The following is a 56,875-nucleotide window of genomic DNA, read 5'->3' on the forward strand; positions in this document are numbered from 1 at the left end:
GCCTCAGCCTCCTGAGCATCGACACCGGCAACGAGCAGCTCGGGACGATCCTCATCGGCCCCGGCATCATGTGCGTGCTGCTCGTGGCGTTCGCGCTCAAGGCGCTCAAGATCACGCGGGACACGAAGATCCTGCCGTGGACCACCTCCATCACGCTGGCGGTCCTCATCGCGATCTTCGCGCCGGAGGAGTGGTACTGGATGCCGTTCAGCGTGGCGCTCGGCTGCATCGTGCACATTCTCGGCGACATGATCACCACCGCCGGCGTGCCGCTCCTGTGGCCGCTGAAGTTCAAGTCCCCGTACTGGATGCGCAACAAGCGTGGCATCGAGCTCGACTGGATGTGGCGGTCCGGCGGAAACATCGCCATCCCGATCCTCGGGAACGCCGGCTCCGTGCGCGAGTGGATCTTCCTCGTGCCGGTGTCGCTGTACGCGGTCGTCGGGATCCTGTGGGCGTTCCTGAACGAGATGGGTTACGACACCATGGCGGTCTGGAACCAGATCGTGGCGATCTTTCCCTCCTGACCCGCACCCGTCGGCGTCGAGTGCGGGATCTTCGCCCTGACAGATCCCGCACTCGACGGCTCCGGTGGGTCAGAGGCCGCCCGCTACCGCGGCGCCCGCAGCGAGCCAGGCCCTGCGGGTGTCCGTGCGGAGGGCGCCGTAGCGCAGGTGGCCGTCGACCATCGCGGGGTCGAACGGGATGGTCACCACCTCGCGGGCCAGCGACCGGTACCCGTCGGCGACCTTCTCCAGCTCGCTGGCCGGTTCCTTCTGGTCGGCCTGGCTCACCACGACGACCGCCTGCTGCGCCAGGTACGCCGAGCGTCCGTCGCGGGTCGCGAGCGCCTCGAGCAGCAGAGCGCCGGCCTCCGCGTGGTCGTCGCGCGTGGTGGTGGCCACCACGAGCTGGTCGGTGAGGTCGATCATCCGCTGCCACATCGGGTCCGACTCGTCGTTGCCGGAGTCGATGAGGATCATCCGGTAGTACTTCGACAGCACGGAGTGGATCGCGTCCACGTCCTGCGGCTCGATCCGCTGCTCGTTCGCCATGGCGATCGGCTTGGACCGCAGCACGTCGAACCGGTCGCGTGTCTGGTGGTGCACGTACCGCGCGAGGTCTGCGGCCTGCGCCGACGGGCCCAGGAGCCGATCCGTCTGCGGCAGCAGGTCCAGCAGCGTGGACTCGTGCGGCCCCTGCTCCGTACGCCAGCCCAGCGTGCCGCGCGTCTGGTTGTTGTCCCACGTCACGACACCCGCGCCGCCGAACTGCGCGAAGACCGCGGCCAGCAGCACGGTCGACGGCGTCTTGCCCGCGCCGCCCTTGCCGTTTACCACCGAGATGGTGCGCGGACCGGGCCAGTGCTGGCTGACGGCGCGCTCGTCGGCCCGCTCGGCCCGCTCCGACTCGCTCGGCCCGACGCGGATGCCGATGCGGGTGAGCATGCCCCGGACGCCTCGCGTGGCCGGGTCCTCGTCCTGCTGGTGCGTGAGGAACGACTCCCGCGCCTCGCGTCGTGAGCGCGGCGCGTCCCCCTCGGCCGCCGGCGTCGGCTCCGACGGCGGCGCGGACAGGCTGCCACCCATGCTCCCGGCAGCCGGCACCGCGTCCACCGGCCCGGACACGGGGCTCAGCACACTGCCCGTCGTGCTGCTCGCCATGCTGCTGGGCATGCTGCTCGCGAGGCCGGAGGCGCCGCCCTTGGTGCCGTCGGTGGCGCTCTCGCGTACCCAGTCGGCCACCCCGGAACCGTTCGTCGGCTCGACGACAGCCCCGGCGGACGACGTGGCACCCGGCGCCTCGGGCGTCCGCGCGACACGACGCACCGTGTCTTCGGGGTCGGTCTCGGCCGCGGCGTCGCGCGGGTCGGAACCGGCAGCCCCGCCCGCGAGACCTGCCCCGGTCACGCCGGAGACCCGGGTCGCGTCGGGGTCGGCCGGTGGCCCGCCCCGCGGGGGCAGGTCCACGACCGGCGCGCCCTCGAACACCGGCCCCGGCGCCGTCTGCTCCGCCATCGGGCCGGGCGGCACCTGCGGCGTCGGGGACGACGCCGGCGCCTGTGGCGTCGGTGAGGACGCCGGCGCAAGCTCGTCCTCCTCCGGCACCACCGTCCCGTCCGGGTGCACGATCAGGTTCCAGAGCCCCTCGGGGCCCGTCGCCGAGGCCCGTACGGGCCGGCCGACCTTCGCGGCGTTCTCCGTCACCCGGCGCAGCACCTCCACACGCGCCTCTTCCAGGCTGCCCGTGGCGATGGGGTGGAACGTCCCGTCGATCGTCACCTCACCGGAACCGTCTTCCCGGACGATCGCGTCGATCCGGGGCCAGCGGGGCACGGTGTCAGAGCTCATGCGTTTCCTCCGAAGTTCCTGGGTAGGCGGCTCGCGTGGTTCGCCCCCGAGGTAAGGGTCGGACATGTTCGTCCGGCTGGCCACCCCAACGGGGCAATCACCCCACCTGGTAGGTTCTCGCGCAAACAGGTGTCGAAACCGGGACCACTACCGAGGAGCCTCCGCGTGTCCGACGAGCCCACCCGCCGAATGCCTCCGGCGGATGACCCTACGCAGATCCAGCGGCCGCCCGCTCGTCCTGGTCGTCCGGGTGCGCAGCCCGATGCCCCGTCATCGTATGCCGCGACCCAGCGTTTCGACCCGATCCGCGACGGACAGGCTCCCGAAGCCGCCTGGCCGGCGCAGGGCAGCGGGGACCACACCCAGGTGATGCCGCCGGCGGGCACGCCGCAGGGCGGTGCCGGCTACGGCGACCACACCCAGGTGATCCCGCCCTCCGGGATACCACAGCCCGACCACGGGCGTGACTTCCGGGCCGCGACCCCGCCGCCCGCGCGGCCGTACCGCCCGCACGAGACGGCGCAGCCCACCCAGGCCTACGCGCCAGGCGCCTTTCCCGGCGACCAGGGCTACGGGCAGGGCCAGGGCGGGTACGGCCAGGCGCAGCCCTACGACCAGGGATACAACCCGCAGGCGCCCCAGCCGACGCCGCCGGCCCCGGCGCCTCGCCGGGACCGGGACCGGGGCGACGACTCGTCCGGTGGCGGTGCGATGGCGGGCGCCGTCCTTGCGTGGATCCCGCGGATCCTGCTCGCGCTCAGCGTCTACCAGCTCGTCCGGCTGATCCCTGGGTTCGACGTCATGCCGGACGTCTCTCAGTTCCCGCTGTTCCGGGGCATCGGCGACGGCGTGCTCAGCATGCTCAACCTCAACCCCGAATGGTCCGACCAGGCGGCGAACCTGACGATCCCGGTGCTCGGGATCGCGCTCGCCGGGCTGTTCAACACGATCCGGTCGCTCGGCACGTCGCTGGCGATCTGGCCGTACGCCCTCGCGACCATCGCGTGGATCGTGGTGTTCGCCGTCGGTGGCATCATCGGCTACGCCCAGGACGCCACCGCTGACATGCAGCAGAACGTCCAGCAGAACGTCCAGGAGTCGGTGGACGAGAGCGTCGAGGACGCGAAGGACGACGCACGGAAGTCCGTCGAGGAGCAGGTCGAGCAAGGCGTCGAGGACGCCAAGCAGAACGCGACCGAGAACCTCGAGGACGCCCTGCCCGGCGGGAACGGCTAGCAGGTCACAGGTCGGGGACGTTGCCGACCGGTGCGGCAGGACGCTGATAGATTTTCTCAGGTCCAGCCGGTAGTTCCGGTGCGCTGCTGAGGAGTTCTTGCTTGTCCGACCAGACCACCCGCATGACGGCCGTCAACCCCACCGGTCAGCCGGTCCAGGGTGGCGACCGCACCGCTGCCGTGCCGCCGCCGCCAGCGCCCACGCGGGTCGTCGCGCCGGCTCCTGGGCTGACCGGGCCACCGCCTACCGCAGCGACGGAGATCGTCCAGCCTTCCGGGGCCACGCGGGGTCAGGCCGCGCGACAGGCCGCCACTCCAGCGCGCCCGGTCGCGGGGCACACAGGTGGCGCGCACTCCACGCCCCCGCGGATCCCGGCCACCGGCGAGACCCTCGGCCCCTACCAGCTGCTCGGCTCTCTCGGCCACGGCGGGTTCGCCCACGTGTACCGCGCCACGGGGCAGGGTGGCGAGGTCGCGCTCAAGGTGCTGACGAACTCGGAGCACGACTCGCTGGACCGGTTCGTCGGCGAGGCGGCTCTGCTGGAACGGCTCGCCGGTCGCGGGTTCCCCCAGCTCGTCACCGCCGACCTGCAGTCCCCCACGCCATGGTTCGCCATGGAGCTCGTACCGGGTCCCACCCTGGCCCAGCAGGTGGCAGCGGACGGGCCGATGCCGCCGCTCGAGGTGCTGCGCGTGGCCGACGACGTGCTCGACGCGCTCGCGGTGCTCCAGGAGGAGCACTTCCTGCACCGCGACGTGAAGCCGGCCAACATCATCGCCGCGCCCGACCGTTACGTGCTCATCGACCTCGGCATCGCCAAGGGGCACGGCACGAGCACCTCGACGCACGCGGCCGGCACCATCTCGTACATGGCGCCGGAGCTGTTCGTGCGCAAGCCGCACGCCCGCTCCGACGTGTACAGCCTCGGCCTGCTGCTGATCTTCCTCGCCACGGGCGAGCTGCCCAACGACCTCAACTTCGCGGGCCGTGACCTGACGGCGGCCGACGTCGGCCCCGTCGACCGGCGACTGCTGCCGCTCGTCCTCGCGATGACCCGGCACCGGCCGGAGGACCGCCCGCCGCTGCACAACCTGTCGCGCACCGTCGCCCAGCTCGCGTCGGACGGCGCGGGGCTCGACCCGATGCTGCTCGCGGCCGCCGACGTCACCACGATCGAGCGTGGCCTCGTCACGGAGGTGCTGACCGCCGGCGCGGCGGCCGCCGCCGTCGTCGCGCCCACCAGCGTGCTGGCGAGCAACCCGGTGCGGCAGGGCGAACCCGTCACCAACCTGGTCTACGACCAGCAGCTCATGGGCCGCCTGCACCAGGTGCACGGCGACGGCTTCGACGGCGCGGCGGAGGAGGTCATCTCCGTCTACCTGTCCGCCGTCGGGCCGCAGCGCGCGGGCGGGCGGGCGCCCGCCGAGGTCAAGGACTACCTGTGGGCCGCGATGCGCTGGGCGCCGGCCTTCACGCCAGAGGGTTACGCGGACACGTACGACGGCTGGGTCGCCTACCGGCAGCGCCACGGCCTTCCGCTCCCCGGCGTCCCGACGTCGACCACGCCACGGCGCCAGGCCGGCGACCCGGCCCAGCGCAGGACACCGGCCACGAACCAGCAGGCCACGCAGGTGGCACCCGCGTTCCGTCCGGGCCCTGTGCCGGGCGCTCGTCCGGCGCAGACCACGGCGCCTGCGCCGGCGCAGCGGCCCGCCGCACCGGGCAGCACGCAGCCGAGCGCCCCGGTCCAGCCCCCCGTTCCGCCGGCCGCACCGACGCCGCGTCGCGAGGACCGCGACGCCCGCGACGACAAGCGCCGAGAGTCCGGCGGCCTCGGGGCCGTCGCGACGATCATCGGGTGGGTCCCGCGCATCCTGCTCGCCCTCGCGGTCTACCAGCTGGTGCGCCTCGTCCCGGGCTTCGACGTGATGCCGAGCGCGGCCGGGCTGCCGCTGTTCGCAGCGCTCGGCGACCTCGCCGTGACGATGCTGAACCTCGACGCGGTGTGGGCACCCCGCATGGCCGAGCTGTCGATCCCTCTGCTGGGCATCGTGACCTCCGCCGTCGTCAACCTCTTCCGGGCGGTGCGCACCCGGCGCGGCGGGCGCACGTGGCCGTTCTGGCTCGTCGTCGTGGTGTGGGTGATCGTGATCGCCGTGCAGGGTGTGGTCGGCTACGCGCAGCAGGCCACGCAGAACGCACGCGAGTCCTTCGAGCAGCAGCGCGAGCAGATCCAGGACGACCTCGAGCAGGGCGTCCAGGACACCACGGAGGACGTCCGCGACTCGCTGTGGGAGTCGTTCGAGAACGCGCTCCCCTGGAGCTGAGCCTCCAGCTCCCCCACCTCGCGGAGGCCCGAACGCGACCACAGGCAACCCGTTGTGCACAGGGCACCGCTGACCGCCGCGTTCCAGCCGCGCTGCTGGTGCACTCGTGGCATGAACGTCACACCGTCCGCTCGCGACGTAGCGGTTCCACCCGTCCTCCTCGCCGGCGAACGCGACAGGAATCAGCTGGCCCTGGACCGTCGGCGGGGCTCTCTCGTCCGGATCAGGCGGGGCGCGTACTGGCACCCCCTGGAGGCGCTCGTCATCGTCGACTCGGCGCTCAGGCTGGGCGCCCGGCGGGAAGACCTCCTGACACTGCTCGGGGCACGCGCGGGCCGACGCGGCATCCGACAGGCTCTGCTGGTCGTCGAGCTGGGTGAAGCCGGTGCACAGTCCGCGTGGGAGACCTGGGTCCGCTACGAGATCCTGCATGCCGGCCTGCCCCGGCCCACCACTCAGATGGCGGTCCGCCGACCTGACTGGGTCACGACCTCGAAGGCGAGCGCAGATAAAACACGTGCGGTGCGCAGCGCAGGCGTGCCATGCTCGTCGCACGGTCACCGAGCCACCCCTCGAGGCACTCGATGACCGGCCAACAGCAGGCCCCCGGACGACGCGTCCGGGATCAGGCACTCGGGGAGTGCGGACAGGAAGGAGGCGGTCATGGACGACGTCGTTCGCGCGGCTGCCTTCGCGGCAGCAGACGCCACTGTCACCAGGAGCACCCGGGACTGATCCGGCTGTGCTCCGGTATCAAGGAGCACTGTCTTGCCCCGTTTTCCCGAAGCACCGAAGAAGCCCGCCCTGGTCCGCGCAGCGAACAGGAACGGCACGTCATCCGCCCGATCGGCCCCGGAGCGAGCTCCCGAGGTCTGGGACCTCGAGCGCGGGACCGCCCGTCGCGCTCTGGTCGGCCGCGACGACCTGGAAGGCCCGCACCCGAGCAGGCTCCGCCGGGAGCCGACCGGGCCCGGCGGCAGCCATGGCGACGGCGCCGACGTCCAGCCCGACCCCACCCAGCCCGGTCCCGGCCAGCGCTGGTCCACCTGGCGGTCCGTCGCCAAGGGCCAGCGCGGTCCCGACCCCCAGCCGGACTGGCTGGTCACCCGCGACGCCGCTCTCGACACCGAGCTCGGCATCCTCAAGACCGGCAAGGAGGCGGACGCCTTCCTGGTGGAGCGCGCCGTCCCTCTCGGAGCCGGCCCGGCGCCAGCTCCCGCATCGGGCGAGGCGGACGCCGAACGCTGCCTCCTGGTGGCCAAGCGGTACCGCAGCCTGGACCACGGCCAGTTCCACCGCGGCACCGAGTACACCGAGGGCCGCCGGGTCCGCCGCACGCGCGACCAGCGCGCCATGGAGGACCGCAAGTCCGCGTGGGGCCGCGCGGTCTCGGCCACCCAGTGGGCCGACGCCGAGTTCGTCGCGCTGCGCGATCTCTGGTCGGCCGGGGCTCCGGTGCCCTACCCGGTGCAGATCGACGGCACCGAGGTGCTCATGGAGTTCGTGGGCACCGAGGTGACCGACGACGCCGGCCGGACCCAGGCCGTCGCGGCACCCCGGCTCACGAGGGAGCGTCCCTCGGACGACCTGCTGGAGTCGTACTGGGAGCAGCTGAGGCACGGCATGGCCGTGCTGGCCCGGCTCGGTTTCGCCCACGGCGACCTGTCGCCGTACAACATCCTGGCCGACGGCGAGCGGCTGGTCATCATCGACCTGCCGCAGGTCGTGGACCTGGCGTCCAACCCGTTCGCGAGCGAGGTGCTGCTGCGCGACTGCCGCACGGTGTGCACCTGGTTCGCGGCGCGGGGGCTCGACGTCGACCCGGAGGCCCTGTTCGCCGACCTGCTGGCGCAGGCCTTCTGACCCGAGGCCGGTCCGGTCACCCTGCCGGGGTGACCGGGCCGCAGGTCCAGGAGGAGAACACCAGGTCGGTCTGCACGCGGCCCACCTCGCCGCGGGCCGTGAGGTCGAGGACCAGGCGCTGCAGCTCGTCGGTGTCGGCGCAGGCCACGTGGATCAGGAAATCGTCAGGACCGGACACGTGGTGCACGGCTCGCGTCTGCGGGAGCCGCCGCACCCACTCGACGAACGGGCCCAGCAGGGGCCGGGAGTGCGTGGTCAGCCGCACCATCAGCATGGCCTGGAGCCCGCGCCCGACGGCGGCCGGGTCGATCTCGGCCCGGTACCCGCGGATCACCCCGGCGTTCTGCAGGCGCTGGGTCCTGGCCAGGCAGGTCGACGGCGCGACGCCGACCCGCTGGGCGAGCACCTTGTTGGACAGCCGGCCGTCCTTCTGCAGCTCGTCGATGAGCGCACGGTCGACCGAATCGAGGATCACGTTCTGGGCCATGCTCCGAATTTCTAGCATGCCCGGCATCAATCGACCGTGGCGAGTGCCGATAGTCCCCCATGACCACGCACTCAGGGACCACCCACTCCTGGAACACCCGCGCCGTCCATGCCGGCAAGGACGACCTGGCCGCCCTGGGGCTCCACGCCCCGCCGATCGACCTGTCCACCACCTACCCGTCGCACGACGTCGTCGCCGAGGCCGCGCGCCTGGACGACTTCGCGGCGGGGAACGACGACGGCGGTCCCCCCGTCTACGGCCGCGTCGCCAACCCGACGGTGCGCCGGTTCGAGGACGCTCTCGCCGAGCTCGAGGGCGCAGAGGCCGCCGTCGCGTTCGCGAGCGGCATGGCCGCACTGTCGGCCTGCCTGCTGGCCCAGGTTGCGGCGGGCAAACCGGAGGTCATCGGTATCCGGCCCCTGTACGGCACCACGGACCACCTGCTCGACTCGGGCCTGCTCGGCAGCTCGGTGACGTGGGCGTCGCCGGAGGAGGCTGCGTCGGCCGTCACGGACCGGACCGGGCTCGTGGTCGTCGAGAGCCCGGCGAACCCCACCCTGACCGAGGTGGACCTGCGCGCGCTGGCCGACGCCTGCGCGCCCGTGCCCGTGCTGGTGGACAACACGTTCGCGACGCCCGTGCTGCAGCGCCCGCTGACCCTCGGGGCGAGCATGGTGCTGCACAGCGCCACGAAGTACCTGGGCGGGCACGGCGACGTGATGGGCGGCGTCATCGCGTGCTCCGCCGAGTTCGCCCGGTCACTGCGGCAGATCCGGTTCGTCACCGGCGGCATGCTCCACCCGATCGCTGGCTACGAGCTCCTCCGCGGGCTGGCGACGCTCCCGGTGCGGGTCCGGGCGGCGTCGGCGACGGCGGCCGAGCTGGCGCGCCGGCTGGCGGAGCACCCGCAGGTGACCGAGGTGCACTATCCGCGGCTGGGCGGGGCCATGGTCTCGTTCGAGACCTCGGCCGACCCGATAGCCCTGGTCTCCGCCGTGCGGCTGATCACGCCGGCGGTGAGCCTCGGCAGCGTCGACAGCCTCATCCAGCACCCCGCCTCGCTGACCCACCGGATCATGGACGAGGTCGCCCGCAAGGACGCGGGCATCTCGCCGGACCTGGTGCGCCTGTCGGTGGGCCTCGAGGACGTCGAGGACCTCTGGACGGATCTGACCCAGGCTCTCAGCCACGCGCTTCGCTGAGTGTGCGCCTACCGTGGGTCGCATGACCAGCACTCCGTACGATCAGGACGACCTGCTCACGTTCCTCGTCGACTACGGCGTCGCGCTCGGCTCGGGTGACCTGGAGACCGTGACGGACAGCCTCGCCTACCCGTCGGTGGTGGTCGAGGCCGAGCGGTCCCTCGTCGTGCCCGACGCCGAGGCGGCGCGCGACGCCCTCGGCTCCATGCTCGCCACCTATCGGGAGCAGGGGCTGGTCGCCGCCGTGCCCGACGTGCGCGCCGTCGAGCAGGTCGGCGACGCCCTGCTGTGGGTCGACGTGCGCTGGAGCTACAAGGACGAGAACGCGTCGGAGGAGACGGCGGAACAGGTGCGCTACCTGCTCCGGCGCGGCCGGGACACGTTCGAGCTGTGCGTGGTCGTCCCGGTCGAGGAGTAGCTCGCGCAGGGACCTTCAGGCCGGCGTGACCTCGCGTTGCAGGTGCCAGCGGGTCAGACGTCCGCTCGTGGAGTCCGTCGGCGCGAGCCGGTCGAACCCGGCGCGCTCGAACATGCCGACGGTGCCGACGAACGCCGCACTCACCGGGACCCGACGACCAGGCTCCGGGTCGACGGGGAACGCGTCGAGCCGCGTCGCCCCATGGGCAGCGGCGTAGGCGACCCCGGCCTCGAGCAGCGCCTGGGCGACGCCCTGCCTGCGAAAGCCGGCGCGCACGGTGACGCACATGAACACCCAGGTGGTGGGCCAGGTCTCCGCCTCCCCCACCGGCAGCACCCGTGACCGTTGCAGCGATCCGGCGGCCGACCGGCGCGAGAAGCCGAGCCAGCCCGCCACCTCGGGCTCGGCCCCGAGGTAGGCGAGCATCCCCGGCGCCGGCTCCTGCTCGGTCAGCTCGTGCAGGCGGGCGGCGCGGGTCGTGACCTCCTCCTTGGCGGGCGCACGCCAGTGCATGCACCAGCACGCCTGCTCGCGCCCGTTCGGGTTGAGCACACGGGCGATGTCGCCGAACCGGTCGGCGGTCGCTGGAAGCACGGCGATCATGGCCATGTCCGGAAAGGTACTCCGGCTCACTGACACCGGCCACGCGGTCCCGCTTGGCACACTTTTATTCCCCCCGCTTGCCAACGGCCGCTCCCCTGTGGCATAACATAAGTATCCGCTTATAGAAGGAGTCACCATGACCAGCACCATCGATCCCGTCACCACCGCCGGACTCATGACCCGCGAGGTCCGCGACGGCAGCAGGGACGGCACACCCACCAAGATCGCCGTCGCGCGCCGCACCTACGCCGCCGACCGCGACGACCTGTGGAACGCCCTCACCTCCGCCGAACGGCTGCCCCGGTGGTTCCTCCCGGTCAGCGGCGACCTGACGGTCGGCGGACGCTATCAGCTCGAGGGCAACGCGGGCGGCGTCGTCGAACGCTGCGCGGCGCCCGGCGACTTCGCCGTCACCTGGGAGTTCGGCGGCAACGTCTCCTGGCTCACGGTCTCCCTCACCCCTGCCGACGGCGGCACCACCCTCGAGCTGGTGCACGAGTCCCCCGTCGACCCCGACTTCGCGGCCCAGTACGGCCCGGGCGCCGTCGGCGTCGGCTGGGACCTCGCCCTCGTCGGGCTGGGCCTGCACCTCGCCACCGGCTCCGACAACGACGCCACCGAGTTCGAGCAGTGGACCCTCTCCCCCGTCGGGGTCGAGTTCGTCCGGCTCGCGAGCACCTGCTGGGCCGACGCCGCCATCGCCTCAGGGGAGGACGCCGACCAGGCCCGCGCCGCCGGCGAGCGCACCCTGGCGTTCTACACCGTCCCGCCGGAGTCCTGAGTGCCTGCAGCCGGGGCGGGCGCCCGCGAGGAGGACGGCGCCGGCGCCCCCGACTCCGCGCGGGCGGGGGTGTTCGAGGCGCTCGGCGACCCCGTGCGGCGTCGGCTGCTGGAGCTCCTGATCCCGGGCGAGCAACCTGCCGGCGCTCTCGTCACCGCGCTGCAGGCCCGCGTGCGCCTCACCCAGCCGGCGGTCTCGCAGCACCTCAGGGTCCTGCGTGAGGCCGGCCTGGTTCAGGTGCGCGCAGAGGGCACGCGCAGGCTCTACGCCGTGGACGACACGGGGACGGCCGCCGCCCGTGCCTGGCTGGCGCGCTTCGAGGACACGTTCGCCCAGCCGCTCGACGCCCTGGCGACGGAGCTGGCCCGCGGACGCAGGGAACGCCGTCGGGCAGCGCCTCGGGACGGGACCGCACCGGACCGCACCGACCACGACGAGGCCGCGGGCTGAGGGCGCCTGCGATCCTCAGCGCTGGTCCGCGCGCACCAGCGGGACCAGCGCCGACTCGAAGTACGGCTCGAGCGTGCGGGCGAAAGTGTTGGTGAGGTGGTTGGAGTCGCGATAGACGGTGGCGCCACCGATCACCGGCAGGCACTCCCGGTCGTCGCAGTAGACGTCCGTGAGGTCGACCAGGGTGACGTCCGGCCGGTCCAGGCGTTCGACGGCGCCGGGCTGCGGATCGTAGAGCAGCCCCTCGGCGCGGGACACTCGGCAGTCGGTCGTCAGGTTCCGGTCCGCCTCCTGCAGGCAGTCGTGGACGCCCCGCACCGGACGTGGCACGTCGGCCACCGAGACCACGTGGATGCCCTGGTCGGCCAGCCCGGACCAGAGCGAGACCAGGCCGCCCTCCGCGAACTCCTCGGTCGAGGAGCCCTGCGGCGGCGCCCAGTCCACGCCGCTCACCTGCGAGGTCACGACGAGGTCGTAGTCGCCGTCCGCGAGCATCGTCTTTGCCCGCTCGATCCAGGTGGTGCACGCGGCATGCAGGACGTCGTCCTGCGCCCTGCGCACGTCCGAGAACGGGCACGCGCCCTTCGAGTAGGTGTCCAGCTCCCAGCCGTTCCGCTCCGCGATGCTCGCGAGCATCGCGGAGTACTGGACGGCGTGCGAGTCGCCGATCAGCGCCACCCGCACCGAACCGTCGGCGGCACCCACGCTGCAGGGCTTCGGCTGGGAGTCCGTCTTGCTGGTGCCGGCGCAGCGGCCGCGGAAGAGCTCCGGCACGTCCGAGTGCGCCGCACCCGGGGCCGGCACGGCGATGCCGGCCAGGTCCGGGTTGGTGCAGGACTCGCCGGACGGCGGACGGGCCGCGGCGCCGAAGCACTCGGCGCCGGTGAGCGCGGCGACGGCCGCCAGCTCGGCACGCGCGTGCTCCCGTGCGGTGTGCCCTCCCGTCAGCGCGACGCCGAGGACCAGGGCGGTGGCCACGGCGGCGCTGATGAAGGTGCCCCGGGGCGCGAACCGGTGTCGGTGGCGCAGGACGGGTTTCTCGATCCAGCGGCGGGTGGCCCAGGCGAGGAGGATCGTGGCGGCGAGGATCGCGAGCTTGTCGAGCGTGCGCAGGTCGTGTCCGGTGGCGTAGGGGACCAGGACGATCAGGGGCCAGTGCCACAGGTAGACGGCGTAGGACACGTCGCCGAGGAACTGGACCGGTGCCAGGCCGGCCAGGCGGGTGGTGAACCGGTCGGTGGCCTGGGCCCAGATCACCAGGACGGTGCCGAGGACCGGCACGGCCGCGAACGCGCCGGGGAACGGTGTGGCGCTGGTGAACATGATCGCGGAGACGGCGATCAGCGCCAGACCGGCCCACGCCACCATGCCGGTCAGGGCGCCGCGCCCTGCGGTGGTGCGGGCCCGGCCGAAGGCGGGCAGGAAGGCCAGCAGCGCCCCCGCCCCGAACTCCCACGCCCTCGTGGGAGTGATGAAGTACGCGTACGCCTGATCAGCACCCGTCCAGACCACGGACGTGACCAGCGACGCGACCACGACCAGAGCGAGCACTCCCGCCGCGACGGGCCGCCACGACGCCTGCCGGCCCACCTGACTCAGGCTCGCGGACCGGCGGAGGCGCCGCGCGACCAGGAGGGACAGGCCGATCAGGAGCGGCCAGACCAGGTAGAACTGCTCCTCGGCCGACAACGACCAGTAGTGCTGAACCGGAGAGGCCACGTTCTCCGCGGCCAGGTAGTCCACCGCGTCAGCCGCCAGGACCCAGTTCTGCGCATACAACCCCGACGCCGCGATCTCCCGGAACCACTGCTCCCAGTGCTGCACAGGAGCCAGCGCCCACACCCCCACCGCCGTCACCACCAGCACCAGCAGCGACGCCGGCAGCAGCCGCAGCATCCGCCGCGCCCAGAACGTCGGCACCGAGAACCGGCCCGCCTCCACGTCCCGCACGATGTGCGACGTGATCAGGAACCCCGAGATCACGAAGAACACGTCCACACCGACATACCCACCGGTCAACCGGTTCGGCCACAGATGGAACAGCACGACCGCCAGCACGGCCACCGCCCGCAACGCCTGGATATCAGCCCGCAGGGCGGTCTTGCGGTCGTTCGCCACGTCGTCTCTCCGTCATCATCAGCACCGCGCGCACGGCACCGACGGATCTTAGGTAGACGCGTCACCCTCCCCGGCCCCGAAATGCGGGCCGGAGAGGGTGAACTTTCGCCGTGCGCTCCGGTCAGTCGTGGAACGGGGGCGCCACGTACCGCTTGGGCAGCTTCAGGTGCCGCTCCGCCATGATCGTGCGCAGCAGGTCGGGGCGGTCGGTGATGAGCCCGTCCACGCCGAGGTCCATCAGCGACTCGATGGTGGCGCGGTCATTGACGGTCCACGGGATCACGGCCATGCCGGCGTCGTGTGCGGCGGCGACGAGCTCCGGCGTGGTGAAGGGGACGTAGCCCGGGTCCTCGACGCCTCCGCCCTGGGGGTCACCGTGCACGGGCGAGACGGCGTCGGCCCCGAACGAGGCGGAGGCGGCGACGAACTTCTCCTGGATCGAGCCGGGGAAGTCGTCGATGTCCAGGCCACCGAGCCACGGCGACGCGCCCTCCTGGCCGACCTGGAGGAACTGCTGGCCGTTGGTCAGCGCCACGAGCGGGAAGCGGGGCTCGACCTCGCTCATCCGCATCAGCGAGCCCCAGTCGAAGCTCTGGATCGTGACCTGGTCGACGAGGCGGGCCTTGCGGACCTCCCGGGCGACGGCCTGCACGAACTGCTCGCGCGGCGCCGTCTGCTCGGGGGCGCCGGCCTCGACCTTGGTCTCGATGTTGAGGGTGACCTGGCGCGCACGGTGCCGGTTGACGAGGTCCAGCACCTCGGACAGCAGCGGCATGCGCTCGCCCGGGTGCAGCTCCTGACCGGGGAACTGCGGCTGGCGCAGCGAGCCGCAGTCGATGGTGCGGACCTGCGCGAGCGTGAGGTCCTTGATGTACGTCTTCTCCGGGACGTACGGGAACTCGGGGTCGCCGGGGAACGCCGGTTCCGTGTCGACGCACTTGGCCGGGTTCGGGTCGCGGTCGTGCGTCACGACGGCGTACCCGTCCTGCGTGATCTGCACGTCGAGCTCGAGCGTGCTGACGCCGAGCGCCAGCGCGTTGTCGAAGGCGGGGAGCGTGTTCTCGACGGTGAGCGCGACGCCGCCGCGGTGGGCCTGCAGGTCGAACGACCGGTGGTGTCCCTCGGGCAGGGCGGACGCCGGCGCGGTGCCAAGGGCCAGCGCGCCCGCGAGGGTCACGGCGAGAGCTGCGGTGGTGCGGTGTCGAGTGGTACTCATGGGCCCGAGCCTGGACAGGTCCCGTGGCCGGGGCGTGGAGACACGCCGTCGCCCGGGCGACACCCACATGAACGCCCGGCGACGCCCGCGCGCGATGCCCAGGTGCAAAGCGGTACGAACCGCCAGGTGGGAGTACCGTTCTCGGGTGGCTCATCTCGACTGGGAAATCAAGGCAAGCCTGCTGATGTACGTGATGGGGGCGCCGGGCGGCCGCATCGTGCAGGACGACGCCGTCGGCGGCAGCGGGGCGGCGTTCCACTTCCCGCTCGACCCGGAGCGCAGCCCGGACGTGTCGGCCGGCTCGACCCGGTTCGCCTTCACGGGTTCGGTCGTCTTCATCGGTCACTTCGGCTCGTTCGTCGGCGAGATCGCCGACATCGAGGTCGACGCCCCCGCCGAGGGCGGCCCCGACTGGACCATGTCCATCCGGGACCGCGAGTCGGACGTGCGGACCACCGCGTTCCGCCTGGCCGGATCCCCCGAGCGGTCCGACGACGGTGCGCGGCTCACGTGGCAGCAGGTCGAGCTCACGGACGACGGCGCGAAGCTCTGGGGCGGCAACTATCCCGAAGGCACCCCGTTCGAGCCGGTGACGATCGACCTGTCCTGACCCGAGCTGCCGCACGCGGCTCGTACCACGTGCCCCGGGCCGGCTGCGCTCCTTGACCTCGTGCTCTCAGGCCGAGGGCGGGGTGACGTCCACCCCGTTCATCAGCTCCAGGAGCTCGGCCGGGAGCTCCAGCGCCATGGCGGCGACGGCGGCGTCGAGCTGGTGCACCTTGCTGCCGCCGAGCATGGGCCGGATCCCGCGTGCGGTCAGCCAGGCGAGGACCACCTGGCCGCGCGACCCGCCGACCTGGGCCGCGACGTCGTCGAGCACGGCGAGCCGCTGTGTGGTGCCCGGGTGGTCGAACAGCTCGGGGATCGGCTTGGCCGGGTTGTCGTACGCGCCGGACAGCAGGGGTGTGTAAGCCCACACCTCCAGGCCCTCGACGGCGGCCAGGTCGACCAGGTCGTCGCTCAGCCGGCCGAAGCGGTGGTTCCCCATGCGGACGCCGGGCCGGGGCTGGAGGTAGCTGTAGGCGTGCTGCACCGCGCTGAACGGTTCCGTGCCCTGCCCGACGGCGTGCCGGCGCGCACGTTCGACCCGCCATGCCGGGTGGTTCGAGAGGCCGATGCGGGCCGCGACGCCGTCCGACACGAGGGCCGCGCAGGCGTCGGCGGTCTCCTCGACCGGGACCGAGCGGTCCTCCATGTGCCCCCAGACGAGGTCGACGTGGTCGGTGCCGAGGCGGCGCAGGCTGCCGGCGATCTGGGCGTTGATGGCCTCGGCGGACAGGCCGGTGCGCGAGGCGGGCCAGCTCGCGGCGTCGCGCGGCTCAGCCCCGAACTTGGTGGCGAGCAGGATGCGGTCGCGGACGCCTGGCCGGGCGGCGAACCAGCGGCCGAGCAGCTCCTCGCTCTGCCCGCCGTAGCCGGACTCGCTCGCCCAGAAGGCGTAGCAGTCGGCGGTGTCGATCCACCGGCCGCCTGCGTCGACGAACCGGTCGAGGACGGCGAACGACGTGGCCTCGTCCACCGCGGTGCCGAACATCATGGCGCCGAGCACGAGACGCTCGGCGGGCGGGGTGGTCTGGGATGCAGCGGTCTGCGATGTGGTCATGGGACGAGCGAAAGCCCTGGAGCGCGCTCCAGGTCAAGGGCAAGATCAGAACATGACCACCTATTCGCCCGCGCAGGCCGCCGAGGTCTCCGGTTTCAGCATCGACACGCTGCGGTACTACGAGCGCGAGGGCATCCTGCGGCCCATCGCGCGGACGTCGGGCGGGCACCGCGCGTACACGGAGGACGACCTGGGCTGGCTGGACCTCGTGCACTGTCTGCGCGACACCGGCATGCCGATCGCCGACCTCAAGCGGTACGCGGAGCTGTCGCTCGACGAGGCGACCCTGGCTGCGCGGGTCGCGCTGCTCGAGGACCACGACCGGCGGGTACAGGAGTCGATCGACGCGCTGCGGCGGCAGCAGGAACGGCTGCGGGAGAAGATCCGGTGGTACCGGGAGCAGGGGGTGTGAGACACGGCTTCTCGCCCAGGCTCCAGGGTTCAGGTTCAGGTTGAGGTCGAGATTCAAGTACGGGTTGAAGGTTGACCGACGGCGACGAGCTGCGCCGTCGAACACCACCCGCAGCGATGACGCCACGCATGACCTGGGACTTTTCTGGGACCGGCGCGACCCCGCTGGTAGGTTGCCGGTATGACGTCACCAGCGCCAGGCGTCGGCGAGGTCGCGCCTGCGGCCGTCGGCCCCGGTCCGGTCCCGTTACCTGATCCCGAGCCCGCAGCCGCGGCGGCCCCAGCCCCAGCGCCAGCCCTCGAGCCGGCCCCCGTACCGGCCCCAGAGCCGCAGGCGATGCCGGCTCCAGAGCCCGAGGCGGCACCCGCTCCGGAGTCTGACGAAGCGCCCGCTCCAGAGCCCGAGGCACCGCCGGTCCCGGAGCCCGAACCCGCGCCGGCTCCTCTCGCGGCGGCGCTCCCCGTCCGCCGGGTCCGGCGCATTCCCGCCAGCGGTGAGCGCATGGGCCGGTTCACCCTCGCGGAGTCGTTGGGTCACGGCGGGTTCGCCCACGTCTACCGCGCGGTGGACGACGACGGCGCCGAGGTCGCCCTCAAGGTACTCACCGGCCTGCCCGACGACGCGCGCGAACGCTTCGCGCAGGAGGCGGACCTGCTGGAGCGCCTGGACGGTCGCGGCTTCCCACGCTTCGTGGAGGCCGGCCTGGACGCGGACCAGCCGTGGTTCGCGATGGAGCTCGTGCCCGGCACCACGCTGCGCGACCGGGTACGCGAAGAGGGACCGCTGTCCGGACCCGAGGCGCTGAGCCTGGCGCAGCAGCTGGTCGACGCGCTGCTCGTCCTGCAGGAGGAGCGTTGCCTGCACCGCGACCTCAAGCCGGCGAACATCATGGTCGACGGCGACCGTGCGGTGCTCATCGACCTGGGCATCGCCAAGGTCTTCGACGCCGCGACGTCGACACAGCCCGCCGGGACCGTCTCCTACATGGCGCCGGAGCTGTTCGGGCGCCGGGTGCACCCGCGGTCGGACGTCTACAGCCTGGGGCTGCTGCTCGTGTACGCGAGCACGGGCGTGCTTCCGCTGGACCTGAACTTCCTGGGCCGGGACCTGGTGGCCACCGACCTCGTGGACGAGCTGCCTGCCGGGCGACCCTCCGGTGCCGGCGCCCCGCCCGAGCCGCCGACCATCGACAGGCACGTCGAGTCGCTGGTCCTCGCCATGACGCGCTACCAGCCGAACCACCGCCCGCCGCTGGAGAACATCGCGAGCGTGGTGCGCGCCCGCCTCGCGAGCACCACGCCCGACCCGACCCTGATGCTCACCTCGCAGCTCCTCAGCGACGGTGTGACAGCCGCTGAGGTGGCCGCGCTCCCCCTGACGGACGTGCTGCCCGGCCGGGGTCACACCAAGCTCTTCCCCCCGGTCCTCGACCCGGCGGACGACGCGACGCCCAACACCCGCACCCCGGAGCCCTGGCACGCCCTCGTGTACGACCGCGCGCTCATGAGCGTCCTGGCCGAGGTGCACGCGGACGGTTTCGACGGGGCCGCCGAGCAGGTCGTGGCCGACCACGTCGCGGAGATCGGTGCGCACGTCGCCGACGGCCGCACCCCGGCCGAGATCAAGGACTGGATCTGGCAGGCGATGCGCTGGCGGGCCGCGTCGCCCCCCGACGGCCACGCGGACACGCTGCGTGGCTGGCGTGCGTTCCGCAGCCCCGAGCCCGCTCCGGCGAGCGAGCGTGCCTCGGTCAGCAGCAGGCCGGACTCCGCGCCGCCGTCGGTGCTGCCCGCACCTGTCGCACCGCTGTCCGCAGCGGCGACCCAGGTCGTTCGCAAGCTGACCCCTGCTCCGCAGTCGTTCGAGCCGCGCAAGAGCCCGGTCAAGCATCTCGGCCCAGCGCCCAAGCAGAAGGGCCCGACGCCGTCCGCTCACGCCACCCGCCCGATGCCCACGGTGCAGCCACCCGCCGTCCAGGCCCCCGCGAGCCGTCCGCCGAGCATGCAGCCCGGCCTGCAGCCCGGCATCCGGCAGGCAGTGCAGCCGGGTGCGCAGCCCGGCAGGCAACCGACGCCGCCCGCTCCCACGCCCGCTGCGCCGCGCAGGAAGCCCTGGCCGCTGCGCCTGCTCGGCGCTCTGCTGCGCTGGGTCCCCCGGCTGCTGCTGCTGAGTGCCGTGTACCTGCTCGTCGTCCAGGACACCCAGGCGGGCGCGCCGTTCCTCGCCGCGCCGGCACTGGCCGTCGCGGCGCTCGGGCTGGCCGCCCTCCTGCGCGTCGTCGGGTTCCGCATGCGGGTCTGGTTCTACGTGATCTCCGCGGTGCTCGTCGGCGCGGGGGCTGCGGCGCTGTGGGCGTTCAACACCGGCCTGATGTACCTGGGCTGACGCGGGTGTCCCCGAGGTAGCGATGGTTGACGTCGACGAGGGCGTCGAGCGCTGAGGCGGCCTCGGCGAGGGCGGCCATCGCGTCCCGCAGGCGGCCACGCTCCCGCTCCAGGATCGTCAGGGCGCGGTGCGCCCCCTGCGCGCTCGGCTGCACCATACAGGGCACCATCTCCGCGATGGTGCGGCTGGACAGCCCGGCCGCGAGAAAGGCCCGGACAAGGCGCACGCGCTCCACGTGCTCCTCGGTGTAGAGCCGCTGGCCGCTCGGGGACCGGTCGCTGGCCAGCAGACCCTGGTCCTCGTAGTAGCGCAGGGACCGGTGACTTGCCCCGGTCCGGGCGGCCAGCTCACCGATCCGCACTTCGGCTTCTCCTACCTTCGGCGTTCATCGCTTGCCCCTGACATTGATGTGAGCGCCTACGTTAACGGCACCGCCGCGCGGACCGTGACTCCGGGATCCGGGGCGCCGACGTGGCCATGCTGAAGGAGCACCGCGGTGATCAAGTTCGTCTTCATGATCCGTCGGGTCGACAGGATGTCGTCCGAGACCTTTGTCGAGTACCACCGGGATCAGCACGCGCCGCTTTTCACCTCCATCCCGGAGGCGGCGCGGTACGTGCGTAAGTACACGGTGTCCCACCCCGTACCCGCCGACGGGTACCCGAAGCCCGCCTACGACGGTCTGACCGAGATCTGGTTCGCGAGCTGGGCGGACCACGACGCGTTCTTCGCCTCGACGAACTATCAGGAGCTCGTGCATCCCGACGAGGCACGATTCATCGACATGACGTCCGTCGAGGTGCTGGTGACCGAGGAGACGACGGTGCTCTGACGACACCGGTCACGAGCCGTGAGGTCGACCCCGCTACCGGAGCCGTCACCGGACCCTACGAGGCACCCCAGGTGATCGCCTGCGTCGTCGTGCTCGTCGCCCTGGTGGTGATCGGCGCTCTGCTGCTCCCGGCGTGGCTCGCGGTGACCGGGGTCGGCCTGCCCTTCACCGCGGCCTGGACGATCCAGGCCGCGGTGACCGACGACTCCGGGCTCTGGGCGGTCGGGGCGGTGCTCGTGCTGACGCCCCTACTGGAAGTCCCGCGACCGCGCCGGGACCGTCAGCGACAGCGTCGCAAGATGCTCCGCCAGGAGATTCACCGCGCCGTCGGCCGCCTCGATCCGGCCGCGCACCACCATGGCCTGCGCCGACCGCGCCACCTTCCGGAACCGCTGCCACAGCCCTACGGTGCAGATCACGTTGAGCAGCCCCGTCTCGTCCTCCAGGGACAGGAAGGTCACTCCCCCGGCGGTGCCCGGCCGCTGCCGGTGCGTCACCACCCCGCCGACGGCGATCCGGCGCCCCGGCTCGGTCGTCAGCGCCTGGGCGACGGTCAGCACGCCCGCCGCCTCCAGCCCTGGCCGCACGTGCTGCGTCGGGTACGAGTCCGGCGTGATGCCGGTGGCCCACGCGTCGGCCTGCGCCAGCTCGATCTCGCTCATCCCCGGCAGCATCGGGGCGTCGACGCCGACACTGACGCCGGGCAGCGTCGTCGGCCCCTCCTGGCCAAGGGCGCCTGCCGCCCACAATCCCTCCCGCCGGTCGATACCGAGCGACTCCAGCGCCCCGCCCGTCGCGAGCGCCTCGAGCTGCGCCGTCGACAGCTCGACGCGGCGCACGAGGTCCCGCAGGTGCTGGAAGCCGGCGGTCGCGCCCGTCGCGCCCCGCGCCTCGACGACCTCCTCTGCCTTCTCCTTGCCGATCCCCCGTACGGACTCCAGCCCCATGCGGACCGCAAGTTCCTCGTCGTCCCGCTCGACGGACGCGAGCACCCGCGACCGGGTCACCGAGGGCCGGAGCACGCGTACCCCGTGCCTGCGCGCGTCGGCGGCCAGGGACTGGGGTGAGTAGAACCCCATGGGCTGCGCCGCGAGCAGCCCGGCGTAGAACGCGGCGGGGTGGTGCACCTTGAGCCACGAGCTCGCGTACACGAGGTAGGCGAAGGAGTAGGCGTGCGACTCGGGGAAGCCGAAGTCGGCGAAGGCTCTGAGCTTCTCGAAGATCTCCGCCTGCACGTCGGGCGGGATCTTGTTCTCGGTCATCCCCGCGTAGAGCCGGTCGCGCAGTGCCTCCATGCGCTCCTGGGAACGCTTGGACCCCATGGCACGCCGCAGCTCGTCGGACTCCTTGGGCGAGAACCCTGCGACGTCGATCGCCATCTGCATGAGCTGCTCCTGGAACAGCGGTACGCCCAGGGTGCGGCCCAGGGACTTCTCCAGCAGCGGGTGCAGGTAGGTCACGGGTTCGCGCCCGCGTGCCCGTTCGATGTAGGGGTGCACGGAGCCGCCCTGGATGGGGCCTGGCCGGATGAGCGCGACCTCCACGACGATGTCGTAGAAGGTCCTGGGGCGCAGGCGCGGCAGGGTCGCCATCTGGGCGCGCGACTCCACCTGGAACACGCCCACGGTGTCGGCGGCGCACAGCAGGTCGTACACGAGCGGGTCCTCCTGCGGCAGGCTGTGCAGCTCGAGCCGCTGACCGGTGTGCTCCTCGACGAACTCGAACGCGTACCGGATGGCGGTCAGCATGCCGAGGCCCAGCAGGTCGAACTTGACCAGCTGCGCGTCCGCGCAGTCCTCCTTGTCCCACTGCAGCACCGTGCGGCCCTCCATGCGGGCCCATTCCACCGGGACGACCTCGATCACCGGGCGGTCGCACATCACCATGCCGCCCGAGTGGATGCCCAGGTGCCGGGGCAGGCGGAGCATCCGGTCGGCGAGATCGAGCACGTCGTCGGGGATCTCCCCCTCCTGCGCGGCCGACGGCGGTGTGTGGAACGGTACGACGTCGTGCGTGTCGTCGGCGCGGGTCGGGTCCGGCCGGGACTGGCCAGGGGCGCGTGTCTCCTCCGCGAGCACGTCGACGAAGACGCCGTTGCCCGAGTGCGGCTCCCGCGGTCCCCACAACGCAGTGACGCGGGCGTCCTTGGCGGCGGTCTTGTTCTGCGGCGTCGCCTCCGCCGTCGGGCCGGCCGCCGGGGTTGCCGTGGGCTTCAGCGACCCCCAGCGCTCGATGGACTTGGACCATGCGTCCTGCTGCCCGATGTCGTAGCCGAGCGCGCGGGCGGCGTCTCGCACCGCCGAGCGCGGCCGGTAGGAGATCACGTTGGCGACCTGCGCAGCGTGCGTGCGGCCGAACTTCTCGTAGACGTACTGGATCACCTCCTCGCGCCGCACCGACTCGATGTCGATGTCGATGTCCGGCGGGCCGTCCCGCTCCGGCGCGAGGAACCGCTCGAACAGCAGGCCGTGCTTCACCGCGTCCACCGCGGTGATGCCCAGGGCGAAACAGACCGCCGAGTTCGCGGCGCTGCCGCGCCCCTGCGCGAGGATCCCGTTGCGGCGGCAGAACTCCACCAGGTCGTAGACCACCAGGAAGTACCCGGGGAACTCCAGGCCGGTGATGACCTTCAGCTCGTGGTCGATCTGGTCCCACGCCTTCCTGTTGCTCCCCCGGGGTCCGTAGCGCGCGGTCGCGCCCCGGTGAGCGAGCTCGCGCAGCCAGGACGCCTCGTCGTGGCCGTCCGGGACGGGGTAGGGCGGCAGCTTCGGCGCGATGAGGTCCAGGTCGAACTCGCACTCGGCGCCGAGCGCGGCCGCCGTCGGTACGGCCTGCGGGTGCCTGCGGTGCAGGCGCGCCATCTCCGCCCCGCTGCGCAGGTGGGCGGTGGGCGCGCCGGGCAGCCAGCCGTCCAGGTCGTCAAGGCTCGACCGGGCCCGCACCGCCGCGAGCGCCCCGGCCAGATCTGCGTCCTGGGGGCGCGCGTAGTGCGCGGCGGTCGTGGCGACCAGCGGCAGGCGGGCGTCGGCGGCCAGCAGGGCGAGCGCGTCGTGCAGGTCGGCGTCGCGCGGGTCGCCGGTGGCGGTGATCTCGACGGCGACGTTCTCCCGCCCGAAGGCATCGGCGAGCCGCGCAATCTCCCGCCGCGCCCGCCCAAGCCGGTCCGGACGATTCCCCCCGCCCTGTTGGAGGGCCTGACGGACCGCGCCCTTGCGGCAGCCCGTGAGGACCAGCCACTCGCCGGCCGACGCCTCGCCCAACGCCTCCAGGCTGTAGTGCGCGGCGCCCTTGACCCCTGCGTCGAGGTGCGCGGTGCCGATCGCGCTCGACAGGTTGCGGTATCCCTGCGGGCCCCGGGCCAGGACAAGCAGGTGCGTGGCGCGCGGGTCGGGGATCCCGGTGGGCGGGTCGAGCACGGGCGCACCGCTCGCGCCGGCCGGGACCGGCAGGTGCAGCTCCGCCCCGAACGAGGTCTTCAGCCCCACCTTCTTCGCCGCCTGGGAGAACCGCACCACCCCGTACAGCCCGTCGTGGTCGGTGATCGCGAGCGACCTCAGCCCCAGGCGTGCTCCCTCGGCCGCGAGCTCCTCGGGGTGGGAGGCGCCGTCGAGAAAGCTGAACGCGGAGTGCGCGTGGAGCTCGGCGTACGGTACGTCGTCAGTCATAGAGAGCCTCCAGCAGCCATTCCCCCGCCGAGGACGACAGCAGCAGGCCGAGCCCCGGCGCCCCCGCGCCGTCGGTCACCACCTGCACGAAGACGCGGCGCCTGCCCGACGGCAACCACCACCGTTCCGCGACCGGCCACGGTCCGGCCCAGTCGACGACCGCGGCGTCGAGGCCCGCCCACCCGCCGTCACCCGGCCCGTCGTCGCCCGCACCCTCACCGGGCACGACGACGCGCGCCGGGCCGCCGCTGACACCCAGCCGGACGTCGACGACGACGGGGCGCCCGGCGTCGTCGAGCACGTGCGCGGGGACGGGATCGGGCAGCACCACCGACGGCGCCGGGGGCGGCAGGGCTCCGGGCCAGGGCCGGTCGGGGTCGCGCTCGGGCGGGACCTGCTCACCGAAGGGAACGAGCTGGACGCGGTCGCGGGGGTCGCGCCCGCCCTGGAGCCGGACGGTGAGCACCGCGTCGCCGCCGAGCAGGGCCTGCACGCGCTCGACGGCGCGGCGGGCGCGCAGGTCCTCGCCCGCGCCGGGCCCCCACAGGCGTGGCTGCAGGGCTCCAGCGGGCGCCACCTCCTCCGCGGCCAGGGTCAGGCCCGCGATCGGGGCGGGCGCCTCGCCCTGCCCGAGGGACGACGCCGTGAGCCAGCCCTCGAGCTGCCAGCGCACCCGGTCGGTGATCCGGGCGGCCGACAGCCCGCCGAGCGTGTCGTCGGTGCGCCACAGCCGCTCCAGGGTGCGGGCCTCGCCGGTGACCGGGTCGACGGCGCGCGCCGTGATCCGCAGCCGCCCGCAGGCCAGGCCGCGCCTGCTCAGGTCCTCGTGGAGCCGTTCGGCCAGGCGGCGGGCGGCGAAGGTGGCGACGTCGACCCGGTGCGCCGGCGGGTCCAGCTCCTCGGCGACGGTCAGGTCCTCCTCGAGCCGACGGCGGGCCGGGGGCCGCACGTCCTGCCCCCTGGCGAGGCGCTGCGCCCAGACGCCGAGGTCGCCGAAGCGGGCGGCGACGGCGGCGTCGGGCAGAGCGGCCAGATCGGCCAGCGTGCGCACCCCGAGCCGGCGCCACAGGTCGACCAGCTCGGTCAGGGCGCGGTCTCCGGGGCGGGCGTGCACGAGCACCGCAGCGGGACGGGCCGCGAGGTAGTCGCGTGAGGCACCCGGCGGCACGACGGCGTCCTCGCGCGCCGCCAGCACCCCGGCCAGGAACCCGTCGGCGACCCCGACCTGGCACTCGTGACCGGTCCGCACTGCGACCTGCTCGGTCAGCTCGCGGGCCAGGTCCTGCTCGGAGCCGTGGTAGCGCGCCGCCCCGCCCGACGGCAGCAGGAGCAGCCCTGGACGGGCGATCTCCAGCCCGGAGACCACGGTCTCCGCTGCCACGGCGACCGGCTCGAACTCCCGGGCGTCGCGCGCGTCGTCGGCGGGCCAGAGCTGCAGGTCGGGGCAGCGCCCCTGGGCCTCGCGACGGCGCATGCCGCGGCGCACCCCGGAGCTGCGGGCAGGCGCGGACACCGCCACGATCCGTCCGCCGGGGCCGCCGGTGACGGCCGCAGGGGTCTCGGGACCCAGGCCGGCGACGACCAGCGCCGCAACGACCGGCCAGTCGGGCACCCAGAGGCAGGCGGTGCGGGTGACCGCTCCCGTCGTCGCGGGGCCGGAGCGGTCGGTCATCCGACGAGCTCCAGCTGCGGACGGTTCTCGGCGCCCTCGCCCGGCGATGCCGACGTCGGCGCCACCGGCGCGGAGCCCTGCCCGACGGAAGGCTCCGCGCCTCCGCCGGCCGCCCGGCACACCGGCACCTCGACGTCCAGGTGCAGGGGGCGCGCCGCGCTCCCCCGCCCGGTGCGCCGCACCCGCAGGGTCCGCCGGCGCAGCCAGCCCGCCCCGTGGTCGATCCCCGTCCACGTCCCCTCGGTCGCCTCGAGCACCACATGGGCCCCACCCCAGCCCTCGCCCGACGAAGGGGCGGGGAGCGCAGGGACCAGGACGGTTCCTCGTTCGCGGGCGCGCGCCGTCAGCCGACGGCGGTCCTGCTCCAGCAGCACGACCTCCGGCCCGACCACCACCACGTCCATACCGTCGATCAGCGCAGCCAGCACGGCGGACGCGTCGACGCCCGACCCGTTCGGCAGCGGGACCACCAGGGTGCGCGCCAGGTCGCACCCTGCATCGGCCGCCGCGGCCATCCCTGCGGCCGGGTACCCGACCAGCACCGTCCAGGCCCCGTCACGGGACGCCTCGGCGAGCAGGGTGAGCAGCAGCGACGTCGAGCCCCTGACCACGACGGTGGTGCCGGTGCGCAGGCCGCCGTCGGGCAGGAGGGCCGCGAGGCGCGGGTCAACGGACAGCACGCGCGTGCCCTCGTCCGGACCGGGCGAACCCACCCGGCTGCCCGACGGCGGAGCGAGTCGGACCGCCGGCTCGGCGTGGGCCGGCTGGACGGTCCGCGCGGACACGACCTGTTTGCGCACACCGGTGCGCACCTCGGCGGACCGTAGTGCCGCGAGCGCCCGGGCGTGCCGGGTATCAGCGGTGTCGACGTCAGCGACGGTCTCGACGTCAGCACCGGTGTCGGTCTTCGAAGAGACTGTTACGACGGTCATGACCCTCCAGCGATGGTGTCTGCCGGTGGTGACCGGATGGTCGAGCACCTCATCGAACGCTTGTTCGATAGAACACCAGTACACCTCCCGCGAGGTGCGCCTGTCAAACCATCGACCCCGCAACACTGCGGTGCCCCGGCGGGTCCTCCGACGCCGAACCGCACCCGTCCAGCGGCGGAGCTGCGTCCACCTCGCCGACCGACAGGCCGCCGGGCCGAGCGAGCCAGGCCCCGCTTCGAGAATGACCTGAGGCACCGATCCGGGCCGGATCGGTGCCTCAGGTCATTCTCGAGCTCAGCAGCTCAGCCTTCCGGCACGTAGAGCGCCAGCGTGTGCGCGACCAGCGCCGGCTTCTCGGCCCCCTCGATCTCGACGGTGACCTTCGAGGCCAGCCGCACGCCGTTGGCCGTCGGCTCGGCGGAGAGGATCTCGGTCACGGCCCGCACTCGCGACCCGGCCGGCACCGGGGCGAGGAACCGCAGCCGGTCCAGGCCGTAGTTCATCACCATCGCGCTGCGGCCGACCGAGACCAGCGAGGCCGCGAGACGAGGCAGCAGCGACAGGGTGAGGTACCCGTGCGCGACCGTGGAGCCGAAGGGCCCGGCGGCCGCCCGCTCGGCGTCGAGGTGGATCCACTGGTGGTCCTCGGTGGCGTCGGCGAACGCGGCGATCCGTTCCTGCGTGATCTCGAACCACTCGCCGGTGGCGGTCCGGCCCACGGCGTCGGCGAGGGCAGCCGGTGAGTCGACGGCGATGACCTCGCCCGCACCGTCGCTCACGCCTTCGGCCCGCCCGCCACGTACAGCACCTGGCCCGACACGAACCCGGACTGCTCCGAGCAGAAGAACGAGACGGCGTTCGCGATGTCCTCCGGCTGCCCCACGCGTCCCACCGGCACGTCCTGGGCCGCCACGCCGAGGTAGTCGGCCAGCGGCATGCCGATGCGCTCGGCGGTCTCGCGGATCATGTCGGTCTCGATCACGCCCGGCGCCACAGCGTTCGCGGTGACGCCGAACTTGCCCAGCTCGATCGCCAGCGTCTTGGTGAAGCCCTGCATGCCCGCCTTGGCGGCCGAGTAGTTGACCTGGCCGCGGTTGCCGAGGGCCGAGGTCGAGGAGAGGTTCACGATGCGGCCGAACGCGGCCTCCACCATGTGCGCCTGCACGGCCCTGGTCATGAGGAACGCGCCCCGCAGGTGCACGCTCAGCACGGCGTCCCAGTCGTCCACGGACATCTTGAACAGCAGGTTGTCGCGCAGGATGCCCGCGTTGTTCACCAGCACGGTGGGTGCGCCCAGCTCGGCGGTGACGCGGGCGACGGCGTCGGCCACCGACTGCTCGTCGGCGACGTCGGCGCCCACGGCGAGCGCGCGACCGCCGTCGGCAGCGATGGCCTCCGCCGTGGTCTTGGCCTGGTCCTCCAGGAGGTCAAGGACGGCGACGGCGTAGCCGTCCTTGGCGAGCCGGCGGGCCGTGGCGGCGCCGATGCCGCGGGCCGCTCCGGTGACGATGGCGGTGCGAGTCATAGGGGTTCCTTTCGGTACGGGTATCTGGGAAAAGAGAGTCAGAACATCACGAGCTGCCGCAGCGCCGCCCCTGACGCGAGGCGGTCGAGCGCGGCGGGCAGGTCGTCCAGGGTGATGCGGTCGGAGACGAGCCGGTCCAGGGGCAGCCGCCCGGACCGCCACAGCTCGACGTAGCGCGGGATGTCGCGGCTGGGCACCGCCGACCCGAGGTAGGAGCCCACCACGGTGCGGGCCTCGGCGGTGAGGCTGAGCGGCGAGATGCTCGCGCGGGCGTCGGGGTGCGGCAGCCCGACGGTGACGGTGGTGCCGCCAGGGGCGGTGATCGCGTAGGCGGTCTCGAAGGCGCGGGCCGAGCCTGCGGCCTCGATCACGACGGGCGCGCGCAGCCGCTGCTCGGCAGCCTCCAGCGGCCCGACGGCGGCCGCCGCGCCCAGCTCGCGTGCCAGCTCCAGCTTGGCGGGGACTGCGTCGACGCCCACCACCTCGTGCCCCAGCGCGACGGCCACCAGGAGCGCCGCCATACCGACGCCGCCCAGGCCCACGACGGCCACGCGGTCGCCCGGCGCGGGCCGCCCCGCGTTGACGACGGCGCCACCGCCGGTCAGGACCGCGCAGCCGAGCAGGGCGGCGATGTCGGGCGGGACGTCGTCGTCGACAGGCACCACGGACGTCTCCGACACCACGGCGTGGCTGGCGAACGCGCTCACCCCGAGGTGGTGGTGCACCTCCTGCCCCTCCCGCCTCAGCCGCCGACCGCCGCCCACGAGCGTCCCTGCCCCGTTGGCCGCCGACCCCACCGAGCAGGGCAGGCGCCCGTCGGTGGCGCACTCGGCGCACTGCCCGCAGCGCGGCAGGAACGTCATCACCACCCGCTGCCCGACGGCGAGACGCGCACCGGGGCCGGTGACCTCCACGATGCCCGAGGCCTCGTGGCCGAGCAGCATCGGCACCGGCCGGACACGGTTGCCGTCCACGACCGAGAGGTCGGAGTGGCACAGCCCAGCCGCCTCGATCCGCACCAGGACCTCGCCGGCCCGTGGTGGGCCGAGCTCGAGAGGCCCGACCGTGACCGGCCGGGACTCCGCATAGGGCGCCGGGGCGTCGCAACGCTCCAGCACCGCACCGGTGATCCGCACAGCGCCTCCCTCCGGGCCCGTCAGAGCCTCTCCAGCACCATCGCCATACCCTGGCCGCCGCCCACGCACATCGTCTCAAGACCGTACTGGCCTCCGGTGTCCGCGAGCGCGTTGATCAGGGTGGAGGTGATGCGCGCCCCGGTCATCCCGAACGGGTGCCCGACGGCGATCGCGCCGCCGTTGACGTTCAGCCGCTCGTCGGGGACGCCCAGCTCGCGCGCCGAGGGGATCACCTGGGCGGCGAACGCCTCGTTGATCTCCACGAGGTCCATGTCGTCGACCGTGAGCCCGGCGCGCCGCAGCGCCTGCCGGCTGGCGTCGACGGGGCCGAGACCCATGATCTCCGGCGACAGGCCGCTGACCCCCGTGGACACGATGCGGGCAAGGGGCTGCAGGCCGAGCTCGTCCACCACCCGGCCGGAGACGATGACGAGCGCCGCGGCGCCGTCGTTCAGGGGGCAGGCGTTGCCGGCGGTGACGGTGCCGTCGGGGCGGAACACCGGCTCCAGCGTCCCGAGGGTCTCCACCGTGGTGCCGGGCCGAGGGCCGTCGTCGGCGGACACGACGGTGCCGTCAGGGAGGGTCACCGGCGTGATGTCCTTCGCCCAGAAGCCCGCGGCGATCGCGGCCTGCGCGCGCTGCTGGCTGCGGGCGGCGAACTCGTCCTGCTCGGCGCGGGTGATGCTGCGCAGGGCGGCCACGTTCTCCGCGGTCTGGCCCATGCTGATGTACGGGTCGGGCAGCGCACCCTCCAGGCGCGGGTCGGTCCACAGCCCCGTCCCGGCGGCGGCGCGCTTCTCGGTGCGGGCCAGGGCGTCGGCGAACACCGGGTTGTTCAGGTCCACGCCCGGGATGTAGTCGCTCGACCCGGTCGCCATCGAGCTGACCGACTCCACGCCCGCGGACACGAAGACGTCGCCCTCGCCCGCCTTGATGGCGTGGAACGCCATGCGGGTGGTCTGCAGGCTGGAGCTGCAGTAGCGCGTGACGGTCGCACCAGGCACGGTGTCCCAGCCGCACAGCACCGCGACGACGCGGGCCAGGTTCATGCCCTGCTTGCCTCCGGGCAGGCCGCAGCCGAGCAGCAGGTCGTCGATCCGGGCCGGGTCGAGGCCCGGCACCTGCTCGACGGCGGCGGCGACCATCCGCGCAGCGAGGTCGTCGGGACGGACGTCCTTCAGCGATCCCTTGTGCGCGCGCCCGATGGGCGAGCGGGCGGTGGCGACGATGTAGGCCTCGGTCATGTCTTCCTCCTCAGACGAACGCGGCGTGGCCGGTGATCGCGCGGCCCACGATGAGCTGGTTCATGTCCTTGGTGCCCTCGAACGTGTACACGGCCTCGGCGTCGGCGAAGAAGCGGGCCACGCCGTGGTCCAGCGTGATGCCGTTGCCGCCGCAGGCCTCGCGGCACAGCGCGACCGTCTCGCGCATGCGGGTGGTGACGAACGCCTTGGCCATCGCGGCGTGGGCATCGGTCTGGGTGCCCTTGTCCTGCAGCTGGGCCACCCGCACGCACATGGCGAAGCCCGCTGTCACGTTCGCGTACGCCGTGGCGAGCTTGTCCTGGATCAGCTGGTAGCTGGCGATGGGGTTGCCGAACTGCTCACGCTGCTTGGTGTACGTCACGGCGGCCTCGTAGGCGCCGATCATGGTGCCGAGCGCCTGCCAGGAGACGCCGTCGCGGGTGATCCGCAGCACCTTCGCCAGGTCGCGGAAGCTGTTGATGTCCTGGAGGCGGTCGGCCTCGTGCACCTCGACGTCCTCCAGCACGATGTCCGCGTTCTGCACGATGCGCAGCGACTGCTTGCGCTCGATCTTGGTGGCGGTGAAGCCCGGTGTGCCCTTGCGCACCAGGAACCCCTTGACCTGGTCGTCGGCCGTGTCCTTTGCCCAGACCACGACGACGTCGGCGAACGTGGCGTTGCCGATCCAGCGCTTGGCGCCGTTCAGCACCCAGGTGTCGCCCGTGCGGGTGGCGGTGGTGCGCAGGCCCTTGGCGGTGTCGGAGCCGGCCAGCGGCTCGGTCAGGGCGAACGCACCGATGAGGTCGCCGCTCGCCATCGGCGGGAGCCACTTCGCGCGCTGCTCCGCCGTACCGCCGACGCCGATCGACGTCATCGCCAGGCCGCCGGAGACCCCGATGAACGTGCAGAAGGACGAGTCCACGCGGGCCGTCTCCATGCCCACCCAGCCGCGGAACACGGCCGAGGTCTCGTCGCCCTGCGTCTCGGCCCAGCCCGACCCGATGGTGCCGAGCTGCGCGTAGGGCTTGAACAGGTGCACGGGGCACTCGGCGCGCTCCCAGTAGTCGTCCGCGATGGGGCGCACCTCGCGCTCCATGAACTCGCGGACCGCCAGTGCCTTCTTCTGCTCGGCCGGGGTGAGCAGGTCCTGGAACGAGTAGAAGTCGGCCTCCAGCGTGTCTGTCTGGGGCGACTCGGGTGCGAGCGTCATCGGTCCTCCGATCGTCGTTGATCTGGCAGATGTCCAGTATGCATCATTCTTGATTATGTTGCACCCCACCCTCGGTACCGGGCTACGCTGCGGTCATGGGCTATCGACACCCCTTCCCGCTGCGCTGGAACGACAACGACCAGTACGGGCACCTGAACAACACCGTCTATTACGAGGCGATGGACACGGCGGTGAACCTGTGGCTCATCCGGCACACCGGCATGGACCCGGCGGGCGACGTGATCGGGCTCGCGCGCGCCTCCTCGTGCGAGTTCCTGGCCTCGGTGTCGTTCCCGGACGAGATCGAGGTGGACGTCGCCGTCGGGCGCCTCGGGCGGACGTCGCTCACCTGGGACCTGGCGATCCTGCGCGCGGGCGCGGCCGACCGCGCGCAGCCCTACGCGACGGGCAGCTTCACGCACGTGTTCGTGGACCAGGCCGCCCGCCGGCCCGTGCCGGTGCCTGACCGGGTGCGCACTGCGGTCGAGCAGCACCTGGGCCTGCCCGGCGCCTGAGCCGAGCCGGGCGGAGATCGCGCGACGCCGGCCACAGAGCCCGCCAGGGAGAACGTTGCGCCCCGGGGTGTGCTGCCGTGCGTAGACAACGTCTACCCACGGCAACACACCTCCGGCGCGTAGGTTCTCCCCCGCTCCCGACTCCGGCACCACTACACCGCAGGGTCGGCGTGCTGCGCCGTCAGCTCGCGCTTGAGCACCTTGCCGCTCGGGCCCAGCGGCAGGTCCGCCGCCACGTGCACCACGCGCGGGTACTTGTACGCCGCGACGTGCTCCTTCATGTAGGCGACCACGGCGTCCGGGTCGACGTCGGCCCCGTGGGACGGCACGACGGCGGCGTGCACCTCCTGCCCGCGCCGGGCGTCGGGCACCCCGAACACCGCGGCCATGGCGACGCCGGGGTAGCGGGCCAGCACCGCCTCGACCTCCGTGGGATACACGTTGTAGCCGTTGCGGATGATCATGTCCTTCGTGCGGTCCACGATCGTGACGATGCCGTCGGCATCGACCGTCCCGAGGTCGCCCGTGCGGAACCAGCCGTCCACGACGGCCTCCGCCGTGGCGTCCGGCCGGCCCAGGTACCCCTTCATGAGGTTGTGCCCGCGCACCACGATCTCGCCGAGCCCGCTCGGTAGCAGCTCGACCCGGTCCTGCACCTCGGCGACCGCCACGGCGACGTCGACGCCCCACATGGAGCGGCCCACCGTCCCGGGCCGGATGGGCTCCGAGGTGACGTTGAAGGTGCACGACGGCGACGTCTCCGTCAGCCCGTACCCCTCGTGCACCTGGGCGCCGTACGCCTCCTCGAACGCCTCGAGCAGCGCCACCGGAAGGGCAGCGCCGCCGGACACGGCGTATCGCAACGGCGGCCGGGCCGGGGACCGCCGCGCCGCCTCGACCATGCCGGCGAAGTTGGTCGGCACCGCCGTGAACACGGTGGCGCCGTGGGCGACCAGCAGCTCGAGGGCCTCGTCGGGGTCGAACCTCGGCAGCAGCACGATGGACGCACCGCGCCGGAAGGCCATGTTCAGCACCGCCATCTGGCCGAACGAGTGGAAGAACGGCAGGCCGCCGTACACCACGTCGTCGGGCCGCAGGTCGAACGAGTCGATCAGGGAGCAGTGCACCTGCTCGACCATCGCCAGGTGCGACCCCACCGCGCCCTTGGGGGTGCCCGTGGTGCCGCTCGTGTACAGGATCGTGGCTGCGGCCAGCGGGTTGGTGCCCACGTGCCGCTCGATCGGGACAGCCGCTGCCGCCTCTTCCTCCAGCCGCGCCACCTCGGTCCCCTGCGCGGCGAGCTGCTGCTTGACGGCGTCAGGCACCAGGACCGTGAGCATCGGCACCCCGGCCCGCGCGGCCGCCGGCGCGGCCTCCGCGAGCATCGGCGCGGCGACCACGACGACGTCGGCCCTCGCGTCGGTCAGGACGAACTCGATCTCGTCGGTGCGGAACAGCAGGTGCACGGGGACCACGACGGCGCCGAGCGCGAGCGTGGCGTAGTAGACGCGTGCGAAGTCGGGGACGTTCGGCACGATCATCGCCACGCGCGAGCCCTGACCGATCCCGCGGGCCGCGAGCGCCCCGGCGTAGGCGCGGGTCTGGTCCCAGAGGTCGCCGTAGGTGGTGGCCTGGCCCATGAACCAGAGGGCGGGGCGCTCGGGGTGCCGGCGGGCGGTCTCGGCGAGGATGCTCGCGATCGAGAGGGTGCCGTAGCCGGGGCCGTCGACGGCGGGGTCCGTGCGGGTGTCGGGTGCGTGCGTCATGTCGGGTCTCCTTCCAGAGGGGTGTGCGGGGCGGTGCGCTCCGACGAGGTGGTGGCCGAGGTCAGGTACGGCGCCCGGCGGCGGAGCTCGGCCCGGCCGAGCGAGGCCAGGTGCACCTCGTCGGGCCCGTCGGCCAGGCGGAGCGTGCGGACGCCCGCGGAGAGCTCGGCCAGTGGGTGGTCGCCGGAGACCCCCGCGGCGCCGAAGACCTGGACGGCGCGGTCCAGGATCTGCCCGACGGCACGGGGTACCGCGATCTTGATGGCCTGGATCTCGGTCATGGCGGCCTTGTTGCCGACGGTGTCCATGAGCCAGGCGGTCTTGAGCACGAGCAGGCGCAGGGACTCGATCTCGATGCGCGAGGTGGCGAGCCACTCGCGCACGACGCCCTGGTCGGCGAGCGGGGTGCCGAACGCGACGCGTCGGGTGGCGCGTTCGCGCACGAGGTCCATGGCGCGCTCGGCGGTGCCGAGCGCGCGCATGCAGTGGTGGATGCGCCCCGGCCCGAGGCGGGCCTGCGCCATGGCGAACCCCTCGCCCTCGCCGCCGAGCAGGCTGGTTGCGGGGACGCGGACGTCGTCGAAGCGGATCTCGGCGTGGCCGCCGTGGTCGCGGTCGTCGTAGCCGAAGACGGTCAGGCCGCGCACGACCGTCACCCCGGGGGTGTCACGAGGCACGAGCACCATGGACTGCTGGCGGTGCCGCGCTGCCCCGGGGTCGGTCTTGCCCATCACGATCAGCAGGCCGCAGTCGGGGTTCATCGCGCCGGTGGCGAACCACTTGCGGCCGGTGATGACGTACTCGTCGCCGTCGCGCACGATGCGGGTGGCGATGTTCGTGGCGTCCGACGACGCGACGGCTGGCTCGGTCATGCAGAACGCCGACCGCAGGGTGCCGTCCAGCAGCGGGCCGAGCCACCGCTCGCGCTGCTCGGGCGTGGCGAAGTGCGCGAGCAGCTCCATGTTGCCGGTGTCGGGGGCGGCGCAGTTCATGGCGACGGGCGCGAGCTTCGGGCTGTACCCGGTGAGCTCGGCCACGGGGGCGTACTGCAGGTTGGTCAGGCCTCCGCTGTGCTCGCCCACCGGCCCCCCAGGGGGCAGGAACAGGTTCCACAGCCCGCGCTCGCGCGCGGTGGCCTGCAGGTGGTGCACGACGGGCCGGAAGGTCCAGTCGCCGGGCGTGGCGGCGAGCTGTTCGGCGAGCACGGGTTCGGCGGGCAGCACCTCGTCCGTCACGAGGTCCCGGACCCGCCGGGTGATGCGCTGCGTGGTGGTGTCGGGGGCGAAGTCCATCAGGCTCCTCCTGGTGTCGTGGTGGCGGTCCTGGGCGGGGAGTCGGCGAGCCGGTCCAGCCCTTCGGCGGCCAGCGGTTCCACCAGCTCCCCGATCCGGTCGAACCCGTCGCCGACGGTCTGGCCGCCGGTGAACCGGTAGTGGATGCCCTCGAGGATGACCGCGAGCTTGAAGCAGGCGAACGCCCGGTACCAGGACAGGTCCGGCACGGCGATCCCGGCGCGTGCGGCATAGGCGTCGATCACCTCGCCGAAGTCCGGATAGCCGGCGCCGGGCAGGATCGCCCCGGGCACGACGTCGACGCCCGACGTCGTGGTCAGCTCCCGGATGTGCCAGTACATGCCGAGCATGCCGAGGTCCACGAGCGGGTCGCCGAGCGTCGCCATCTCCCAGTCCAGCACCGCCGCGACGTGCGGGGCGTCGGGCGGGCCGGCCACCAGCACGTTGTCGAGCCGGTAGTCGCCGTGCACGATGCCGGTGCGCGCGCCGTCGTCGGGCACAGCGGCCTCCAGCCGCTCCTGGAGCGTGTCCAGGAGCGGCTGGGGCCGCGACCGGGAGGCGTCGTACTGGCGCCGCCAGGTCGTCATCTGGCGGGCCAGGTACCCGGCGGGCCGGCCGAAGTCGGCAAGGCCCACCGACCCGGGGTCGGTGGCGTGCAGGTCCGCGAGGACCTCGGCCAGCTCGACGCCGAGCCGGCCGAGCCCCTGACGGGTCCAGGCCGCGTTGTGCTCGGGGCGGGCCAGGACCGTGCCCGCCACGTGCTCCATGACGAAGAACACCGTGCCCGTGACCTCGGCCCGTCCGGTGTCGTCCACCACCGCGACGGTGCGTGGCACGGGGACCGTCCCCGCCAGGGCGGTGATGACCCGGTGCTCGCGGCGCATGTCGTGCGCGCTCGACAGCACGTGCCCCAGCGGCGGGCGCCGCACCACCAACGGCAGCGCGGCGCCGTCGACCCGGTAGGTGAGGTTGCTGCGCCCGCCGGCGATCAGGCTCGCGGACAGTCCGGCGCCGGTCGGGTCGACCAGCTCCGGGTGCTCCCGGGCCAGCCAGGTGGCCAGGCCCGCGACGTCCAGACCGGGTAGTTCGTGCGTCATGGTTCCCCTCTCGTGCGCCCGAGGTCCTCGTGCGCGATGTTTCTGGTGCCCCCTGCTGCGCGGGGTCATTCGGTCGCCGGGATGCCTTCGTTCTCGAGCGGCGTCTGCTCCGGCTCGACGGGGGCGGCACCCGTCTCGGACACCTCGTAGGCGTCGTCGGTGAAGTCCTGCACGCCGTCGGCCACCACGGCGATCCGGACGGTGCGGTGCGCGAAGTGGTCGTCCGCGGAGTAGGTCAGCGGCGCGATGCCGTTGCCCTTCAGGTCGCCGGACTCCACCGCCGCCACGATCGACTCCCTCGTCGGGTTCTCGCCCGCGGCGGCCAGCGCCTCGGCGAACTGGTAGCCCACACTCATGCCGTACGTCGTGTTGCCCGTGTAGGGCGCGCCGTCGTTGTACTCCTCGTTGATCTCGGTGAAGAGCTCGTACCACTGGGACGACGGGCTGTTGGGCAGGTAGTTGACCGAGACCAGGCCCTCCAGCGCCGGTGTGCCCTCCTCGCCGAGGTACTCCACGAGCGTCGGGTAGTCGGCGCCCGATGAGGAGACGTGCCACTTCGGGAACCACTCCATCTGCGCGGCGGTGCCAACGGCCAGCGCCGTGAAGCCGTTGATGGTGCCGAGCACGTTGTGCGTGCAGCCGGCCTCCTTCATGGCGCCGAGCTGTGCCGTGACGTCCTGGTCCGCGGTCGAGTAGGTCTGGTTGGTCGCGACCTCGCCCTCGCCGACCACGAGCTCGACGCCCTCCAGGATGCCCTCGCCGAAGTCGTCGTCCTGGCCCAGCACGCAGACGACGGCGTCCGGGTCGGTGTCCAGCGCGTGCTGTGCCAGCGCCGCCCCCTCGGTCACGTAGTCGGCGTTGAAGCCGAACGTGTTCGGGTACTTGTCCGGCTGGTTCCACGTCAGGGAGCCCGAGGCGACGAACAGGTCGGGCACGCCGTTCTGGTCCAGGTAGTCGAGCACGCTGGAGTGCGTGGGGGTGCCGAGTCCGTTGACGATCGCGAAGACCTCGTCCTCCTGGACCAGCTCACGCACCACCGTCTGGGTGTTGGCCGGGTTGTAGCCGTCGTCCTTGACGACGTACTCGATCTCGCGGCCGTGGATGCCGCCGTTGGCGTTGACATGCTCGAAGTAGGCAGCGGTGGCCGCCGAGATGGACGCGAACCCGGCCGCGGCCGGGCCCGTGAGCGGCTGGTGGGTGCCGATGACCACCTTGTCGTCGGTGACTCCCGGCACGTCGGCGGCCGCGGGGGTGGAGCAGGCGGACAGGGCCGTCGCGGCGGCCAGGCCGAGGACGGCCGCCGTGCCGGCCGGCCGTGTCGTGGATCGTGTCGTGGATCGTGTCGTGGATCGTGTGGTGCGCATTCCGATCACCTCTCTGTGTTCTGGGAAGGCTGCGTGCTCGGGGAAAGCTGCGTGCTCTGGAGAAGCTTCTTGGTGGGGAAGAGTCGGGCCAGCCCGCCGGGCCACAGCACCGTGACGACGATGACGACCACGCCGAACAGGACGATCTCGAGGTTGCCCTGCAACCGGTGGCCGAGGTCGGCGGGCAGCCCGGCGGTGGCCTGGTCGACCACCCAGGGCAGCAGCGTCACGAGCACCGCGCCGATCGCGGCACCGCCGAGCGAGCCGAGCCCACCCAGGACCGCCGCCACGACGAGCAGCAGCGAGAACCCGAGCCCGTACGCCCCGGGGCTGACCTGCTGCGTGACGATCGCGAGCACCGCGCCGCCCAGGCCCGCGGCGAGCGAGCTCACCACGAACGCGCCGGTCTTGACCCGGCCGGGGTCGACACCGGCGAGGCGGGACGCCGTCTCGTCGTCGTGCACCGCACGCATGCGCAGGCCGGCGCGCCCCGCGCGCAGGGCGACCAGGGGTGTGACCGCGCAGGCGGTCACGAGGATCGCGAGCCAGGCGTGCCACTGCTCCACCGCGATGAGGGCGGCCAGTGCACCGGGGACGGGGACGAACGGGGCGCTGATCCCCTGCGCCCCCGACAGCCCGGGGATCGTGCTCGCGGCGGACGGCAGCGCGATCACCAGGGCGAGCGTCAGACCCGCGAGGTAGGGGCCGCGCAGCCGGGCCGCCGCGAGCCCGAGGAGCAGGCCGAGCACCCCCGAGACCACCAGCGCCCCGGCCACCCCGGCGAGCAGGGGCAGCAGCCAGCCGGCGACGCCGTCGGCCACCTCTCCCGCGGCGCCGGCCAGCGTGCCCGCCACCCAGGTGGCGGTCAGGGCGTACCCGTACCCGCCGGCGGCCATCAGCACCGCGTGCCCGAGGGAGAGCTGCCCGGTGAGACCGACCAGGAGGGTGAGGCCTGCGACGGCCGCGAACACGCCGGCGGAGGTCGCGAGCTGGTAGTTGCGGTAGGGGTCGATCAGGAAGGTGGCGCCCAGCGCCAGCAGGGTGAGCAGGCCGGCGCGCAGCAGGAGCTTCGTGCCCCGGGAGCTCACGCCGTGGGTCCTCAGGTCGCGGGTCCTCATGCCGTCCGCGCCTCCCTCGCCGCGAAGAGCCCGTGCGGCCGCACCAGCAGCACGACCGTGAGCAGGGCGAGCACCGCGAGCGGCGCCGTCGCCGCCGACGCGTACCCGGTCACCAGGCTCGCCAGCACGCCCACCACCAGCCCCGCGACCAGCGCCCCGACGGGCGAGTCGAGCCCGCCGATGACGGCGGCGGCGAAGGCGTTGACGAACAGCACGTCGGCGGCGTGCGGGTCCAGGCCGAGCCCCGTGGGCACCAGCAGCAGGGCCGCGAGCGCCGCGGTGGCGATCGAGAGCATCCAGCCGAGGGTGACCATGCGGGGCACGCGGATGCCGAGCAGCCGTGAGGTCTCGGGGGCGAAGGCGGCGGCCCGCAGCTGGAGGCCGACGGAGGTGTGGTTGAACAGGACCGCGAGAGAGCCCATGACGACGGCGGCCACGACCAGCACGAACAGGTCGTAGGGGCTGAGCACGTTGATCCCGGCGACCTCGAAGGGTCGCTGGGAGAACGGTGCGTGCACGGGCCGGTGGTCCGGCCCGAAGGTGATGGCGAGCCCGGCCTGGAGCACCATGACCAGCCCGATGGCCACGATGATGCCGGGCAGCGGGTTGTCCTGGGGCACGAGGCGCAGGAGCCGTCGTTCGACGACGGCGCCCAGCAGCGCCCCGACGGCCACCGCGGCGGCCAGCCCGAGCCAGTACGACCCGCTGGCCGAGGTCACCGCGAACGCGACGTACACGGGCACGATCGCCATCGCCGCCTGGGCGAAGTTCACTGCCCGCGCGGCCCGGTAGACGATCACGAGCGACAGCGCGAAGAGCGCGAGGACGGCGCCGCGCGCCAGCCCGGTCGACAGGAGGAACACGAGTCTTTCCACGGCGGGACCTATCTGGGTGGCCGCCTCGGTCGCCATGTGGGGAGCCATGTCAGAACCCGAGGTAGGCGTGGCGGAGGGCGGGGTCGGCGGCCAGCGCGGCTGCCGGACGGTCGGCGACGACCTCCCCGAGGGACAGGACGACGCCGCGGTCGGCGACCGACAGCGCGCCCGTGACGTTCTGCTCGGCCAGGAGCACGGTGAGGCCGGTGGCCTCCGCCTGGTCGCGGAGCACGCCGAGCAGCTGGGCCACGACGAGCGGCGCCAGCCCGAGGGACGGCTCGTCGAGCAGGAGCACGTCGGGCTCGCCGACCAGGGCCCGGGCGAGCGCGAGCATCTGCCGCTCGCCCCCGGACAGCGTGTGGCCGGCGGCGTCGCGGCGCCGGGCCAGCGGTTCGAACAGCTCGTACATCTGCCCGACGGCGGCCTCGCGCGCCGGACCCTTGCGCTTCCGCCCCGACACCCACAGGGCGCCGAGCCGGAGGTTCTCCGCGACGGTCAGCTCGACGACGATGCTGCGCCCCTCGGGCACCAGGGCCAGGCCGTGCCGGACGCGCTCCTCGGTGCTGACTGCCGTGAGGTCGGCTCCGTCGAGCAGCACGCGGCCCTCGCGGGCGGGCACCAGGCCCACCAGGGCGCGGAGCAGGGTCGTCTTGCCTGCACCGTTGGCCCCGAGCAGCGCGACGACGGCGCCGTCGGGCACCTCGAGGTCCAGACCGGCCAGGACGGGGGCGCCGTCGCCGTAGCCGACGATGAGCCGCTCGACGGTCAGGGTGCTCATGAGCCCTCCCCGGTGGTCGCGCCCTTGTCGCTGGTCGAGCCGGTCGAGACCCGAGACGCCGGCACGCCGAGGTAGGCCTGCTCGACGGCCGGGTCCCTGCGGACCGTTTCCGGCGTCCCGCACGCGATGACGTGCCCGAAGTCGAGCACCACCACACGGTCGGCCACATCCATCACGAAGTCGACGTGGTGCTCGACGAGCAGCACGGCGCACCCGCCGTCGGACACGGTGCGCACGGTCTGCGCGAGCTGGTCGATGTCGGCGGCGCCGAGCCCGCCCGCTGGCTCGTCCAGCAGCACGAGCCGCGGCCGGGTGACCAGGGCGCGGGCCAGCGCCACGCGCTTGCGCTCGGGGTAGGGCAGCGTCCCGGCGGGTGCGGCGGCCGCCGCGTTCAGGCCCAGTGCGGCGAGTACCTCGTGGGCCGCCGCCAGGTCGTCCGCGGCGGTGCGGCGGCCGGTGCTGGTGAGCGGCACGAGCACGTTCTCCAGCACGGTGAGGCGGTCGAACAGCCCCAGGCCCTGCAGGGTCCGGGAGACCCCGGCCCCCAGCAGCCCGGTCGCCGACGACGGCGCGGGCGCCCCACCCACGCGGATCTCGCCCCGCCGGGTGCGCACCAGCCCGCACACGGCGTTGAAGACCGTGGTCTTGCCGGCGCCGTTCGGGCCGATGAGCGCGACGGTCTCGCCGTCGCCCACGGTGAAGGACACGTCGTCCAGGGCGGTCAGGCCCCCGAACGTCACGGTCAGCCCCGAGACCTCCAGCCGGGGTGGGCTGTCTTCTGCATTGTCTGGCGTCATCGTCATCGGCACCTCTTCGTGTCGGACCGGTTGCGGCACTGCAACGTGCCGGAACTCTATCTGAAAAACCGACCGGCCGGTATGTTCGCCGCACATGCATGTACCCGTGCACACCGGCCGGCCCGTCCTTGCCCAACCACATCCCGCCCGCGCCCACACCACACCCGGCCCCGCGTCTCAGCCGCGGTGCGGGATCCCGCTGGTCATACCGCCGTCCACCACGATCTCCTGACCGGAGATCCACGCCGACGCGTCGCTCGCGAGGAACAGGATCGTCCCGGCGAGGTCGTCGGGCACGCCCGGCCGGCCGAGCGGGATCACCAGGGCGTCGGGGTCGATCTTCACGCTCATCTCGGTGAGGATCAGGCCGGGATGCACCGAGTTCACCCGGATCCCGTCCTTGCCCAGCTCGACGGCGAGCGACTTGGTCAGGCCCCGCACCGCGAACTTGGAGGCCGTGTAGCCGTGCAGGCTCCAGCTGCCGCGCAGTCCCTCGACCGAGGAGATGTTGATGATCGAGCCGCGCCCGGCCGCCTTCATCGTGGGCACCACCGCCCGGCAGCCCAGGAACACACCCGTCGCGTTGACCGCCATCACGGCGTTCCACTTGGCGAGCGTGAAGTGCTCGATCGGGGCCGCGTTCGCGATGCCCGCGTTGTTGACCAGCACGTCGACACCGCCGAGCTCGTCGACCACCTGACCGACCACCCGGTCCCACGCCTCCTCCTCGGTCACGTCCAGGTGCAGGAACCGGGCCCGCTCCCCCAGTGCGTCGGCCAGCGCCTGCCCCTCGGCGTCCAGGACGTCGGTGACCACAACGCTCGCCCCGGCGTCGTGCAGGATGCGCACGTACGCCTCGCCGATACCGCGCGCCCCGCCCGTCACGAGCGCCACGCGCCCGGTCAGGTCGTGCAGCGCTGCGACGCTCGGCCCGGTCATGCCGCCACCCGGACCACGAGCCGGCCCGTCGTCGCGCCGCCGGCCAGCCGCGCCACCGCTGCGGGCGCCTGGTCGAACCCGACGACGTCGCTCAGCACCGGGCGCAGCACGCCCGAGGCGGCGAGCTTGTCCAGCTCGGCGTGCGCGGCGTCCACGAGGTCGGGCCGGCGCTTCTGGTACAGCGCCCAGTGCAGGCCGAGCACGCTGTAGTTCTTCACCAGCGCGTGGTCGGCCCGGACCGTGGGCTGCTGCCCGCTCGCGAACCCGACCACGACGATCCGGCCCTCGAACCCGATGCAGCGGGTCGAGCGCTCGAACGAGTCGCCGCCCACCGGGTCGAACACCACGTCGACGCCGGGCTTGCGCAGCTCGGCGACCCAGTCGTCGTCGCGCAGGAACACCTGGTCCGCGCCCGCGGCGCGAGCCGCCGCCACCTTCGCCTCGCTGCCCACCACGCCGACCACGCGCGCCCCGGCGGCCCGGCCGAGCTGGCACGCGGCGGTGCCGACGCCGCCAGCGGCGGCATGCACCAGCAGCGTCTGGCCGGCCTGCAGCCCGCCGCGCCGGTGCAGCCCGAACCACGCGGTCTGGTACGCGATCGTGAGGGCAGCGGCCTGCGCGTCGTCCAGGGCCGACGGCGCCGGGTGCACCGCCTCGACCGGCACCGTCGCGTACTGCGCCAGCACCCCGATCTTCGAGCCGACGACGCGGTCGCCGACCCGCACCCGGTCCCCCTCGTCCACGCCGGCACCGAGCGCGACGACGTCGCCGCACAGCTCGATCCCCGGCACGAAGGGCAGCTCCGGCCGCTCCTGGTACTCGCCGCGGGCCAGCAGGACGTCGGGGAAGTTCACCGCCACCGCCCGCACGCGCAGCAGCACCTCGCCCGGACCGGGCTGTGGCACCGGCACCTCGTGCAGCTCCATCACCTGCTCGGGCTCCCCGTGGGAGACCACCCGCCACGCCTTCATCGCCGTGGGTACGCTCACGTGTCAGTCCTTTCCTGAGTCCTCTGATGCCGCTGCCCTGATGCCGCGCAGGAACAGCTCGGTGAGCTGCTCCGCCACCTGGCCGGCCGTCAGCGGCCCCGCGGGCGAGTACCACTGGGACAGGTAGTGCACGTCGGAGAAGAAGTGCGCGATGAGCATCGCGGTGGGCACGTCGTCGCGGAACACGCCCTCCTCGATACCGCGCCGGAGCAGCGCCTCGAACTCCTCGTGGTACGCGCGCCGGCGCCGCTTGACCTCCGCCTGACGTTCCGGCATGAGCATGTGCTGGCTGCGCGTGAAGACGGTGCCCTCGGGCAGGAACTCGATGGACGTCGAGATCACGTCCACGCAGACCGCCCGCAGCACGTCCTCGACACCGTCGCCCCGCTCGGCGCCCGTCGCCACGATCTCGTCGAGGTGCGCCTTCTGCAGCGACAGCAGCCGGTCGTAGATCGCGAACAGCAGGTCGTCCTTGGAGGCGAAGTAGTGGTACATCGCCCCCTTGGTGACGCCGGCCGCCGCGACAATCTCCTGGACGCTCGTGGTCGCGTACCCCCGCGTGGAGAAGAGGTCGAGAGCGGCTCGGAGGACCTGGTCCTGGACGTTCATGGTGCGCATGGGCTCATCCTTCACCGTCGCCACCACATTCACCGGCCGGCTCACAGGGCGGTCCGCACGCTCGCGCCGCCGTCGACCAGGAGGGTCTGGCCGGTGACCCACGCGGCGTCGTCGGACAGGAGGAAGGCGGCGGGTCCCGCGACGTCGTCGGGGACCCCGAGCCGGCGCAGCGGGTAGGCGGCGGACGCCTCCTCCTCGCGGCCCTCGTAGAGGGCGCGGGCCAGCCGCGTCTTGACTACCGCGGGTGCGAGCGCGTTGACGCGCGTCGTCGGGGCGAGCTCGTCGGCGAGCTGGACCGTGAGGTTGATGAGGGCCGCCTTGGAGACGCCGTAGAAGGCGATGTTCGGGCCCGACGCCGTGCCGGCCACGGACGCCATGTTCACGATCGAGCGGAGCGGGCTCCCGGCAGGCGCTGAGTCGTCTGCGGCCGCTGAGCCGTCTGCGGCCGCCGCCCCTGCGGCCGCGGCGACCGCCTCCCGGGTCCACTCCAGGGCCGCGATCACGTTCACCTCGAGGATCTTGCGGGCCACGCCTGTGTCGAGCTCGGCGAGCGGCCCGTAGGCGGGGTTGATCCCGGCATTGTTCACGAGGTGGTCGAGGCGCCCGAAGCGCTCGATCGCCTGCCCGATGGCGTCCGCGCGGTGCCCGGCGTCGTCCGCCTTGCCCGCGACGCCCAGGGCGTGACCCGGGCCGAGCTCGGCGACCGCCTCCTTCAGGGTCTCGGCGGAGCGTCCGGTGATCACCACCCGGCCGCCCTCGGCCACGATGCGACGGGCGATCGCGAGGCCTATTCCTCTGCTCGCGCCCGTGACGAGGGCGACCCTGCCCTCGAACCGGGGCCCGGCCCTTGGCCCGGTCCTGGACTCGGCCCTGCCGGCGACGACGTTGTCAGCCACGCATTCCTCCGTACCGTCTGGTCGGTTTGTGGAGGCACCGTAGCACGGCCGCGCCGCGCCGGGTAGAGTGCGAACTTCTGCAGATGCCCCGTATGCATCATTCTGCATATTGTTGCACCGGGCGTCGGGTAACGGTTGGATGGCCGCCATGACAACGACGTCGATAGCGACCGTCGGCCTGGAAGCCGCGCCGAGCCGCCTCTCCGCTCGGCTGGCCACGCGACCCGAGGCGCAGCGCGTGCTGGACCTCGCGCGCGACACCTTCATCGAGGGCTACCGCATCGACATGGGCCCACTGGCCGCGCAGCTCGGCGTCGACCGGACGTCGGTCTTCCGCTGGGTCGGCAACCGGGACGCGCTGCTCAGCGAGGTGCTGTGGTCGCTCGCCGTACCGACGCTCGTGCAGGCAGAGCGCGCGACCGAACACCTGACCGGCGCCGAACGGCTCGCCGACCTGCTGACCACCTTCGCGCACGACCTCATCGTGGCCGACTACTTCCGCGCGTTCCTGCGCCGCGAGCCTGCCCGGTCCCTGCGGCTGCTCACCACCGCCGACAGCCCCATCCAGCAGCGGTTCGTGGCCACCGTCGAGTGGCTGGTGGTCCGCGACCTCGGCGAGCGGCCGTTCGGCGGCACCATCACGCCGGAGGAGCTCGCGTACCTGCTGGTGCGGGTGTCGGAGTCGCTCACCTATGCGGACCTCATCACCGGCGACGAGCCCAGCCCGGAACGGGCACGGACGGCGTTCCGCCACCTGCTCCGGGTGGACTGAGCGGGTCGGGGTGAGCGGGGCGCGGTGCGAGGCGAGGTGAGCTGAACAGGCACCGAGCAGGGCACGCATCGGCGAAGCCCGGACCCCGGCTGGCCAACGGCCTCCGAACCGCAACCCAAGCGTCGACCGGCGGACAGCACGACGCCGAACCGCAACTCCCACGTCACCGTGGGCGTCGACACGCAAGACAGGTGTCGATCACGGCCCGGATCGACCCTCATCTTGCGGGTCGGCCACGCAAGCCACGTGCAACGTGCGGCTCGGCACTCCAGGAAGCACCCGAAGACCACCAACTTGCGGCTCGGCCGGCACGCTCGAGATCCACCCGGCCGGGTCGCTGGCACCAGCCGCGGCGATTCGGCAGAGTGGGGTCATGGACTTCACTCGCCCCTACCCGCCGGACCCGTACACGCTGCTGCCCGCCCCAGCGGCCTTCTCGCTGACGAGCAGCAACCTGACCGACGGCGAGCGCATGCCGGACGCGCACGCCGCGCACGACCAGAACATCTCCCCCGCGCTCGAGTGGAGCGGATTCCCCGAGGGCACCAAGTCGTTCGTCGTGACGTGCTACGACCCCGACGCTCCGACGCCGATGGGCTACCAGCACTGGACCGTCGTCGACATCCCGGCCTCCGTTACCTCACTCGACACGGGAGCGGGAACTCCTGATGGATCGGGTCTGCCCGCCGGCGCGTTCCACACCCACAGCGACGGCCACACGCCGGGCTTCGAGGGCGCAGGCCCGCCGCCCGGCGATCACCCGCACCGGTACATCTTCGCCGTGCACGCCCTGGACGTGGATCCCGGCGAGCTGGGCCTCGGCCCGGACAACTCCAACGCGCAGGTGGCGTTCAACGTGTACTTCCACCTGCTGGGGCGCGCCACGCTCACGGCGACCTACAGCCGATGAGCGGGAACGCCACCCTGCCCACGCTGGGCGACCTCGTCTGGGTGCCCGCGCTGGAGCACCCGGAGCTCCTCGCCGAGCCGGTGCTCGCCGCCCTGACCGCCTGGGCCGACGCCGACCCGCGGGTCGCCGGCCTTGTGGCCGTCACCGAGATCGACCCGGAGCACGCCGAGACGGCCACGCTCAACGAGCTGCACGACCTGCCGCCGGAGGCGTCGGCCAACTGCGTGCTCGTCGCGGGCAAGCGGGGCGAGGACGAGCGCGTCGCGGCCTGCGTCGTGCCGGCCAGCACGTTCGCCGACGTCAACAAGCGGGTGCGCAAGCTGCTCGACGTCCGCAAGGCGTCGTTCCTTCCGATGGACCGCGCGGTGGCCGACTCGGGCATGGAGTACGGCGGCATCACACCCGTCGGGCTGCCGGAGGGCTACCGCGTGCTGGTCGACGCCCGGTTCGCCGAGGAGGGCACGATGGCGCTCATGGGTTCAGGGGTACGCCGGTCCAAGCTCCTCATGCCCGGACCGCTGCTCTGCGAGATGCCGGGCGTCGAGGTGACGCAGGACCTGGGCACCTCCCGCTGACCCCCGTGGTCGTGGACCTACTGGGGGATCTTGCCGTCCATCGCCGCGTTCATGCGTTCGGCGAACTCGGCGCCGTCGAACGAACCACCGCCCTTCGCGGACCCGGAGCGTGTCAGGACGGCCCGGACGTACCGGCGGAACTCCTCGCTGAGCTCGACGTAGTGCTGCAGGCGCGGGCGGGGCGACGCCCCGTCGAGCGCCAGCCGCAACGCGTCGTTCGCCTTGCGCTCGGGGTCGTTGGTGCCGTCGACGCCCTTCCCCGTCGCGTAGTCCACGAGGGCTGAGGCCAGGTCGTCGGTCACCGGTTCCAGCGCCCAGGGCGCCTCGGCGTCGCGGTAGGGCGCCTCACGGCTCGCGGCGAACCCCCCGCGCTCGAAGATGAGCTGGTGGCTGCGCTCGTTCGTGAGGAACTCGGCGAGACGCCGGGCTGCCACCGGGTACCTGGACGCGGCGGCCACGGCGAGACTCTGCCCGCCGAGCACTCCTCCACCGGGCACCGGCATGAACCCGACCCGGAACGGCGCCGAGTCCTTGCCGCGCAGGAGGCGCAGCGCCCTCGGCCAGTGCCGCAGGAAGACCGCGCGCCCGCCGGCGAAGGCGGCCAGCGAGCCCTGCTCGTCGAACGCGAGCGACGCCGCTGTGCCGCTCGGGCCGTCCGACGGCGGGCGCAGGCGCTCCGCCAGGCTCTCGAGCGCCGTCTCGATCCGGTCGACGTGCTCGAAGACCGGTCGCCCCGTCTCGTCCACCGAGACGGCACGAGACCCCAGGAGGATCTCCCAGAGGTTGACCGTGAAGCCCTCGTAGTCGGCCAGCTGCAGGGCGATCGCCGTGTCCACGATCGGGCGGTTCACGCCGAGGTCGCCGCCGACCTCGGCGAAGACGTCGTGCGCGAACGTGTCCAGGCCGTCCCAGCCGCCCTGCACGGGGATCGGGTCCGCGCGGGGCACCTCCTCGCCCTTGCGCCGGTAGTACTCGCCGATCAGGTCGAGGTTGCAGTACAGCAGGCCGACGTCGGAGTTGAACGGCAGCGCGTACGCAGCCCCCTCCCAGGTCCCGGCCGCCCAGGGCTCACCGAGGAACCCGTCGCCCGTCGCGCCGTCGAGCTCCCGGAGGTACCCGCTCTGCGCGAACTGCGGCACCCACGGGATGTCCAGGTTGTAGATGTCATAGCCGGGTTCGCCGGCCTGCGCGGCGGACAGCATGGTGCTGTAGGCGCGGTCCGCGTTGCTCGACACCTCGACGATCCGCGCGGGGTGCGCCTCGTGCACCCGGTTCCAGAGGTCCACGAGCAGACGGCGCTGCCCGCCGTCGGTCTCGTCGCGACCGCTGAGGATCGTGAGCTGGTCCCCCGCCGCGAACCGTTCCAGGTCGGCGGTCCCGCCGAACAGCTGCTCCAGCCCGAGCGGCAGGCCGGCGCCGGCCAGGAGCCCCACCGCACCGCCGACGACGAAGCCGCGCCGGGTGATGCTGCCGTGCGCACCGTCTGCTGCCCCACCGGTCACGTCACCGACCCCCCAGCTGCCCGAACAGGCTGCCCAGCGTGCTCTCCAGCTCGCCGAACGAGCTGTCCCAGCACTCGCCGTCCCACTCTGCCGCGATCTCCCGCAGGTCGCTCACCTGGCACGACGCCTCGCCCACCGCCACGACGTAGACCCGGACCCCCGCGGCCGCCTCCACGCGGGCCGCTGCCACCAGGTCCTGCGCCGACAGCTCCGAGCCAGGTCCCGTGCCCGGCCGGTTCTCCCCGTCGGTCAGGACGATCAGCGCGGTCAGGTGCCTCCGGGACGCACCGTCGGGGTCCAGGCCGACCAGGTGGGACGTGCCTGCGTCCACCGCGTCGTAGAGGGGGGTGCGCCCGTCGGGCTCCAGCTCGCGCAGGAGGGCCGGCGCCTCCCGCTCGGCCACGTCGCTCGCGGTCAGGTCCAGCACCGGCCGTGGGCTGGACCCGGCGTCGCCGGAGAAGGACCAGATGCCCACCTCGTCGGACCCGCTGAGATGCGTGAGCGCTCCCAGCACGCCGCGCTCGGCGACGTTGATGCGCTGCCGGTCGCCGTCCGCCGGCCTGCCCATGGAGGCCGACGAGTCCACCAGGACCAGGACCCGCGCCGGCCGCCGGGCGTCGTGGTACAGGTCTTCGGTCGCACCCACGCGCGTCGGCGCCACGACATCCGCCCCCGGTTCGGCCGGTGGGGCGTCCTCGAGACCTGGCAACGGTCCGTCCGGCCCCGACGGCGGCCGTCCGTCCGTGCCACGCACCCGCGCCTCCTGGACGAGGGCCTCCTGTCCCGCGCTCGTCCCGAGCCACTCGACGAAGGCCGTCGCCGCGTCGGTCCTGCGCTGGGACGGCCTTGCGTCGGTCCAGGCCAGCCGCACCGCCCGGTAGTCGAGGCCGAGGGCGGACCCAGGGTAGAACGGCACCAGGGCTGCATCGCCGCCCCCGCCGACCGTGACGGGGCAGGCCGCACGGCGGTCGATCATCGCGCGCTCGCTGGTCAGTACCGCCACCTGAGGCGACTCTTTCCCGGACAGCTCGTCCAGCCGGCACAGCAGCGCGCCGTCGCTCCCGAGCGGCAGGCCCACCCGCTCGAGGGCGTGGCCGAGGTCGAGCTCCAGGGCCTCGTGCGTCTCGGGCTCGGACCCTGCGTAGAGCCGCTCGGTGTGCAGCGCCGCGGCGAAGGACGTGTCCGGGTTGGCCCGCACCGCGTCCAGGCCCGCCGTACCGGCCGCCGCCATCAGCTCTGGGATCGTGTCGCCCGACGCCGCCGTCGCACGCAGGGCCTCGGCATGCGGCTCCGGCACCGCGACGACCAGGGGCGAACCGGCCACGAGCACCGGGGTGGAGATCGTGAAGCCGGCGCCCGTTCCGCGGGGCGCCACCAGCTCGGCCTGGACACCGGACTCCGCGAGCCACACGTCCGGCCGAGGACCGAGGTCGAACGAGGCCGCGCCGTCCCCGCCCGCGGCTCCCCAGCCCGACTCCAACGCCGTGCGCAGCGCCGGCCACCCCATGCCGAACGTGGTCACGTGGTACCGGGGGCAGGAGAAGGCCGTGACCGAGTCCCGCTCGAAGGCGTCGGCCACCGCCGTGAAGCCGGCGGCACCGTCCTCCGGGACCATGACGGCCACCTCGGTCGGGTCCTCGCAGGACCGGGCGGACTCCAGAGCCACCGCGGCGCCCGTCGAGCCGGCCAGGCCCACCACCGTCACCACGAGGACGACCAGCCGGTGGTTCCGTGCCCAGCTCCAGGCCGCCCTGAACCAGCGCGCATAGGTCCGCAGCCGGACGAGAGCCGCCAGCCCGGCCAGGAACAGCCCGACGGTGGCCACCAGGAGGACGATCTGGGTGCCGCGGTCGACGACACTCATCGCGGCGGCACAGATCCCGGCGGCCGTACCGAGCACCACGACCACCGTCGTCCGGTGGTCCCCCCACCACGGCCGGGTCCCACTGTCCCGGCGCTCGTTCTGCTCTGCAGGCTGCCCCATCGCACCCATACGTCCTCCCGAACGTCAGGGTCCGATATTTACCACATTGACCTCGGGTTTTGCGGGTCGAACGCAATATCGGTCTGCGACGTCGGGAGCCGCCGTGCTCAGTTCTCCGAGCGGCCCTTGCGCCAGTAGCCCATGAACGCCACGGACTTACGGTCCACCTGGCACTCGTTCACGAGATAGCGGCGCAGCGTCTTGATGACGCCGGCCTCGCCGGCGAGCCACGCGTACAGCACGGTCTCCTGTGCCAGGGGGCGGCCCGCCTCGTCGACCGGCACCTCCCAGAGGATCCCGGTGTCGATGTCGACGTCGTCCGCCTCGCCCGACAGGTCCACGCCTGCGGCGGTGAGGGCGGGCGCGCTGTCCGACGACGGCCGCACGCCCATCGCGAGCAGCCGGTCCGCGGCCTCCTGGACCGCGGGGACCAGCACGTCGCCGTGCTCACGCCCGTCGCGGGCCAGCCAGTGCACGCGCACGCCGTCGGGGGCGCCGAGCTGCCAGCCGTCCTCGGGGTGCGGCACCTCGAGGAAGATCTCGCCGACGGCGTCGGCGGGCAGGGACTCGCAGATCGCGGCGATGGCCGGCACAGCGGTCTCGTCACCGGCCAACAGCAGCGCGTGGCTGGACGACGGCGGAGCGAACTCCACACCACCGTGGATGCCGTCGTACTCGGCGTTGGGTCCCATGATGACCAGCGGGTCGCCGGCGACGGCGTTCAGGGCCCAGCGCGAGGCCGGGCCGGTGTCCCCGTGCATGACGACGTCGACGTCGACCTCGCGCAGGTCCTGGCGCACGGTGCGGACCGTGTAGGTACGCATCGGGTTGCGCTGCTCGTCCGGGAGCGCGCGCCAGGTGGCGTACCAGTTGGGGTCGTCGCGGCGCAGACCGTCCCAGCCGCCGCCAGGTGCGGGGAGGAGCAGCTTGATGCGCTGGTCGCGGCCGTTGTCCGCGAACTTGTCCAGGTCCGGCCCGCGGAACGTGAAGCGGACGAAGGACGGGCACAGGCGCGTCACACGCGCTACCTCGACGTCGAACATTCGCGAGGGCTTGGCTTCGAGCCCCTCGGTCTGGGTGGTCACGACGGTGAGCCTAACCTAACTTTGTGCCCCCTGTGCCACCCCTCCGGACCGTGACCCTGGTCACTCCACGCACGTCCAGCCGTCACTATCACAGACGGGCAACGGAGGGGAAACAGGACGTCGAGGTTCCGAAAAGATCACCCCTCTGTGCGTGTAATTAACCCTGTACAAAGGGTGCATCTTGCCTCTCGGCACCCTTTACTAGGTAGCGATCGGCCTAGGCAACGATCTTGCCCCCACGCCGTCGCCGTTCGCCGCCCGCGGCAGGCCGCACGCCTACCTCGTACTCGCTGGAGAGCTCCCACCATGATCGACCACTTCGCGCTGGGCTGGGTCACGCCCATCATCTCGTTCCTGCTCTCGTGCGCAGGCTGCGCCGTCGGCCTGACCTGCACCGCCCGGGCACGCGTCTCCCACGGCCTCGCGAGCACCGCATGGCTCGCCCTCGGCGCCGTCTCCATCGGCGGCACCGGCATCTGGGTCATGCACTTCGTCGCCATGCTCGGGTTCCACGTGCGGGGCACCGAGACGCGCTTCGACGTCCCGCTGACGGTCGCCAGCGGCCTGCTCGCCATCGCCGTCGTGGGACTCGGCCTTTTCATCGTCCGCGCGGCGGGCGTCGGGCCCTTCGCGCTCGTGGGCGGCGGCACCGTCACCGGCCTCGGCATCTCGGCCATGCACTACCTGGGCATGCGTGCGGTGCACGTCGGCGTCGAGATCACCTACGACCTGCCGACCGTGCTCATGTCGGTCATCATCGGCATCGTCGCGGCGACGGCGGGCCTCTGGCTCTCGGCCAAGGTGCACAACTTCGCCGGGGGCGCCGGCGCCATGCTCGTCATGGGGGTCGCCGTCTCCGGCATGCACTACACCGGCATGGCCGCCATGCGGGCGGAGGTCGTCACCGGCACCGTCATCATTCCGGACGCCGGCGTGTCCGTCGCCGCGCTGCTCGGCCCGCTGATCATCGGCGTCACCATCAGCACGATCCTGCTGCTCCTGGTGGTCGGCCTGGCGCCCAGCGCGGCGGAGCTCGAGGCGCAGGAGAAGTTCAGGGGCTGGCAGGGCCGGCAGGAGGAGATCGAGCGCGAGGCCGCCGAGCCCCGGCGCCGGTCCCAGCTGCTCTGACCTGACGTCGGGCCACGCCATCTTCCGCGGGCCACGCCATCTTCTGCGCACCACGCCATCCTCCGCGGAATCCGCCCGGATCCGTGGATCATGGCGTCCCTCGCGGAGGATGGCGTGCCCGGTATGGGGCCAGCTCAGCTGTCGCCGGCCGGCACCCGTGTGGCCCAGGCGGCGACCGCCACGGCCGAGGCGACGTTGAGGGAGTCGACACCCCCGGACATCGGGATCCGCACGGTCATGTCGCACTCCGCGATCGTCCGGGCCTTCAGGCCGTCGCCCTCCGTGCCGAGCACCAGCGCGAGCCTGTCGGGCGGGTCGGCCACCAGATCGTCCAACGAGATCGAGTCATCCTCCAGCGCGAGCGCCGCCACCTTGAACCCATGCTCGTGCAAGGTCTGGATTCCGCTGGGCCACGGGTCGATCCGCGTCCACGGGATCTGGAAGACGGTGCCCATGGAGACCCTCACCGCTCGCCGATAGAGCGGGTCCGCGCAGCTCGGGGTGAACAGCACGGCATCCACCCCGAGGGCCGCGCACGCGCGCATCCCTGCACCGACGTTCGTGTGGTCGACGATGTCCTCGAGGATGACGACCCGGCGAGCCCCCGCTCCCCCGCGCGCGCCGGTGAGCAGCTCGTCCACCCCGGGCAGCGGCGGTCTGTGCATGGCCGCCATGGCGCCGCGGTGCAGGTTGAAGCCGGTGATCTCCTTGAGCAGCGGTTCCTCGGCGACGTAGACGGGCGCACCCGTGCCGGCGATCAGGTCGGTCATCGAGTCCAGCCACTTCGGCGCCATGAGGAACGACCGCGGCCGGTGACCGGCCGCCAGCGCCCGCCGGATCACCGTCGAGCTCTCCGCGATGTACAAGCCTTTGGCCGGCTCGTGCTTGGAGCGCAGGACGACGTCCGTGAGGTTGTTGTAGTCGGCGAGGCGCTCGTCGGCGGGGTCGTCCACACGGACGAGGTCGAGGGTGGTCACCGACCCATTCTCCCTGCCCGTCCGAGGTGCGCGTACGGGCCCTTCAGATCCGCCCGCGGACGGGCGTGCGCTCGAGGGGGTCACCACCGTCGGGCATCACCATCTCGGCGCGCACGCCGAGCAGGCGCACCTCGCGCCCCGGCTCCATGCCCGCTGCGAGGGCGAGGACGGCGGTGGTCATCTCGCCGAGCGACCGCGTCGGCGCCGGGAGCTTCTTCGAGCTGTTCTGGGTGAAGAAAGGTGCGTAGCGCACCTTGAGGCCCATCCGGAAGACCGGCCGGTCCTCCGCCTCGGTGTCGGCGTGCACGTGCGCGACCAGGTCCCGCAGGGCCGCCTCCACCTGTTCGGGCGTGGTGAGGTTCTGCTGATAGGTGGTCTCGCGGCTGTGCCCGCGTGCCACCCAGGGCGTGTCGTCGACGACGGCGGAGCCGTGCCCCCGGCCCAGGTCGCCGTACCAGGCGCCCATGCGCGGCCCGAACTCACCGACCAGCACGTCGCCGTCGGCCGCGGCGAGCTGGGTGACGGTGGTGATTCCGTGAGCGGCGAGGCGCTTGGACACCTTGGCGCCGACGCCCCACAGGTCGATCGTCGGCCGCTCCCCCATCACCTCGAACCAGCTCTGCTCGGTGAGGCGGAAGATGCCTGAGGGCTTACCGAACCCGGTGGCGATCTTCGCGCGGATCTTGTTGTCTCCGATGCCGACGGAGCAGTGCAGCTCGGTGGCGGCGAGGACCGCCTCCTGCACCCGGCGAGCGACAGCCTCCGGGTCGTCGGCGTCGCAGCCGAGGAACGCCTCGTCCCAGCCGAGCACCTCGACCACCGTGCCGAGCCCGCGGAGGGCCTCCATCACGCGCCCGGAGGCCTCGAGGTAGGCCTCGTGGTCGACGGGGAGGATGATCGCGTCCGGGACCTTGCGGGCCGCGAGGCGCAACGGCATGCCTGAGCCGACGCCGAACCTACGCGCCTCGTACGACGCGGTAGAGACCACCGCCCGCTCGGCCGGGTCACCGCGCCCGCCCACGATCACCGGCTGCCCGGCGAGCTCCGGGCGGCGCAGGACCTCGACCGCGACCAGGAACTGGTCGAGGTCGACGTGCAACACCCAGCGGAAGGCGCGCGGACCCATGGCACGAGTGTCCCGGGACGGCCCCGCGCTGTCACGTGGTGGCCGGCGCTGCCTGCGCCTGAAACTCGGGTTCTGGCCGGGAACCGCAGCAGCACGCCGTTATCGTGCCGTTATCTCTCACAGCGAAATCCTTCCCGCTTCCCCCGGGCCCCAAGACTCCATATGCTCCGGGCAAGGAAAGTTCGTCCCGCTCGTGAGGAGAGTTGCGATGAGAACTACCCGAAATCCCCGGTCGTCCCGTGCACGGCGCAGCAAGGAGCACAGTCCGCACCCGGCGTTGCCCCAGTCCTACGCTGCGATGATCGAGCGAACACCGGCGCTGGACGACGCGCAGCTCGAGTCGCTGCTCGAGCGAGCAGTCGCCGGAACGGACGCCGCACGTACCCTCAACGCCACTGCGGTCTCCCCCAGCTTCCGTATACAGCTCGAAGCGCGGGTCAAGGACGGGCAATACGCGAAGGAGCGTCTCGTCCTCGCCCACCTCCGCCTCGTCCCGGCCGTCGTGAGTGCCTACTCCGGCCGCCTGCCGTTCATGGACCTCGTGCAGGAAGGCAACGTCGGCCTGGTGCGCGCAGCGGACTCGTACGACCCCGCGCACGGCACGTTCGCCGCCTACGCCACCCGCTGGGTACGCCGCTCCATCGTCCGCGCGGTCGCCGCAGCGGAGCACGCCGAGTCGGCGAGCCAGAGCGGCCCGACCCCCGAGCAGACGATGCTGCGCCGCCGCGTCCGGCAGGCCCTGCGGCACCTCGACGCCGTGGAGGCCCGGGTCCTGGAGATGCGCTTCGGGCTCCTGGACGGCACCACGCGCACCCTCGACGAGATCGGCCGCCGCCTCGGCGTGACCAAGGAGCGCGTGGCCCAGATCCTCGAGCGGGCGCTGGCCCGGCTGCGCGACGTCGTCAGCCCGGCTCCCCTCGCTGCGTGACCGCCGGCTGGGCCCCCGACGGCCCAGCCGGCGTCAGCCGATGCCGTCGTCGGCCGAGTCTGCGGTTCCGCTTCGGGCGAGTGCCTCGTTCCTCGGCCCTCACCCTGCGCTTCACCTCCGCCTCAGCCGATCGACCACCTCGTCCAGCGCCTCGTGGTACGCCCACGACGACTGGTACCCGGAGTGGGTCGCCACGGCGAAGAGATAGGCCGACCGGTCCATCTCCTCCGCCCCGCGATCCACCTCGTTCACCCCGTAACCCACCACAGGGAAGCCCAGGAAGTCGGTGCGCCGCCACAGGTTCACCCACGCGGGCTTCGCACCGCAGGTCAGCAGTGACATCAGCGTGACCTGTACCCCCGAGCCGGGCTCGGGGCGCTCCGGCGTCAACGGCGCCGTCGGAGCCGCCCCGGGTCCGGGACCACTCCTCGACTGCCCACCCCACGGGTCCGCCGACCAGCCTGGACCGGTGCAGGGCGGCGTGCCGGTCGTCGTCGGGCCAAGGAGGTCCGGGAAGAACCGGCCGAAGAACGGCCGCAGCTGCACGCCGTAGGTCAGCAGGCCGATGCGGCCGTCCGTCAGGTCCGGCACGGGGTTGCCCGCCCGGATCAGGACCACCGCAGCGGCCAGCACACCGCCCATCGAGTGCGCGGACAGCACCACGCGGCGGGTCGGTGCGACGCGCTCCCGCTCGGCGTCGTCGGCGATGTCGGCGCCGGCGAGCCAGGCGTCGACCCGCGAGCGCACCTCTGGCACCACGCGCTCGGCGTAGCTCGGCGGGCCGAACGGGTGGGCGCTGCGCGGCAGGAAGCACAGCAGGTCCCACAGCAGGCCCCAGGGCCGGGACGGCCCGCCGCCCGTGCCACCGGCCAGCGCGCTGACCACCAGGGTCGCCGCGAGCACGCCGAGGGCCGGCACCGCGAGCCCGGACAGCCACGGCGGTACCTGGAGCGTGCCGGTGTCGCTGTGCTGGGCGATCAGCGGGATGTGCGCTACCAGCGCCGCGACGTACGCGGCGGCCGCCAGGGCACCGGCGGCGAGCTCCGCCCGGTGCGACATCGCGGCGACCTGCCGGCCGCGGAGCACCCGCTCCAGCACGGGGTTGGGGCCGCCGTC

The 56,875-nt window shown here is 72.8% G+C and carries 51 protein-coding genes and 1 pseudogene (2 of these 52 cut by a window edge); 19 read left to right on the plus strand and 33 right to left on the minus strand.

What is annotated here, in order from left to right; all coding sequences use genetic code 11:
- Positions 1–527: the 3' portion of a metal-dependent hydrolase gene (locus ACFS27_RS18580; protein WP_377185778.1), read on the plus strand. It extends 295 nt beyond the left edge of the window; only the last 527 of its 822 coding nucleotides appear in the window; its start codon lies beyond the left edge, outside the window; the stop codon is at positions 525–527.
- A gap of 69 nt (positions 528–596) precedes the next feature.
- Here ACFS27_RS18580 and ACFS27_RS18585 read toward each other — a convergent pair whose 3' ends face one another.
- A complete protein-coding gene (locus ACFS27_RS18585) occupies positions 597–2,351 on the minus strand; it encodes an ATPase (RefSeq protein WP_377185780.1) in 1,755 nt (584 codons plus the stop codon).
- A gap of 165 nt (positions 2,352–2,516) precedes the next feature.
- On the opposite strand from ACFS27_RS18585, the gene ACFS27_RS18590 reads away from it, so the two are divergent.
- The 4 genes from ACFS27_RS18590 (at position 2,517) to ACFS27_RS18605 (ending at position 7,777) form a co-directional block, all read left to right on the plus strand.
- Positions 2,517–3,587 (plus strand): hypothetical protein, encoded by a 1,071-nt coding sequence (locus ACFS27_RS18590; RefSeq protein ID WP_377185782.1) that lies wholly within the window; start codon positions 2,517–2,519, stop codon positions 3,585–3,587.
- 101 nt (positions 3,588–3,688) lie between these two features.
- Entirely contained in the window at positions 3,689–5,914 is a 2,226-nt protein-coding gene (locus tag ACFS27_RS18595) for a serine/threonine-protein kinase (protein ID WP_377185784.1), read from the plus strand.
- Between the two features lie 111 nt (positions 5,915–6,025).
- Complete coding sequence (locus ACFS27_RS18600) at positions 6,026–6,502, plus strand: hypothetical protein (RefSeq protein WP_377185786.1); 477 nt, start codon at positions 6,026–6,028, stop codon at positions 6,500–6,502.
- Positions 6,503–6,682: 180 nt separating this feature from the next.
- Entirely contained in the window at positions 6,683–7,777 is a 1,095-nt protein-coding gene (locus tag ACFS27_RS18605; protein WP_377185788.1) for a serine protein kinase RIO, read from the plus strand.
- Between the two features lie 16 nt (positions 7,778–7,793).
- On the opposite strand, the gene ACFS27_RS18610 is transcribed toward ACFS27_RS18605, so the two are convergent.
- Positions 7,794–8,264, minus strand: coding sequence for an Lrp/AsnC family transcriptional regulator (locus tag ACFS27_RS18610; RefSeq protein WP_377185790.1), 471 nt, complete (start codon positions 8,262–8,264; stop codon positions 7,794–7,796).
- A gap of 59 nt (positions 8,265–8,323) precedes the next feature.
- On the opposite strand from ACFS27_RS18610, the gene ACFS27_RS18615 reads away from it, so the two are divergent.
- Positions 8,324–9,466, plus strand: a complete 1,143-nt coding sequence (locus tag ACFS27_RS18615; RefSeq protein WP_377185792.1) for a trans-sulfuration enzyme family protein — start codon at positions 8,324–8,326, stop codon at positions 9,464–9,466.
- 22 nt (positions 9,467–9,488) lie between these two features.
- Entirely contained in the window at positions 9,489–9,884 is a 396-nt protein-coding gene (locus tag ACFS27_RS18620) for a hypothetical protein (protein ID WP_377185794.1), read from the plus strand.
- A 15-nt stretch (positions 9,885–9,899) separates the two neighbouring features.
- Here the strand turns inward: ACFS27_RS18620 and ACFS27_RS18625 are convergent, their stop codons facing one another.
- On the minus strand, positions 9,900–10,493 hold the full coding sequence (locus tag ACFS27_RS18625) for a GNAT family N-acetyltransferase (protein WP_377185796.1): 594 nt from the start codon (positions 10,491–10,493) through the stop codon (positions 9,900–9,902).
- A 130-nt stretch (positions 10,494–10,623) separates the two neighbouring features.
- Between ACFS27_RS18625 and ACFS27_RS18630 the strand changes: the two genes are divergently transcribed.
- Both ACFS27_RS18630 and ACFS27_RS18635 read left to right on the plus strand, forming a co-directional pair.
- Positions 10,624–11,268 carry an SRPBCC family protein gene (locus ACFS27_RS18630; RefSeq protein ID WP_377185798.1) on the plus strand — a complete coding sequence of 215 codons (645 nt, stop codon included), beginning with the start codon at positions 10,624–10,626 and terminating at the stop codon, positions 11,266–11,268.
- A 69-nt stretch (positions 11,269–11,337) separates the two neighbouring features.
- Positions 11,338–11,718, plus strand: coding sequence for an ArsR/SmtB family transcription factor (locus ACFS27_RS18635; protein WP_377191086.1), 381 nt, complete (start codon positions 11,338–11,340; stop codon positions 11,716–11,718).
- Positions 11,719–11,733: 15 nt separating this feature from the next.
- Here ACFS27_RS18635 and ACFS27_RS18640 read toward each other — a convergent pair whose 3' ends face one another.
- Positions 11,734–13,836, minus strand: coding sequence for an acyltransferase family protein (locus ACFS27_RS18640; RefSeq protein ID WP_377185800.1), 2,103 nt, complete (start codon positions 13,834–13,836; stop codon positions 11,734–11,736).
- 121 nt (positions 13,837–13,957) lie between these two features.
- Entirely contained in the window at positions 13,958–15,052 is a 1,095-nt protein-coding gene (locus tag ACFS27_RS18645) for a glycerophosphodiester phosphodiesterase family protein (RefSeq protein WP_377185802.1), read from the minus strand.
- Between the two features lie 145 nt (positions 15,053–15,197).
- Between ACFS27_RS18645 and ACFS27_RS18650 the strand changes: the two genes are divergently transcribed.
- The gene (locus ACFS27_RS18650) at positions 15,198–15,662 is read left to right on the plus strand and encodes an HtaA domain-containing protein (protein WP_377185804.1); all 465 of its coding nucleotides are present in this window, start codon (positions 15,198–15,200) and stop codon (positions 15,660–15,662) included.
- 66 nt (positions 15,663–15,728) lie between these two features.
- Here ACFS27_RS18650 and ACFS27_RS18655 read toward each other — a convergent pair whose 3' ends face one another.
- Positions 15,729–16,715 carry an aldo/keto reductase gene (locus ACFS27_RS18655; RefSeq protein WP_377185806.1) on the minus strand — a complete coding sequence of 329 codons (987 nt, stop codon included), beginning with the start codon at positions 16,713–16,715 and terminating at the stop codon, positions 15,729–15,731.
- 52 nt (positions 16,716–16,767) lie between these two features.
- Here ACFS27_RS18655 and ACFS27_RS18660 point away from each other — a divergent pair, with 52 nt between their 5' ends.
- Both ACFS27_RS18660 and ACFS27_RS18665 read left to right on the plus strand, forming a co-directional pair.
- Positions 16,768–17,127 carry a MerR family transcriptional regulator gene (locus tag ACFS27_RS18660; protein ID WP_377185808.1) on the plus strand — a complete coding sequence of 120 codons (360 nt, stop codon included), beginning with the start codon at positions 16,768–16,770 and terminating at the stop codon, positions 17,125–17,127.
- 180 nt (positions 17,128–17,307) lie between these two features.
- On the plus strand, positions 17,308–19,512 hold the full coding sequence (locus ACFS27_RS18665) for a serine/threonine-protein kinase (RefSeq protein WP_377185810.1): 2,205 nt from the start codon (positions 17,308–17,310) through the stop codon (positions 19,510–19,512).
- Here ACFS27_RS18665 and ACFS27_RS18670 read toward each other — a convergent pair.
- Positions 19,484–19,873, minus strand: coding sequence for a MerR family transcriptional regulator (locus ACFS27_RS18670; RefSeq protein WP_377185812.1), 390 nt, complete (start codon positions 19,871–19,873; stop codon positions 19,484–19,486). The two genes, ACFS27_RS18665 and ACFS27_RS18670, sit on opposite strands and share 29 nt — an antisense overlap.
- A 135-nt stretch (positions 19,874–20,008) precedes the next feature.
- On the opposite strand from ACFS27_RS18670, the gene ACFS27_RS18675 reads away from it, so the two are divergent.
- Positions 20,009–20,344: an EthD domain-containing protein gene (locus ACFS27_RS18675; RefSeq protein WP_377185814.1), complete on the plus strand. Its 336-nt coding sequence runs from the start codon at positions 20,009–20,011 to the stop codon at positions 20,342–20,344.
- A gap of 248 nt (positions 20,345–20,592) precedes the next feature.
- Here ACFS27_RS18675 and ACFS27_RS18680 read toward each other — a convergent pair whose 3' ends face one another.
- The 8 genes from ACFS27_RS18680 to ACFS27_RS18715 all read right to left on the minus strand — a co-directional run bounded on the left by ACFS27_RS18680 (position 20,593) and on the right by ACFS27_RS18715 (position 31,728).
- Positions 20,593–24,009 (minus strand): error-prone DNA polymerase, encoded by a 3,417-nt coding sequence (locus ACFS27_RS18680; protein ID WP_377185816.1) that lies wholly within the window; start codon positions 24,007–24,009, stop codon positions 20,593–20,595.
- Positions 24,002–25,681, minus strand: a complete 1,680-nt coding sequence (locus ACFS27_RS18685; protein WP_377185818.1) for a Y-family DNA polymerase — start codon at positions 25,679–25,681, stop codon at positions 24,002–24,004. Before ACFS27_RS18685 ends, ACFS27_RS18680 begins: the two co-directional genes overlap by 8 nt.
- A complete protein-coding gene (locus ACFS27_RS18690; protein ID WP_377185820.1) occupies positions 25,678–26,613 on the minus strand; it encodes a hypothetical protein in 936 nt (311 codons plus the stop codon). The genes ACFS27_RS18685 and ACFS27_RS18690 overlap by 4 nt, the downstream gene beginning before the upstream one ends.
- Positions 26,614–26,915: 302 nt before the next feature.
- Entirely contained in the window at positions 26,916–27,392 is a 477-nt protein-coding gene (locus ACFS27_RS18695) for a MaoC family dehydratase (RefSeq protein WP_377185822.1), read from the minus strand.
- Entirely contained in the window at positions 27,389–28,138 is a 750-nt protein-coding gene (gene fabG / locus ACFS27_RS18700) for a 3-oxoacyl-ACP reductase FabG (protein WP_377185824.1), read from the minus strand. The genes ACFS27_RS18695 and fabG overlap by 4 nt, the downstream gene beginning before the upstream one ends.
- Positions 28,139–28,176: 38 nt before the next feature.
- Positions 28,177–29,274 (minus strand): zinc-binding dehydrogenase, encoded by a 1,098-nt coding sequence (locus ACFS27_RS18705; RefSeq protein ID WP_377185826.1) that lies wholly within the window; start codon positions 29,272–29,274, stop codon positions 28,177–28,179.
- Positions 29,275–29,294: 20 nt separating this feature from the next.
- Positions 29,295–30,518: an acetyl-CoA C-acetyltransferase gene (locus tag ACFS27_RS18710; protein ID WP_377185828.1), complete on the minus strand. Its 1,224-nt coding sequence runs from the start codon at positions 30,516–30,518 to the stop codon at positions 29,295–29,297.
- A gap of 10 nt (positions 30,519–30,528) precedes the next feature.
- On the minus strand, positions 30,529–31,728 hold the full coding sequence (locus ACFS27_RS18715; RefSeq protein ID WP_377185830.1) for an acyl-CoA dehydrogenase family protein: 1,200 nt from the start codon (positions 31,726–31,728) through the stop codon (positions 30,529–30,531).
- Positions 31,729–31,823: 95 nt separating this feature from the next.
- On the opposite strand from ACFS27_RS18715, the gene ACFS27_RS18720 reads away from it, so the two are divergent.
- Entirely contained in the window at positions 31,824–32,243 is a 420-nt protein-coding gene (locus ACFS27_RS18720; protein WP_377185832.1) for an acyl-CoA thioesterase, read from the plus strand.
- 152 nt (positions 32,244–32,395) lie between these two features.
- Here ACFS27_RS18720 and ACFS27_RS18725 read toward each other — a convergent pair whose 3' ends face one another.
- The 12 genes and pseudogenes from ACFS27_RS18725 to ACFS27_RS18780 form a co-directional block, all read right to left on the minus strand.
- Positions 32,396–34,009, minus strand: a complete 1,614-nt coding sequence (locus tag ACFS27_RS18725) for an AMP-binding protein (RefSeq protein WP_377185834.1) — start codon at positions 34,007–34,009, stop codon at positions 32,396–32,398.
- The gene (locus ACFS27_RS18730; protein WP_377185836.1) at positions 34,006–35,301 is read right to left on the minus strand and encodes an acyl-CoA dehydrogenase family protein; all 1,296 of its coding nucleotides are present in this window, start codon (positions 35,299–35,301) and stop codon (positions 34,006–34,008) included. The genes ACFS27_RS18725 and ACFS27_RS18730 overlap by 4 nt, the downstream gene beginning before the upstream one ends.
- Positions 35,301–36,398: a phosphotransferase family protein gene (locus ACFS27_RS18735; RefSeq protein ID WP_377185838.1), complete on the minus strand. Its 1,098-nt coding sequence runs from the start codon at positions 36,396–36,398 to the stop codon at positions 35,301–35,303. Before ACFS27_RS18735 ends, ACFS27_RS18730 begins: the two co-directional genes overlap by 1 nt.
- Positions 36,399–36,463: 65 nt before the next feature.
- Positions 36,464–37,762 carry an ABC transporter substrate-binding protein gene (locus tag ACFS27_RS18740; protein ID WP_377185840.1) on the minus strand — a complete coding sequence of 433 codons (1,299 nt, stop codon included), beginning with the start codon at positions 37,760–37,762 and terminating at the stop codon, positions 36,464–36,466.
- A gap of 5 nt (positions 37,763–37,767) precedes the next feature.
- Positions 37,768–38,880, minus strand: a complete 1,113-nt coding sequence (locus ACFS27_RS18745) for a branched-chain amino acid ABC transporter permease (protein ID WP_377185842.1) — start codon at positions 38,878–38,880, stop codon at positions 37,768–37,770.
- Positions 38,877–39,803 carry a branched-chain amino acid ABC transporter permease gene (locus ACFS27_RS18750; protein WP_377185844.1) on the minus strand — a complete coding sequence of 309 codons (927 nt, stop codon included), beginning with the start codon at positions 39,801–39,803 and terminating at the stop codon, positions 38,877–38,879. Before ACFS27_RS18750 ends, ACFS27_RS18745 begins: the two co-directional genes overlap by 4 nt.
- 223 nt (positions 39,804–40,026) lie before the next feature.
- Positions 40,027–40,533: pseudogene (locus ACFS27_RS18755) on the minus strand (ABC transporter ATP-binding protein); the annotation flags it as partial.
- A complete protein-coding gene (locus ACFS27_RS18760; protein ID WP_377185848.1) occupies positions 40,530–41,336 on the minus strand; it encodes an ABC transporter ATP-binding protein in 807 nt (268 codons plus the stop codon). The gene ACFS27_RS18760 and the pseudogene ACFS27_RS18755, both read right to left, overlap by 4 nt.
- A 171-nt stretch (positions 41,337–41,507) precedes the next feature.
- A complete protein-coding gene (locus ACFS27_RS18765) occupies positions 41,508–42,269 on the minus strand; it encodes a glucose 1-dehydrogenase (RefSeq protein WP_377185850.1) in 762 nt (253 codons plus the stop codon).
- Positions 42,266–43,258, minus strand: a complete 993-nt coding sequence (locus ACFS27_RS18770; RefSeq protein ID WP_377185852.1) for an NADPH:quinone oxidoreductase family protein — start codon at positions 43,256–43,258, stop codon at positions 42,266–42,268. Before ACFS27_RS18770 ends, ACFS27_RS18765 begins: the two co-directional genes overlap by 4 nt.
- A gap of 3 nt (positions 43,259–43,261) precedes the next feature.
- On the minus strand, positions 43,262–43,876 hold the full coding sequence (locus ACFS27_RS18775; protein WP_377185854.1) for a TetR/AcrR family transcriptional regulator: 615 nt from the start codon (positions 43,874–43,876) through the stop codon (positions 43,262–43,264).
- 41 nt (positions 43,877–43,917) lie between these two features.
- Positions 43,918–44,772, minus strand: a complete 855-nt coding sequence (locus tag ACFS27_RS18780; protein ID WP_377185856.1) for an SDR family oxidoreductase — start codon at positions 44,770–44,772, stop codon at positions 43,918–43,920.
- 148 nt (positions 44,773–44,920) lie between these two features.
- Between ACFS27_RS18780 and ACFS27_RS18785 the strand changes: the two genes are divergently transcribed.
- From ACFS27_RS18785 to ACFS27_RS18795, 3 genes are all read left to right on the plus strand, one after another.
- A complete protein-coding gene (locus ACFS27_RS18785; RefSeq protein ID WP_377185858.1) occupies positions 44,921–45,544 on the plus strand; it encodes a QsdR family transcriptional regulator in 624 nt (207 codons plus the stop codon).
- Between the two features lie 373 nt (positions 45,545–45,917).
- On the plus strand, positions 45,918–46,454 hold the full coding sequence (locus tag ACFS27_RS18790) for a YbhB/YbcL family Raf kinase inhibitor-like protein (RefSeq protein ID WP_377185861.1): 537 nt from the start codon (positions 45,918–45,920) through the stop codon (positions 46,452–46,454).
- Positions 46,451–47,029 carry a YbaK/EbsC family protein gene (locus ACFS27_RS18795; RefSeq protein WP_377185863.1) on the plus strand — a complete coding sequence of 193 codons (579 nt, stop codon included), beginning with the start codon at positions 46,451–46,453 and terminating at the stop codon, positions 47,027–47,029. Before ACFS27_RS18790 ends, ACFS27_RS18795 begins: the two co-directional genes overlap by 4 nt.
- 17 nt (positions 47,030–47,046) lie before the next feature.
- Here ACFS27_RS18795 and ACFS27_RS18800 read toward each other — a convergent pair whose 3' ends face one another.
- The 3 genes from ACFS27_RS18800 to ACFS27_RS18810 form a co-directional block, all read right to left on the minus strand.
- Positions 47,047–48,531, minus strand: a complete 1,485-nt coding sequence (locus tag ACFS27_RS18800; protein WP_377185865.1) for an extracellular solute-binding protein — start codon at positions 48,529–48,531, stop codon at positions 47,047–47,049.
- Between the two features lies 1 nt (position 48,532).
- Positions 48,533–50,515, minus strand: a complete 1,983-nt coding sequence (locus ACFS27_RS18805; protein WP_377185867.1) for a vWA domain-containing protein — start codon at positions 50,513–50,515, stop codon at positions 48,533–48,535.
- A 107-nt stretch (positions 50,516–50,622) separates the two neighbouring features.
- Entirely contained in the window at positions 50,623–51,600 is a 978-nt protein-coding gene (locus ACFS27_RS18810; RefSeq protein WP_377185869.1) for a siderophore-interacting protein, read from the minus strand.
- A 306-nt stretch (positions 51,601–51,906) separates the two neighbouring features.
- On the opposite strand from ACFS27_RS18810, the gene ACFS27_RS18815 reads away from it, so the two are divergent.
- A complete protein-coding gene (locus ACFS27_RS18815; RefSeq protein ID WP_377185871.1) occupies positions 51,907–52,728 on the plus strand; it encodes an MHYT domain-containing protein in 822 nt (273 codons plus the stop codon).
- 134 nt (positions 52,729–52,862) lie between these two features.
- On the opposite strand, the gene ACFS27_RS18820 is transcribed toward ACFS27_RS18815, so the two are convergent.
- Together ACFS27_RS18820 and ACFS27_RS18825 are read right to left on the minus strand one after the other, a co-directional pair.
- Positions 52,863–53,705: a TrmH family RNA methyltransferase gene (locus ACFS27_RS18820; protein ID WP_377185873.1), complete on the minus strand. Its 843-nt coding sequence runs from the start codon at positions 53,703–53,705 to the stop codon at positions 52,863–52,865.
- Between the two features lie 43 nt (positions 53,706–53,748).
- Positions 53,749–54,831, minus strand: coding sequence for a DNA polymerase IV (locus tag ACFS27_RS18825; protein ID WP_377185875.1), 1,083 nt, complete (start codon positions 54,829–54,831; stop codon positions 53,749–53,751).
- Between the two features lie 298 nt (positions 54,832–55,129).
- Between ACFS27_RS18825 and ACFS27_RS18830 the strand changes: the two genes are divergently transcribed.
- The gene (locus tag ACFS27_RS18830; RefSeq protein ID WP_377185877.1) at positions 55,130–55,759 is read left to right on the plus strand and encodes a sigma-70 family RNA polymerase sigma factor; all 630 of its coding nucleotides are present in this window, start codon (positions 55,130–55,132) and stop codon (positions 55,757–55,759) included.
- 111 nt (positions 55,760–55,870) lie between these two features.
- Here the strand turns inward: ACFS27_RS18830 and ACFS27_RS18835 are convergent, their stop codons facing one another.
- On the minus strand, positions 55,871–56,875 hold the 3' end of the coding sequence (locus tag ACFS27_RS18835; protein ID WP_377185879.1) for a hypothetical protein. It continues 1,752 nt past the right edge of the window; only the last 1,005 of its 2,757 coding nucleotides appear in the window; its start codon lies off the right edge, out of view — the gene reads right to left on this strand; it ends in the stop codon at positions 55,871–55,873.

Source organism: Promicromonospora vindobonensis (assembly GCF_042685865.1).
GTDB classification, from domain to species: Bacteria; Actinomycetota; Actinomycetes; order Actinomycetales; family Cellulomonadaceae; genus Promicromonospora; species Promicromonospora vindobonensis.

Excerpts from the sequence above, each read along its gene's own strand:
- ACFS27_RS18585 (WP_377185780.1), bottom strand. The coding sequence starts at position 2,351 with ATGAGCTCTGACACCGTGCCCCGCTGGCCCCGGATCGACGCGATCGTC.
- ACFS27_RS18600 (WP_377185786.1), top strand. The coding sequence starts at position 6,026 with ATGAACGTCACACCGTCCGCTCGCGACGTAGCGGTTCCACCCGTCCTC.
- ACFS27_RS18610 (WP_377185790.1), bottom strand. The coding sequence starts at position 8,264 with ATGGCCCAGAACGTGATCCTCGATTCGGTCGACCGTGCGCTCATCGAC.
- ACFS27_RS18615 (WP_377185792.1), top strand. The coding sequence starts at position 8,324 with ATGACCACGCACTCAGGGACCACCCACTCCTGGAACACCCGCGCCGTC.
- ACFS27_RS18620 (WP_377185794.1), top strand. The coding sequence starts at position 9,489 with ATGACCAGCACTCCGTACGATCAGGACGACCTGCTCACGTTCCTCGTC.
- ACFS27_RS18625 (WP_377185796.1), bottom strand. The coding sequence starts at position 10,493 with ATGGCCATGATCGCCGTGCTTCCAGCGACCGCCGACCGGTTCGGCGAC.
- ACFS27_RS18630 (WP_377185798.1), top strand. The coding sequence starts at position 10,624 with ATGACCAGCACCATCGATCCCGTCACCACCGCCGGACTCATGACCCGC.
- ACFS27_RS18645 (WP_377185802.1), bottom strand. The coding sequence starts at position 15,052 with ATGAGTACCACTCGACACCGCACCACCGCAGCTCTCGCCGTGACCCTC.
- ACFS27_RS18655 (WP_377185806.1), bottom strand. The coding sequence starts at position 16,715 with ATGACCACATCGCAGACCGCTGCATCCCAGACCACCCCGCCCGCCGAG.
- ACFS27_RS18660 (WP_377185808.1), top strand. The coding sequence starts at position 16,768 with ATGACCACCTATTCGCCCGCGCAGGCCGCCGAGGTCTCCGGTTTCAGC.
- ACFS27_RS18665 (WP_377185810.1), top strand. The coding sequence starts at position 17,308 with ATGACGTCACCAGCGCCAGGCGTCGGCGAGGTCGCGCCTGCGGCCGTC.
- ACFS27_RS18680 (WP_377185816.1), bottom strand. The coding sequence starts at position 24,009 with ATGACTGACGACGTACCGTACGCCGAGCTCCACGCGCACTCCGCGTTC.
- ACFS27_RS18685 (WP_377185818.1), bottom strand. The coding sequence starts at position 25,681 with ATGACCGACCGCTCCGGCCCCGCGACGACGGGAGCGGTCACCCGCACC.
- ACFS27_RS18690 (WP_377185820.1), bottom strand. The coding sequence starts at position 26,613 with ATGACCGTCGTAACAGTCTCTTCGAAGACCGACACCGGTGCTGACGTC.
- fabG (WP_377185824.1), bottom strand. The coding sequence starts at position 28,138 with ATGACTCGCACCGCCATCGTCACCGGAGCGGCCCGCGGCATCGGCGCC.
- ACFS27_RS18710 (WP_377185828.1), bottom strand. The coding sequence starts at position 30,518 with ATGACCGAGGCCTACATCGTCGCCACCGCCCGCTCGCCCATCGGGCGC.
- ACFS27_RS18715 (WP_377185830.1), bottom strand. The coding sequence starts at position 31,728 with ATGACGCTCGCACCCGAGTCGCCCCAGACAGACACGCTGGAGGCCGAC.
- ACFS27_RS18720 (WP_377185832.1), top strand. The coding sequence starts at position 31,824 with ATGGGCTATCGACACCCCTTCCCGCTGCGCTGGAACGACAACGACCAG.
- ACFS27_RS18725 (WP_377185834.1), bottom strand. The coding sequence starts at position 34,009 with ATGACGCACGCACCCGACACCCGCACGGACCCCGCCGTCGACGGCCCC.
- ACFS27_RS18730 (WP_377185836.1), bottom strand. The coding sequence starts at position 35,301 with ATGGACTTCGCCCCCGACACCACCACGCAGCGCATCACCCGGCGGGTC.
- ACFS27_RS18735 (WP_377185838.1), bottom strand. The coding sequence starts at position 36,398 with ATGACGCACGAACTACCCGGTCTGGACGTCGCGGGCCTGGCCACCTGG.
- ACFS27_RS18740 (WP_377185840.1), bottom strand. The coding sequence starts at position 37,762 with ATGCGCACCACACGATCCACGACACGATCCACGACACGATCCACGACA.
- ACFS27_RS18745 (WP_377185842.1), bottom strand. The coding sequence starts at position 38,880 with ATGAGGACCCGCGACCTGAGGACCCACGGCGTGAGCTCCCGGGGCACG.
- ACFS27_RS18750 (WP_377185844.1), bottom strand. The coding sequence starts at position 39,803 with ATGGCTCCCCACATGGCGACCGAGGCGGCCACCCAGATAGGTCCCGCC.
- ACFS27_RS18760 (WP_377185848.1), bottom strand. The coding sequence starts at position 41,336 with ATGACGATGACGCCAGACAATGCAGAAGACAGCCCACCCCGGCTGGAG.
- ACFS27_RS18765 (WP_377185850.1), bottom strand. The coding sequence starts at position 42,269 with ATGACCGGGCCGAGCGTCGCAGCGCTGCACGACCTGACCGGGCGCGTG.
- ACFS27_RS18775 (WP_377185854.1), bottom strand. The coding sequence starts at position 43,876 with ATGCGCACCATGAACGTCCAGGACCAGGTCCTCCGAGCCGCTCTCGAC.
- ACFS27_RS18785 (WP_377185858.1), top strand. The coding sequence starts at position 44,921 with ATGACAACGACGTCGATAGCGACCGTCGGCCTGGAAGCCGCGCCGAGC.
- ACFS27_RS18790 (WP_377185861.1), top strand. The coding sequence starts at position 45,918 with ATGGACTTCACTCGCCCCTACCCGCCGGACCCGTACACGCTGCTGCCC.
- ACFS27_RS18795 (WP_377185863.1), top strand. The coding sequence starts at position 46,451 with ATGAGCGGGAACGCCACCCTGCCCACGCTGGGCGACCTCGTCTGGGTG.
- ACFS27_RS18805 (WP_377185867.1), bottom strand. The coding sequence starts at position 50,515 with ATGGGGCAGCCTGCAGAGCAGAACGAGCGCCGGGACAGTGGGACCCGG.
- ACFS27_RS18815 (WP_377185871.1), top strand. The coding sequence starts at position 51,907 with ATGATCGACCACTTCGCGCTGGGCTGGGTCACGCCCATCATCTCGTTC.
- ACFS27_RS18825 (WP_377185875.1), bottom strand. The coding sequence starts at position 54,831 with ATGGGTCCGCGCGCCTTCCGCTGGGTGTTGCACGTCGACCTCGACCAG.
- ACFS27_RS18830 (WP_377185877.1), top strand. The coding sequence starts at position 55,130 with ATGATCGAGCGAACACCGGCGCTGGACGACGCGCAGCTCGAGTCGCTG.